The sequence below is a fragment of the Novosphingobium panipatense genome (assembly GCF_900182875.1).
GTDB lineage: Bacteria > Pseudomonadota > Alphaproteobacteria > Sphingomonadales > Sphingomonadaceae > Novosphingobium > Novosphingobium panipatense.
Map to the genome: position 1 here is coordinate 1 of NZ_FXUI01000020.1, position 47,205 is coordinate 47,205.

Annotated in this window: 43 protein-coding genes and 1 riboswitch; of the genes, 26 read left to right on the forward strand and 17 right to left on the reverse strand. The window is 63.9% G+C overall.

The window, feature by feature from the left end; translation table 11 throughout:
* Positions 1–42 precede the first annotated feature (42 nt).
* The 5 genes from QOL62_RS17870 (at position 43) to QOL62_RS17890 (ending at position 8,169) form a co-directional block, all read left to right on the forward strand.
* On the forward strand, positions 43–2,148 hold the full coding sequence (locus tag QOL62_RS17870; protein WP_283407130.1) for a type I secretion system permease/ATPase: 2,106 nt from the start codon (positions 43–45) through the stop codon (positions 2,146–2,148).
* Positions 2,145–3,332 carry an HlyD family type I secretion periplasmic adaptor subunit gene (locus QOL62_RS17875; protein WP_103728772.1) on the forward strand — a complete coding sequence of 396 codons (1,188 nt, stop codon included), beginning with the start codon at positions 2,145–2,147 and terminating at the stop codon, positions 3,330–3,332. Before QOL62_RS17870 ends, QOL62_RS17875 begins: the two co-directional genes overlap by 4 nt.
* Positions 3,329–6,400 carry a UDP-N-acetylmuramoyl-tripeptide--D-alanyl-D-alanine ligase gene (locus QOL62_RS17880; protein ID WP_283407098.1) on the forward strand — a complete coding sequence of 1,024 codons (3,072 nt, stop codon included), beginning with the start codon at positions 3,329–3,331 and terminating at the stop codon, positions 6,398–6,400. The genes QOL62_RS17875 and QOL62_RS17880 overlap by 4 nt, the downstream gene beginning before the upstream one ends.
* Before the next feature lie 170 nt (positions 6,401–6,570).
* Positions 6,571–6,972, forward strand: a complete 402-nt coding sequence (locus tag QOL62_RS17885) for a helix-turn-helix domain-containing protein (protein ID WP_283407099.1) — start codon at positions 6,571–6,573, stop codon at positions 6,970–6,972.
* A gap of 60 nt (positions 6,973–7,032) precedes the next feature.
* Positions 7,033–8,169, forward strand: a complete 1,137-nt coding sequence (locus tag QOL62_RS17890; protein WP_283407100.1) for a S1C family serine protease — start codon at positions 7,033–7,035, stop codon at positions 8,167–8,169.
* Positions 8,170–8,211: 42 nt separating this feature from the next.
* On the opposite strand, the gene QOL62_RS17895 is transcribed toward QOL62_RS17890, so the two are convergent.
* The 6 genes from QOL62_RS17895 to QOL62_RS17920 form a co-directional block, all read right to left on the reverse strand.
* Positions 8,212–9,114, reverse strand: coding sequence for an NAD(P)H-hydrate dehydratase (locus tag QOL62_RS17895; RefSeq protein ID WP_283407101.1), 903 nt, complete (start codon positions 9,112–9,114; stop codon positions 8,212–8,214).
* Positions 9,107–9,880: a histidine phosphatase family protein gene (locus QOL62_RS17900; protein WP_103728767.1), complete on the reverse strand. Its 774-nt coding sequence runs from the start codon at positions 9,878–9,880 to the stop codon at positions 9,107–9,109. The genes QOL62_RS17895 and QOL62_RS17900 overlap by 8 nt, the downstream gene beginning before the upstream one ends.
* Positions 9,881–9,960: 80 nt before the next feature.
* On the reverse strand, positions 9,961–10,737 hold the full coding sequence (locus tag QOL62_RS17905; RefSeq protein ID WP_283407102.1) for an SDR family NAD(P)-dependent oxidoreductase: 777 nt from the start codon (positions 10,735–10,737) through the stop codon (positions 9,961–9,963).
* 10 nt (positions 10,738–10,747) lie between these two features.
* Positions 10,748–11,938, reverse strand: a complete 1,191-nt coding sequence (locus tag QOL62_RS17910; RefSeq protein WP_283407103.1) for a zinc-dependent alcohol dehydrogenase — start codon at positions 11,936–11,938, stop codon at positions 10,748–10,750.
* Entirely contained in the window at positions 11,938–12,513 is a 576-nt protein-coding gene (locus QOL62_RS17915; protein WP_283407104.1) for an SRPBCC family protein, read from the reverse strand. The genes QOL62_RS17910 and QOL62_RS17915 overlap by 1 nt, the downstream gene beginning before the upstream one ends.
* A gap of 42 nt (positions 12,514–12,555) precedes the next feature.
* Positions 12,556–12,774 carry a hypothetical protein gene (locus QOL62_RS17920; RefSeq protein WP_283407105.1) on the reverse strand — a complete coding sequence of 73 codons (219 nt, stop codon included), beginning with the start codon at positions 12,772–12,774 and terminating at the stop codon, positions 12,556–12,558.
* A gap of 332 nt (positions 12,775–13,106) precedes the next feature.
* Between QOL62_RS17920 and QOL62_RS17925 the strand changes: the two genes are divergently transcribed.
* From QOL62_RS17925 to QOL62_RS17945, 5 genes are read left to right on the forward strand one after another with little or no spacing between them, the layout of a single operon-like run.
* Positions 13,107–13,607 (forward strand): 2Fe-2S iron-sulfur cluster-binding protein, encoded by a 501-nt coding sequence (locus QOL62_RS17925; RefSeq protein ID WP_103728782.1) that lies wholly within the window; start codon positions 13,107–13,109, stop codon positions 13,605–13,607.
* Positions 13,604–14,584 (forward strand): FAD binding domain-containing protein, encoded by a 981-nt coding sequence (locus tag QOL62_RS17930; protein WP_283407106.1) that lies wholly within the window; start codon positions 13,604–13,606, stop codon positions 14,582–14,584. Before QOL62_RS17925 ends, QOL62_RS17930 begins: the two co-directional genes overlap by 4 nt.
* Positions 14,585–14,598: 14 nt before the next feature.
* Complete coding sequence (locus tag QOL62_RS17935) at positions 14,599–16,785, forward strand: xanthine dehydrogenase family protein molybdopterin-binding subunit (RefSeq protein WP_283407131.1); 2,187 nt, start codon at positions 14,599–14,601, stop codon at positions 16,783–16,785.
* Between the two features lie 17 nt (positions 16,786–16,802).
* Positions 16,803–17,681 carry a DUF4336 domain-containing protein gene (locus tag QOL62_RS17940; protein WP_283407107.1) on the forward strand — a complete coding sequence of 293 codons (879 nt, stop codon included), beginning with the start codon at positions 16,803–16,805 and terminating at the stop codon, positions 17,679–17,681.
* Positions 17,678–18,661, forward strand: coding sequence for an SDR family oxidoreductase (locus QOL62_RS17945; RefSeq protein WP_283407108.1), 984 nt, complete (start codon positions 17,678–17,680; stop codon positions 18,659–18,661). The genes QOL62_RS17940 and QOL62_RS17945 overlap by 4 nt, the downstream gene beginning before the upstream one ends.
* Before the next feature lie 51 nt (positions 18,662–18,712).
* On the opposite strand, the gene pncB is transcribed toward QOL62_RS17945, so the two are convergent.
* The 3 genes from pncB to QOL62_RS17960 all read right to left on the reverse strand — a co-directional run bounded on the left by pncB (position 18,713) and on the right by QOL62_RS17960 (position 22,961).
* A complete protein-coding gene (gene pncB / locus QOL62_RS17950; RefSeq protein WP_283407109.1) occupies positions 18,713–20,017 on the reverse strand; it encodes a nicotinate phosphoribosyltransferase in 1,305 nt (434 codons plus the stop codon).
* Positions 20,018–20,107: 90 nt separating this feature from the next.
* Positions 20,108–20,770, reverse strand: a complete 663-nt coding sequence (gene tenA, locus QOL62_RS17955) for a thiaminase II (protein WP_103728759.1) — start codon at positions 20,768–20,770, stop codon at positions 20,108–20,110.
* A 13-nt stretch (positions 20,771–20,783) separates the two neighbouring features.
* On the reverse strand, positions 20,784–22,961 hold the full coding sequence (locus QOL62_RS17960) for a TonB-dependent receptor (protein WP_283407110.1): 2,178 nt from the start codon (positions 22,959–22,961) through the stop codon (positions 20,784–20,786).
* Positions 22,951–23,077: riboswitch (TPP riboswitch) on the reverse strand. It overlaps the preceding gene by 11 nt.
* A gap of 139 nt (positions 23,078–23,216) precedes the next feature.
* On the opposite strand from QOL62_RS17960, the gene QOL62_RS17965 reads away from it, so the two are divergent.
* The 6 genes from QOL62_RS17965 to QOL62_RS17990 all read left to right on the forward strand — a co-directional run bounded on the left by QOL62_RS17965 (position 23,217) and on the right by QOL62_RS17990 (position 29,598).
* The gene (locus QOL62_RS17965) at positions 23,217–24,494 is read left to right on the forward strand and encodes a sulfotransferase family protein (RefSeq protein WP_283407111.1); all 1,278 of its coding nucleotides are present in this window, start codon (positions 23,217–23,219) and stop codon (positions 24,492–24,494) included.
* Between the two features lie 124 nt (positions 24,495–24,618).
* Entirely contained in the window at positions 24,619–26,763 is a 2,145-nt protein-coding gene (locus QOL62_RS17970) for a catalase (RefSeq protein WP_103728757.1), read from the forward strand.
* Positions 26,760–27,320 (forward strand): ankyrin repeat domain-containing protein, encoded by a 561-nt coding sequence (locus QOL62_RS17975; protein WP_283407112.1) that lies wholly within the window; start codon positions 26,760–26,762, stop codon positions 27,318–27,320. The genes QOL62_RS17970 and QOL62_RS17975 overlap by 4 nt, the downstream gene beginning before the upstream one ends.
* 147 nt (positions 27,321–27,467) lie before the next feature.
* Entirely contained in the window at positions 27,468–27,761 is a 294-nt protein-coding gene (locus tag QOL62_RS17980; RefSeq protein WP_103728756.1) for a hypothetical protein, read from the forward strand.
* 38 nt (positions 27,762–27,799) lie between these two features.
* Positions 27,800–28,732, forward strand: a complete 933-nt coding sequence (locus QOL62_RS17985; protein ID WP_103728755.1) for an iron-containing redox enzyme family protein — start codon at positions 27,800–27,802, stop codon at positions 28,730–28,732.
* Entirely contained in the window at positions 28,729–29,598 is an 870-nt protein-coding gene (locus QOL62_RS17990; RefSeq protein WP_283407113.1) for an oxygenase MpaB family protein, read from the forward strand. Before QOL62_RS17985 ends, QOL62_RS17990 begins: the two co-directional genes overlap by 4 nt.
* A 204-nt stretch (positions 29,599–29,802) precedes the next feature.
* Here the strand turns inward: QOL62_RS17990 and QOL62_RS17995 are convergent, their stop codons facing one another.
* Together QOL62_RS17995 and QOL62_RS18000 are read right to left on the reverse strand one after the other, a co-directional pair.
* Complete coding sequence (locus tag QOL62_RS17995) at positions 29,803–30,681, reverse strand: oxygenase MpaB family protein (protein ID WP_283407114.1); 879 nt, start codon at positions 30,679–30,681, stop codon at positions 29,803–29,805.
* Between the two features lie 2 nt (positions 30,682–30,683).
* Positions 30,684–31,844: a cytochrome P450 gene (locus tag QOL62_RS18000; protein ID WP_283407115.1), complete on the reverse strand. Its 1,161-nt coding sequence runs from the start codon at positions 31,842–31,844 to the stop codon at positions 30,684–30,686.
* A gap of 48 nt (positions 31,845–31,892) precedes the next feature.
* Here QOL62_RS18000 and QOL62_RS18005 point away from each other — a divergent pair, with 48 nt between their 5' ends.
* A complete protein-coding gene (locus tag QOL62_RS18005; RefSeq protein WP_283407116.1) occupies positions 31,893–32,468 on the forward strand; it encodes a TetR/AcrR family transcriptional regulator in 576 nt (191 codons plus the stop codon).
* A 174-nt stretch (positions 32,469–32,642) separates the two neighbouring features.
* Positions 32,643–33,665, forward strand: coding sequence for an NADP-dependent oxidoreductase (locus QOL62_RS18010; protein WP_283407117.1), 1,023 nt, complete (start codon positions 32,643–32,645; stop codon positions 33,663–33,665).
* A 206-nt stretch (positions 33,666–33,871) separates the two neighbouring features.
* On the opposite strand, the gene QOL62_RS18015 is transcribed toward QOL62_RS18010, so the two are convergent.
* Both QOL62_RS18015 and QOL62_RS18020 read right to left on the reverse strand, forming a co-directional pair.
* Positions 33,872–34,189: a hypothetical protein gene (locus QOL62_RS18015; RefSeq protein ID WP_103728750.1), complete on the reverse strand. Its 318-nt coding sequence runs from the start codon at positions 34,187–34,189 to the stop codon at positions 33,872–33,874.
* A gap of 279 nt (positions 34,190–34,468) precedes the next feature.
* Positions 34,469–34,900, reverse strand: a complete 432-nt coding sequence (locus QOL62_RS18020) for a DUF3597 domain-containing protein (RefSeq protein ID WP_283407118.1) — start codon at positions 34,898–34,900, stop codon at positions 34,469–34,471.
* Positions 34,901–35,041: 141 nt separating this feature from the next.
* On the opposite strand from QOL62_RS18020, the gene QOL62_RS18025 reads away from it, so the two are divergent.
* The gene (locus QOL62_RS18025) at positions 35,042–35,605 is read left to right on the forward strand and encodes a DUF4142 domain-containing protein (protein ID WP_283407119.1); all 564 of its coding nucleotides are present in this window, start codon (positions 35,042–35,044) and stop codon (positions 35,603–35,605) included.
* A 121-nt stretch (positions 35,606–35,726) separates the two neighbouring features.
* Here the strand turns inward: QOL62_RS18025 and QOL62_RS18030 are convergent, their stop codons facing one another.
* Positions 35,727–36,104 (reverse strand): hypothetical protein, encoded by a 378-nt coding sequence (locus QOL62_RS18030; protein ID WP_283407120.1) that lies wholly within the window; start codon positions 36,102–36,104, stop codon positions 35,727–35,729.
* Here QOL62_RS18030 and QOL62_RS18035 point away from each other — a divergent pair.
* Positions 36,103–36,288, forward strand: coding sequence for a hypothetical protein (locus QOL62_RS18035; protein ID WP_283407121.1), 186 nt, complete (start codon positions 36,103–36,105; stop codon positions 36,286–36,288). The two genes, QOL62_RS18030 and QOL62_RS18035, sit on opposite strands and share 2 nt — an antisense overlap.
* A 17-nt stretch (positions 36,289–36,305) precedes the next feature.
* The gene (locus QOL62_RS18040; protein WP_283407122.1) at positions 36,306–38,258 is read left to right on the forward strand and encodes a hybrid sensor histidine kinase/response regulator; all 1,953 of its coding nucleotides are present in this window, start codon (positions 36,306–36,308) and stop codon (positions 38,256–38,258) included.
* A 29-nt stretch (positions 38,259–38,287) separates the two neighbouring features.
* Here QOL62_RS18040 and QOL62_RS18045 read toward each other — a convergent pair whose 3' ends face one another.
* Positions 38,288–40,489 carry a hypothetical protein gene (locus tag QOL62_RS18045; protein ID WP_283407123.1) on the reverse strand — a complete coding sequence of 734 codons (2,202 nt, stop codon included), beginning with the start codon at positions 40,487–40,489 and terminating at the stop codon, positions 38,288–38,290.
* A 144-nt stretch (positions 40,490–40,633) separates the two neighbouring features.
* Between QOL62_RS18045 and QOL62_RS18050 the strand changes: the two genes are divergently transcribed.
* The 3 genes from QOL62_RS18050 to QOL62_RS18060 all read left to right on the forward strand — a co-directional run bounded on the left by QOL62_RS18050 (position 40,634) and on the right by QOL62_RS18060 (position 44,495).
* Complete coding sequence (locus QOL62_RS18050; RefSeq protein WP_283407124.1) at positions 40,634–41,380, forward strand: SDR family oxidoreductase; 747 nt, start codon at positions 40,634–40,636, stop codon at positions 41,378–41,380.
* 131 nt (positions 41,381–41,511) lie between these two features.
* On the forward strand, positions 41,512–43,026 hold the full coding sequence (locus QOL62_RS18055; RefSeq protein ID WP_283407125.1) for an MFS transporter: 1,515 nt from the start codon (positions 41,512–41,514) through the stop codon (positions 43,024–43,026).
* Positions 43,027–43,211: 185 nt separating this feature from the next.
* Positions 43,212–44,495: a cystathionine gamma-synthase family protein gene (locus tag QOL62_RS18060; RefSeq protein WP_283407126.1), complete on the forward strand. Its 1,284-nt coding sequence runs from the start codon at positions 43,212–43,214 to the stop codon at positions 44,493–44,495.
* 41 nt (positions 44,496–44,536) lie between these two features.
* On the opposite strand, the gene QOL62_RS18065 is transcribed toward QOL62_RS18060, so the two are convergent.
* Together QOL62_RS18065 and QOL62_RS18070 are read right to left on the reverse strand one after the other, a co-directional pair.
* A complete protein-coding gene (locus tag QOL62_RS18065) occupies positions 44,537–45,160 on the reverse strand; it encodes a glutathione S-transferase (RefSeq protein WP_283407127.1) in 624 nt (207 codons plus the stop codon).
* Positions 45,161–45,164: 4 nt separating this feature from the next.
* Entirely contained in the window at positions 45,165–45,746 is a 582-nt protein-coding gene (locus QOL62_RS18070; RefSeq protein WP_283407128.1) for a hypothetical protein, read from the reverse strand.
* Positions 45,747–45,931: 185 nt separating this feature from the next.
* Here QOL62_RS18070 and QOL62_RS18075 point away from each other — a divergent pair, with 185 nt between their 5' ends.
* Both QOL62_RS18075 and QOL62_RS18080 read left to right on the forward strand, forming a co-directional pair.
* A complete protein-coding gene (locus tag QOL62_RS18075) occupies positions 45,932–46,195 on the forward strand; it encodes a DUF2171 domain-containing protein (RefSeq protein ID WP_103728739.1) in 264 nt (87 codons plus the stop codon).
* Between the two features lie 21 nt (positions 46,196–46,216).
* On the forward strand, positions 46,217–46,840 hold the full coding sequence (locus QOL62_RS18080; protein ID WP_283407129.1) for a YbhB/YbcL family Raf kinase inhibitor-like protein: 624 nt from the start codon (positions 46,217–46,219) through the stop codon (positions 46,838–46,840).
* Positions 46,841–47,205 lie beyond the last annotated feature (365 nt).

The following is a 47,205-nucleotide window of genomic DNA, read 5'->3' on the forward strand; positions in this document are numbered from 1 at the left end:
GGCCTTGCGCCGACCGCGGAGAGAAGCGAGTGATCCATGGGAATGATCATAAAGTCGAGAAAGCAGCTTGACCCACTAGGCCCCAATCAGAGAAGGCTCTCGGTATCGGCGCAGAACGCCAGGATAGCGGGGCTCTGGGAAAGCGGAAAGGATCCTTCGGAGCGGATCAGGAGCATGGCCCGCGGGGCAGGGCTTCGTATCCGTTTCGCGGCTCAGGATGCGCTGACATCGACGGGTGACCGGTTCCCGCTGGTCGTGGAACTGCACAGTGGCGAGGTTGCTGTCGTCACTGCAGTCGACGAAGCGGGGGACGTTTCGCTCGTCATGGGTGGCGAGGGCGGTCTGCCGCATGTCCTTCCGCTGGAGGAGCTGAAACGCAGGTGCGCGCAGCTTGTCGTCGCCCGTCCCGCGCGATCGGCGCCCGATGCTCGCGTCGATACATACATCCGCCCCTACGAGGAGCACTGGCTGCGCCGTCTGCTGCTGAAGGACAGGCGATCCTACGGGCATGTCGTTGCGGCATCGCTCATCACCAACATCCTGGGGCTGGCGACAGTCCTGTTCTCGATGCAGGTGTATGACCGCGTCATTCCGGCTGCATCCTATCCCACGCTCTACATCCTGTTTCTCGGGGTCGTCATCGCAATAGGGTTCGACTTCCTGTTGCGCCGACTGCGCATGAGCATCATCGATACGCTTGGAAAGCGCGCGGACCTGCGCATTTCGGATCGCGTCTTCGGCCACGCGCTGCGGGTGCGTAACAGCGATCGCCCGCTGTCCACCGGGACGTTCATCGCGCAGCTGCGGGACCTGGAGCAAGTGCGCGAACTGCTCACCTCGACCACGATCGCAGCCATAGCGGATTTGCCTTTCTTCCTCCTGTTCCTGGTGCTTTTCTGGTTCATCGGCGGGGGGCTAGTGCTCGTTCCGATCGGAGCCCTGATCCTTCTCCTTCTTCCGGGGCTTCTCGCACAGCCGAAGCTGCGGGCCTACGCGAATGAAGCCATGCGCGAAGCGGCGCTGCGCAACGCGATGCTGGTCGAGTCCATCCAGCGCAACGCCGATATCAAGACGCTGCAGGCAGAGAGCCGTTTCCAGCAACAATGGAACCACTTCAATTCCGTCACCGGAGAAGCGCAGCTGAAGTTGCGTGGACTCACGAACAGCCTGATGGCCTGGACGCAGAACGTACAGAACGCGGCCTATGCCACGATCATCTTCTTCGGCGCACCGCTGGTCATGGAGGGCGATCTCACCGCCGGTGCGCTGGTCGCCGCATCGATACTGGGATCGCGCATGATGGCGCCCGTGGCGCAGGTCACACAGGTCCTGAGCCGCTTGCAGCAGGCGCGCTTCGGGATGGAGAGCATCGACAGGATCATGGAACTGCCGGTCGACAATCCGGACAATGAACACCGGATCGCCGTGCCCGCAATCGCCGGCAACTTCACCCTGCGCTCCGCCGTATTCCGCTACGGAGATCCGAATTCTCCGCCGGCTCTCACCGTGCGCGAGCTTGCCATCAGGCCGGGTGAAAAGATCGCTTTGCTGGGTCGCAATGGGGCCGGGAAGTCAACGCTGCTGCAGGCCCTGTCGGGGCTGCTTCATCCGATATCGGGGGAAGTCCTGCTGGATGATCTGGCGCTCGCCCAGATCGATCCTGCCGACGTGCGGCGCGATGTGGGCCTTCTCACGCAGAACAGTCGCCTCTTTCATGGCACCATCCGCGACAATCTTGTTCTCGGCGCACCGCAGTCGACTTCGGAGGACATCCTCGAAGCTCTGCGGATGGTGGGCGCGGATGAGTTCATCCGGCGAATCCCGTCCGGCCTCGATTACATCGTGCAGGAAGGAGGCGAGGGTCTGTCGGGCGGGCAGGTGCAGTCGCTGCTGCTGGCGCGGCTGCTGATCCGGCAACCGAGGGTCGTCCTTCTCGATGAGCCGACGGCATCCATGGACGATGCCGCAGAGCGTCTCTTTCTCGCGCGTTTTCGCGAATACAGCCATGCGCGGACCGTCGTGGTGGCGACGCATCGTATGCGGGTCCTGGATCTCGTGGACCGGGTGATCGTGGTCCATAACGGCCTCATCACCCTGGACCAGAGCAAGGAAGATGCGCTGCTCACGATGCAGGGGAGGGCTGCGTGAACGCTTGGAGCAACACGGACGACTGGCTTTTCGAGGAAGAGAAGGATGATCGCTACAGGCTGGCCACCCGTCTCGTTTGGGTGGTTGCGGCGCTGTTTCTGGTTCTGCTGACCTGGGCGTGGTTCGCTGAACTCGACGAGGTGGCGACCGGAACCGGTCGGGTCGTGCCGACCAGCCGTGAACAGGTGATCCAGTCACTGGAAGGCGGCATCCTGGCGAAGTTGCTGGTGCGCCAGGACGATATCGTGAAGCCGGGGCAAGTCCTTGCCCAGCTCGATCCGACGCAGGCCGGCTCCACCGTGGAGGAGAGTGCGGCGAAATACCACGCCGCCCTCGCCGCGTCCGCCCGCCTTCAGGCGGAGGTCAATCAGACCCCGCTCACCTTTCCTGCGGAACTTGACGACTACGCAGACCTGAAGGCGGCGGAAACACGGTTGTATGAGACACGGCGGCGCAGTCTGGCCAGCTCCCTTTCGCTGATCGACGAGTCCCTTGGCCTCATCCGCAAGGAAGTGGCGATCGGTGAATCGCTCATCGAGGTGGGCGCCGCCAGCAGCGTGGAAGTCATCCGGCTCAAGCGCCAGCGTGCAGAACTGGAACTCAAGAAGGCGGATCTGCGATCGCAATACCTGGTTGAGGCGCGTCAGCAGCTGGCCAAGGCGAACGAGGAGGTGACGGCCTTGGCGCCCGTGGTGCGGGGGCGTGCCGACACGTTGAAGCGCCTCACGCTGCGATCGCCGGTGAGCGGTGTCGTGAAAAGCATCGAAGTATCGACCGTCGGCGGCGTCATACCCCCTAACGGCGAGATCATGCAGATCATACCGGTGGACGACCAGCTGCTGATCGAAGCGCGAATGTCCCCCCGCGACATCGCATTCATTCATCCCGGCCAGCGCGCTACCGTGAAGGTGACCGCCTACGATTACGCGATCTACGGCGGCCTTGAGGGCGAAGTCACCACCATCTCGCCCGACACGATCCAGGACGAAGTCAAGCCGGACATCTTCTACTACCGCGTCTTCATCCGGACCAGATCCGACGCGCTGGTGAACAAGGCGGGCAAGCGCTTTCCTATCGTGCCCGGCATGATGGCCACGGTGGATGTCCACACGGGGCAGAAAACGGTCCTGCAGTACCTTCTGAAGCCTTTCAATCGCGCGCGCGAAGCGCTGCGTGAGAGATGAGCGACCGTTTTTCAGCGCTCCGCGCGGCGGCTGCACACATACGGCCGGTCGTCACGGACGCGGGCGCGCTGTTCGTGCTCTTCTTTTCGTGGACCGACGGTTCGCGGCAGGCAACGGTCATCACGTCGACCGCCGCTTCGCTGGACGACGCGTGGCAGCAGGGAATCGAATGTGTTGAGGCCAGCGGGGTCGAACCACGCTGGCTGCGGCTCGACTGGATCGACGCCTTCGAACCTTCTCACTGGGGGGCAGTTCGCCAGCAACTGAGCAGGATCAAGCGCAATTACTTTCGTCTGGGCCTGTCGCTGAGCCCGGACTTCAGACACGCCTTCCTAGAAACCGAGCTTAACGCCAACGCCATGCTTTATGGCGGCGCGCAGGAAAGCAACGCGGTTCTCAACGAGAACAACTTTCGGATCTACGCCAGGAAACGGCATGGCCTGGAGCAAGTGGACTTCGGTGATCAGGCGCCGATCTGGCTCTTCACGACCAGCGGGCTCTTCGTCGATGAAGGCGGCGAACTGCATCGCATTCAGGGCGGCGGCGGGCTGGAGGCCGGGCGCCGTGTGGTCGAACGGCTGGATGCCCACCAGGTGCTGCGTCTCATCATTGCGGGCAGCACCTATCTTGCAATGCAGGTGCAGGAAGACGGCCGGTTCAACTATGGCTGGCACCCGTGCTTCGACAGGCCCATCCCGGCCTACAACAGCCTGCGTCACGCGAGTACGCTCTACGCGATGCTGGAGGCATGGAGCGTCACACGCGACGCGGTTCTCAAGGCTGCCATAGATCGCGCCCTGCGATGCCTGACTGAGACGCTGATCGCCCGCTTGTCGCTTCCGGACGGGTGTGAGGCCGCATTCCTCGTCGACACCGGAGCCGAGATCAAGCTGGGGGGCAATGCCGTTGCCGTCCTTGCGCTCTGCAAGCATGCCGAACTGACTGGGGACAGGCAGCATGTCCTCCTGATGGAGGCGCTGGCAGAGGGCATCCTCTACATGCAGGACAAGGAGAGCGGCCGGTTCACCCATGTTCTCGCTTATCCCGGCCTCCAGGTGAAGCAGGACTTTCGGATAATCTACTATGATGGAGAAGCTGCTTTCAGCCTCATGCGGTTGTACGCCTTTTCCGGTAACGCGCGCTGGCTTGCGGCGGTCGAACGCGCCTTCGAGCACTTCCTTCGCGCGGAGCACTGGAAGGCGCACGATCACTGGCTGGGTTACTGTGTCGATGAACTGACCCGCTATCGCCCGAAGGAACGCTACTACTGCATCGGTCTCGACAACGTTCGGGATTATCTCGACTTCGTTGCCAATCGCGTCACGACCTTTCCAACCCTTCTGGAGCTGATGACGGCGGCGGAGAAGATGCTGTGCCGTCTGCAAAGGGACGCTCGCTGCAGGCAATTGCTCGATGATTTCGACGTGGCCTTGTTTTACAAGGCACTGCACCGGCGGGCGCGCCATCTGCTCAACGGTCATTTCTGGCCCGAACTGGCGATGTTCTATCGAAATCCCGCCCGGATCGTTGGCAGCTTCTTCATTCGCCATCATGCCTTTCGCGTGCGTATCGACGACGTGGAGCATTACCTTTCGGGCCTCGTGGCGTACCGCCAGCACTTGCTTGACGCGGCCGGTCGCGAGGGGGCTGCCCTGCTGGAGCAGAGCGCCCGTCACTGGCGAGCCGCCGATGTGGCACGGGCGACCGGCGGGATCTGGACGGTGCCGCCCGAAGCGGGATGGACGGCGCAGGGTCTCTGCATCTTTGGTCCCACGATGCGGCCCGGCGAGATGGTCGTGGCCGCCCCCGACACCACGGGCAAGGGCGTGAAGCCGCGGCAAATACGGAAACTCGCGTCTTCTCCCGCCGCCGTCATCACCCAGGACGCGGGCGACGCGAAAAGCCTTGGCGCTCCGGTCCTGCAGGTCAAGGATACGGGCGATGCCATTCTCTCGCTCGGCCGCTACGCGCGGGAGAGGATGAGCGGCAAGGTGGTGGCGGTGACCGGGACTGCCGGGAAGACGACGACGGTCGCCATGCTCGCACAGGCGCTGTCCGCCTTCGGAACGGTGGGGCAAACGCGGTTCAATGCCAACCTTCCTCATGGTGTCGCATGGAATCTCGCGTCAGTGCCCTGGGATGCGCCGCATACGGTTCTCGAACTCGCCATCGGGCGCATGGAGCAGAACGCCCGCCTCGCATCTCCCGATATCGCGATCTTCACGAACATCCTTCCCGCGCATCTGGAGTATCACCGCGATCTCGCCACGATCGCTGCCCGCAAGAGCCGCATCTTCAGCGGCATGAAGCCCGGCGGCATAGCGATCCTGAACAGGGACATGGCCGAATGGCACCATGTTCAGCTGCAGGCGCGGTCTAGGGGGCTGGATGTCTTCAACTATGGGCGCTGTGCAGACGCTGACTTCCGCCTGATCGATTACGATCCGGCGGCACGCCGCGTCGTCGCCGACATTCGGGGATGCCCGGTGGAGTACACCCTCGGCGCCGGAGGGGAGCACATGGCGCTCAACAGTCTGGCAACCCTTTCGGCCGTCAGCCTCCTCGGGCGGGATATCAGCGCTGCCATCGCTGCGCTGCAAACATTCAAACCCGTCGCAGGGCGCGGCAGCGAAATGCGGCTTCAGCTGAATGGACGCAATATCCACCTGATCGACGAAACGTACAACGCCAGTCCGGGCTCCATGGAAGCCGCTTTCGCGCTGCTGGGCACCACGCCAACGAAGGGAAGACGGATTGCCGTGCTAGGAGAGATGCTGGAACTGGGGCCGGATGCTCCCGAGTACCACACGCAGCTTGCAGCCTCTTGCGTGAAGAACCGCATCGACGAAATCTACACCCTGGGTGACCTCTTCGATGGCTTCTGGAAGAATCTTCCTCCAGGCGCGCGAGGTGGTAGACCGAAATCTCTGGATGTTCTGAAAGCTATGTTGAACACGCAAATAGAAGAGGGTGATGTGATCTTGTTGAAAGGGTCGCATGCAACCCGGTTGTATGATGTCGCTAACTGGTTTGTAGAACGCGGTCAGCCTCACACGGGATCATGCTGATTTGCCGTTATCTCTTTGTTAAGAATTGGAGCTGATTGTTTTTCTTTAAAAATATAGCGGGGAGTTGAACAGTCGGAACGCTAGATCACACGTGGCTGAACGCTTCGGGCCGGCGCATCGACGCGCCGGCAAGCGCTGCCCAAAGTCGGAGCGTCGCGGAAAGGGCGCTGGTGGAAGGTGCAAGGCAGATCCTGCGCGCGCGACGAAAAATTGCGGCTCTCGAGCCCCGCAGCCTGTTTCGGGATACTGCCTGGGACATGATGCTAGAGCTGTTCATCAGCGGGGAGGAGGGCGGCATCCTCTTTGTCAAACAACTCATGATTGCCTCGGGCGAGTCCGCCGCCTCTGCGATGCGACGCATTGACAGGCTGGAGAGCGCAGGCTTTCTTGAGCGCATCCCCGACATGCTGGACCAGCGGCGCGTCATTGTTCAGCTTACCTCCAAGGGGCGGACGGCGATGCTTGCCATGCTCGATGAGGTCTTTGGTGCGCCACCCGCGGCGCCTGCGACACCGCGGCCATTCGTGCCCAGAGCAGCGGCTGCGGATGAGCCATTGGCCCCGCAGCGGTAAAACGCCGATGGCGCACCGGGAGCCTTGACGCACTGATACCCTTCGCGGCAACTCTGCCGTATGCGAAACGCCCGTAGAACACCCTCCCGCTCGCGCCTGCTGCCCGTGATGGCGGTCGTAGGTCTGCTTGCACTCGTCTGGTACTATTTCTCAGGTGCGCCCGGCAGGGATGCGAGCACCACCGGCGAAAGACTGGTGACGGCGCGGGGTGATCTCGCGGCGGATGAAAAGGCCACGATCGAGCTCTTCGAGAAGTCACGGGGATCGGTCGTCTTCATCTCCACCTCCCAACTTGTTCAGGATGCCTGGACCCGCAATATTTTTTCCACGCCTCAGGGTTCCGGTTCCGGCTTTATCTGGGACGACGCAGGACACGTGGTAACTAACTTCCATGTGATACAGGGCGCTTCGGGCGCGACGGTGCAACTGGCGGATGGGCGCAAGTACCAGGCGGCGCTGGTAGGCGTGAGCCCGCAGCATGATCTGGCACTGCTGCGCATCGGCGTCGGCCTGCGCCGCCCGCGTCCCGTACCGCTGGGCACGAGCGCAGACCTCAAGGTCGGCCAGAAGGTGTTCGCCATCGGCAATCCCTTCGGCCTCGACTGGACCTTCACCACGGGTATCATTTCAGCCCTGAACCGAACGCTTCCAAGCGAAAGCGGACCCGACATCCAGCAGCTCATACAAACCGATGCAGCTATCAACCCCGGAAACTCCGGGGGGCCGCTGCTGGACTCAAGCGGGCGTCTCATCGGGATCAACACGGCGATCTACAGTCCCTCGGGAGCGTCGGCCGGGATCGGTTTCGCTGTTCCGGTCGACACCGTCCGGCGCGTGATTCCGCAGCTTGCCCGCAGCGGACGGTATGTGCGGCCCTCGCTTGGCATTGAGGTGGATGAGCAGGTCAACGCACGGTTGAACGAGCGGACGGGTGCCAAGGGCGTCTTTGTGCTGGCGGTGCAATCCGGCTCCCCGGCAGCGGCGGCAGGCCTGTCGGGCATGGCGACCGGCCCGCAGGGCGTAACGCCGGGCGACATTATCACAGCCGTGGAAGGGCGGGAGGTTCCTACGGTGGGCGCGTTGCTGTCACGGCTCGATGACTTCAAGGTCGGCGATGTGGTCACGCTGACCGTCATGAAGCAGGAGCAGGAGCGGCAGGTGCGGGTCGAGTTGGGAGCGGACGGCAGCGCAAGCTGACGCGCTCCTATCGGCCGTCTTGTCTTGGCGGGAGGCCGCGAGTTACAGGGCGCCGGACGCCATCAGTCCGGGGAGGAATGGCAGAAGCTCTCGAGCCAGGAATCCCAGTGGCCCGACGGTTTCGGCGCAGCGCCTGCCCGCTTCCCCATGGAGCCAGACGGACCAGGCGGCAGCACACAGGGGATCGCACCCACGCGCCAGTATGCCGCCGACCACACCGGCAAGCACATCACCCGATCCGCCCGTGGCAAGACCCACGCCCCCGCCTCCGTAGAAGAGGAGCCTTCCGTCAGGATGCGCAATCCATGTGCTGGCGCCCTTCAATACGACGACACTGCCAAACCGCCGGGCAGCAGAAAGAGCCGCGCGGGCGCGATCATCCTCGATCTCCTCGGCGCTGAGGCCGAGCATGCCTGCCATCTCTCCGATGTGCGGTGTCAGCACTGCGGGAACATCGCGCGTCCTGAGCTTGTGTGCATGTTCGCCCAGCCTCAGCAGCGCAGCCGCGTCGATGACGACCCCGCCCTTGAAATCCGAGACGGACAGAAGGCCTTCCACCAGCCGGCAGGCCTGGTCTGCGCCGGACATGGCCGGACCGACGATGAGCGTGTCGCATCGCCCAAGCTGAGCCTCGAGGGAAGGGTCGGTGCCCTGCACCTCGCCCGCCTCGTCCATCGGGAGAGCGACGACCGCTGCTTCGGGTATCAGCACGCCCAGCGGCAGAGCTGCGCCTTCGACCGTGGCGATGCGGACTTTGCCGGCACCCGCGCGCAACGCGCCCTCTGCGGTCAGGCGTATTCCGCCCGGCACCGTAATGCTCCCGCCCACGACAAGGACGCGGCCGCGCGCATTCTTATCCGTGTTGTTCTCCGGTTGCGGCAGTGGGTGTTCGCGAAACCACCGGGCATCGATCACAGTCGGGCTTGGCGCCGTGTGCTCAGCCACGGGCAGCGACCATGTGATCGGGCTCCGCGGTGGCAGGCGTGCCTTCCTGCTCCATCGGAGCGACGATGTTGTAGTGAGTCAACGCCAGACGTCCGGCTTCCGGATCGAACCGGTACTGCGTGACAGAGCAGTTTGCGACATCGCCCTGCGCATCCACGGAGAGGATCTCCGCCTCGCTCATCTGCTCGATGATGTACCGCATGCACAGGACGACGACCTGGTGCGCCACGATCATCACGCGCTTGCCGGAATAATGAAGCGATACCGTATCCAACAGCGCTCGCAAACGGAAGATGACGTCCACCCAGCTCTCGCCGCCGGGCGGACGGTGATAGAACTTGCCCAACACCTGCCTGAAATGTGCCTGCTCAGGCTGCAATTCGCGGACGCCGGGAGTCGTCAGCCCGTCGAGAATGCCAAATTCCTTTTCGCGCAGGCGCTCGTCGATGCAGATCCGCAGGTCCGGGCTGCACCCACCGGCGGCGCGGAATGCCTCGGCTGTCTGTACCGCGCGGACATAGGGGCTGCACAGGATGACCTCCGGTCGCTCCCCCTCCTCGCCGGACGCGAACCAGCGGCCGAGCGCTCCTGCCTGCTCATGGCCAAGATCGGAGAGCGGCACGTCCACGTCGCGATGGTCGAGTTCGATGCGGTGTAGGCCGCCCTCATGAGCCAGATCGCGTGCAACATTGCCTGCGCTCTGGCCATGACGGATCAGCCACAGCACGCTGGGCCAACGCGAGGCCCCTGATCGAGAGTCTGTCATGCCATGACAATGCGGCAGGAGGCAGGCTTGTTCCTGCCGCTATGCTCGCTTTGTGCTCGGCACGAAGCCGGCAGAGGGCGTCATTCGCCGCTCCCCGGCTCCGCCATCCGGCGGTGCATTTCGGCGAGCACCGGGGTTGGCGTGACGTGGCTCGCGGCGGCCTGTATCTTGTTCTTCCATCCCGACACGATGTGGGACTTGCCGGAGAACAGAGCGTCCCAGCCATCCTTTGCGACCTTCGCGGGATCATCCTTTTTGCTGGTGCCCACGTTCGTATCCAGCAGGTCGCCGCGTTCGAAAAACTCGGTTTCCGTGGGGCCAGGCATGAGGGTGGTCAGAGTGACACCTTCCACGCCCTTCAACTCGCCGCGCAGGCCATCGGTGAAGTTGTCGATGAAGGCCTTCGTGGCGTTGTAGACCGCCTGGTATGTGCCGGGCATCAGCCCCGCAATCGAGCCGGTGACAAGCACCTTGCCCGCGTTGCGCGCCACCATGTCCTTGAGCACGCGCTGGAGCAGGTACACCGTGCCTGTGACGTTCGTGTCGATCACGCGGCGCCAGTCGGCGACATCCTGCTCCAGAAAAGCATGACCAAGCCCGCGACCGGCATTGGCACAGAGTACGTCTATGGTGGACCCCTGAGCGGCTTCCAGGAGACGGTCCACCCCCTCCATGGTGGACAGGTCACATTCCACGGAGCGGACCTGAGTGCCATGCGTCTCCAGATCGCGGGCGGCGGCCTCGATCAGCGGCTCGTCGGCCGCCACGAGCAGGTCATACCCATTCTGGGCGGCTATATGGGCTAGTTCGAAGCCGATTCCGGTGGAGGCTCCCGTAACGATAGCAAGTTGGCGCATGGCATTCTCCTCAGGTGGCGACGCGGTCCATGTCGGGCTTCAGAACGATTTTGGTGACCTCGTTCTGCTTGTCATGGAACATGCGGTACCCGTCGGGCCCCTGGCTCAGCGGCAGGCGGTGGCTGATGAGGAAGGTCGTGTCGATCTTGCCTTCCATGATGGCGTTCAGCAGGCCGGGCAGATAACGCTGCACGTGAGTCTGACCCGTCTTGAGTGTCAGGCCCTTTTCCATAAAGGCACCCAGCGGGAACTTGTCCACGAAGCCGCCATAGACGGCCGGCATGGAGACGCGCCCGCCCTTCCGACAGGCGATGATCGCCTGGCGGATGGAATGAGGGCGGTCCGTGCCAAGGAACAGAGACGCTTTGATCTGGTCGATGACGTTGTCGACGAAGAAGCCGTGTGCTTCCAGCCCGACAGCGTCGATGACCGCGTCCGGACCGATGCCGCCGGTCATCTCCATCAGCGCTTCGTAGGTTTTGGTTTCCTCGAAGTTGATCGTCTCGGCGCCGAACTTCTTCGCAAGTTCAAGGCGATGCGGGAAATGGTCGATGGCGATCACCCGCTCCGCGCCCATCAGGAAGGCGGATTGAACCGAGAAGACGCCGACCGGCCCGCAGCCCCAGACGGCGACGGTGTCGCCGGGCTCGATCTCCGCATATTCGGCTGCCTGCCACCCGGTCGGAAGGATGTCGGAGAGGAACAGCACCTTGTCGTCCTCCACGCCGTCCGGAACCACGATGGGCCCAACGTCGGAGAACGGTACGCGGACATACTCAGCCTGGCCGCCAGCATAGCCGCCGGTCATGTGGCTGTACCCGAACAGGCCGGACATCGGCTGTCCGTACAGTTCCTGAGCGATGTCCTGGTTATCGGCCGGGTTGCCGTTGTCGCAGGCGGAGTACTGCTGCTTTCCGCAATGATAGCAACTGCCGCAGGAGATTGTGAAGGGAACGACGACCCGCTGCCCCTTCTTCAAGGTCGATTCCGGTCCCGTTTCGACGACTTCGCCCATGAACTCGTGGCCAAGGATGTCTCCCGCCTTCATGGTCGGTATGTAGCCGTCATAAAGATGCAGGTCCGAGCCGCAAATCGCGGTGGACGTGACCTTGATGATGGCGTCACGGGGATTTACGATTTCGGGATCGTCAACTGTATCGACGCGTACGTCGTGCTTGCCGTGCCAGGCGAGAGCGCGCATCAGGCCATCTCCTCTTCGTGCTGCTTGCGGGTACGCGCGTTGGTGGCGATTTCGCCTGTTTCCATCAGCTGCTTGAAGCGCCGCAGGTCACGCCGGGCCTGGATGCCGGGCTCACGCTGCGAAAGTTTGGCGATAGCCTTGCCGATCAGCCCGGCGGGGGCATCGTACAGGATCGTCGCGGTCACGACCGTGCCGCGCAGGCCCGCGTCGCGAAATTCGATACGGCCGCTGTTCGAAATGTCGGACGCGTCCTTGGAGGCCCAGGCGATCGCTTCGTCGGGCAGGTCCTGCGTGATCGTCGCGTCCCATTCGACTTCCTTGCCGCCGGGGCCTTTGACCACCCAGTGGCTGGTCTGCTGATCGATCACATCGATCCGGACTATGTTGTCCATGATCTTCGGCAGGTTGGAGAAGTCTCGCCAGAAGCGGTAGAGTTCGGCTTTTGGCCTGTTGATCGTCACGGAGCGGGCAAGGAGGTCCCCGCCTCGCGCTTCCAGGCCCAGAGAGGCCGCATCCTGCGAGGAATGGCCGTCCTTCTTCGTAGAGAGCGGCGCGTCGTCGCCAGCATCAGTCATGATAGCTCCTGCTTTTGCGGGTGGTCGGTGGTTGCGGATGGATCAACGGGTAAGATCACCATCGCGCCGTTCTTCTTCCGGGTAATCCTCGGGGCGGACCTTGCTCACCAAAGGACGATCCTCCACCTTTTCGGGCGGCTGACTGCCCTCGGTTCGAGAATCGTGAAACTCGTCAGGGCGTGCATCGCCAAACGTGCCTCTGGGTGTCTTGGACGGCTTGGTCGGATCGGGTCCGCGATCGTCCTTGTCGAAACTGGTCATGATGAGCCTTCCATGTCTGCACGTCTGTCAAGCGCAGGAGTGAACCTGCGTTCCGCCCATCCCGGCAAAGACAACCTGCATCAAGCAAGCCTTGTTCCCGGGAAAGACGTGGTCCGAGCCGGTCGCACGGCGGCCGGTTGGCTGGCTCCGGTGCGTCGCAGCACCATGCTGACGGCGCTTTCGACGGGATGCCGTATCGGCAGGTTAAGGAACGGTGAGCGTTGGCAACCGAGCGGCGCCTTGCCCGTTTGAAAAGCGGTTTATGACCGCCCCATGGCCCACGGTTCCGCGCTTTGCTGACGCCCAGGAACCCCGTTCACGCGAGTATGCCGATGCCCCTGACAATAAACGGAACGGATCATGACTTCACCGGCGATCCGCGCACCACGCTTCTCGATTTTCTGCGCGACGGATGCGGTCTGACCGGCACCAAGAAGGGCTGTGACCACGGGCAATGCGGCGCCTGCACCGTGCTGGTGAACGGTCAGCGGATCAACAGCTGCCTCACCCTTGCCGTCATGCACGAGGGCGATGCGGTCACCACCATCGAGGGGTTCGGAACGCCCGAAGAGCTGCACCCGCTTCAGGAGGCGTTCGTAAGGCATGACGGATTTCAATGCGGCTACTGCACGCCGGGACAGATCTGTTCAGCGAAAGCCATGCTGGACGAGGCGGCGAACGGGTGGGCCAGTTTCGTCAGTGACGATATCACCGCCCCTGTTTCGCTGACACGCGACGAAATCCGCGAGCGCATGAGCGGCAATCTGTGCCGTTGCGGAGCCTATTCGAACATTGTCGACGCCATCGCTGAAGTTGTGGAGGCCGGACGATGAAAGGCTTCGACTACAGCCGGGCAGAGGCCGTCACGCACGCGGCGGAGCAGGCCCGCGAAGGTGCCCGGTTGATCGCCGGCGGCACGAACCTGCTGGATCTGATGAAGCTGGAGATCGAGCGGCCGGACGCCCTGGTTGACATCAACCGCCTGGAACTTGGCGGGATCGAGCGGACGGAGGGCGGGCTGCGCATCGGCGCGCTCGTCTCCAACAGCGCATGCGCCGCCGATGAGCGGATCAGGCGTGACTATCCCGTACTGGCCCGGGCGATCCTTGCCGGAGCAACCTTCCAGTTGCGTAACAAGGCCACCACTGGCGGGAACCTGTGCCAGCGGACCCGGTGCTACTACTTCTACAACAGGGACCAGCCCTGCAACAAGCGGGAGCCGGGAACCGGCTGCGGCGCCATCGGCGGGGTGAACCGGATACATGCGATACTGGGTGCGAGTGAGGCCTGCATCGCGACTTATCCCGGCGACATGGCAGTGGCCCTGGCGGCTCTCGATGCTTCGGTAGAAGTCTCCGGCAGGGATGGCAGCGCGCGGATGATACCGGTCCGCGCGTTCCACCGCCTGCCCGGCGACCATCCGGAATGCGACAACGTGCTGGAAGCGGGGGAGGTCATCACCGCCGTCGTTCTTCCCGAGCCTGTGGGTGGTACGCAGATCTACCGTAAGGTGCGCGACCGTTCGTCCTATGCCTTCGCACTGGTCTCCGTCGCCTGCGTGATTGCTATGGAGGAGGGCCGGATCGGCAGGGCCTCCCTTGCCTTCGGGGGCCTGGCGCACAAGCCCTGGCACGACCCGGGGGTGGAGGAACTGCTCGTCGGCAACGAACCTTCGGATGCCCTGTTCGACAAAGCCGCCGATGTTCTGCTCGCCGAAGCGAAGGGGCAGGGCGCCAACGATTTCAAGATACCCATGACGCGCCGTGTCCTGAAGGGCGTGCTGCGTGAAGCGACAGGGAGAGCCGTGTGACCAGCGTCTACACGATGGATGAGCCTGACGAACGCAACCGCCTTGATGCCATGGCGCAAGGGGTGATTGGAAAGCCGCTGGACCGTCTCGAAGGCCCGCTGAAGGTGTCCGGAAAGGCGACCTACGCTGCCGAGTACCGGATACCGAACTGCGTTGAAGGCGTGCTGGTGACCGCCACCATCGCCCGGGGGCAAGTTACCGCGATCGACGACGAGGCCGTGCTCCAGATGCCCGGCGTGATTGCGGTGCTTTCCGATGATCGCATGACGGCGCGGGCGGCGCAGGGCGGTGCGGGCAAGTCCCCCGTGCGCAAGGTCCGCGACGTGCAGTACTACGGGCAGCCGGTGGCCCTCGTCGTCGCGAAGACGTTCGAACAGGCGCGCCATGCCGCGAAGCACCTGCGCATTCGCTATCGGGAGGAGCCGGACCCTCTCGTGGACCCGGAGGACGAGCGCGCCACCTTCGAGCCCTTCGAGGATCCGACGGTCCAGGGCGACCTCGAGCAGGCGATGGACGCGGCGGCGCATGCCGTGGATGTCGTCTACACGACCGAAGGCCACAACAGTGCCGCGATGGAGCCGCATGCCAGCATCGCCGAGTGGGACGGCAAGACGCTGACGCTTCACTCAAGCCTGCAGATGCTGCGCTTCAATCGCAAGGAACTTGCGGATGCGCTTGGGCTGGATGCCGACAACGTCCGTCTTGTTTCCCCCTATGTGGGCGGCGGTTTCGGATCCAAGCTCGGCATCAGCCCGGAAGGCGCGGCCGCATCGGTTGCTGCCATCACCCTGAAACGCCCGGTCCGCGTCGTCCTGCTGCGCCAGCAGGTCTTCCAGTGCATCATGCGCCGTTCCGAAACGCGTCAGCGCCTTCGGCTGGCGGCGGACGCGGAGGGGCGCCTGACAGGCTTTGGCCATGAAGCATGGGTATCCAACCTGCCGGAGGAGGAGTTTGCCGAACCCGTGCTTCAGGCGAGCGAGTTCCTCTATCCGGGTGACGACCGGAAGCTTGATCTGGAGGTCACCCGCATCCACCGCGTAACGGCGGGTTCCGTCCGGGCCCCCGGTGAAGCTGTGGGCATGCAGGCGCTCGAAGGGGCCATGGACGAACTGGCCCTCGCGATGGAGATCGACCCGGTCGAACTGCGCCTGCGCAACATACCGGAACGGCATCCGACGCTCGATATCCCTTATAGCTCCCGCAAGCTGGAGGAGTGCCTGCGCAAAGGCGCGGAGCGTTTCGACTGGGATGGGGCGGACCGCACACCCTGCATGAAGCGCGAAGGCGACTGGTGGATCGGCACGGGAATGGCGACCGCGACGCGCGTACACAACCTTAACAAGGCGGAAGCCCGGGTGACATTCCGCGCGGACGGCAGTGTCGAGGTCGCCAGTGACATGACGGATATCGGCACCGGGACGTACACGGTTCTCCAGCAGATCGCGGCGGAAATGCTGGGCGTCGATCCAGGAAGGGTGGAGGTGCACCTTGGCGACACCGATTTTCCGCCGGGCTCGGGCTCGGGGGGCAGCTGGGGCGCTGCGTCCACCGGCTCTGCCGTGTTCCAGGCGTGCGAAGGTATCCGCAGCAAGCTGGCAGCGAAGCTGGGCTGCGCCGAGGACGAACTGACGCTCAAGGATGGCCATGCCGTCACCGGCAACCGTCGCATCGCGATCGCGGACCTGCTGGAGGACGAGGCTCTCACCGAACATGCCCGTTTCAAGCCGGGCAAGATAACCGAGGCGTTCGCTGCGGCGATGTATGGCGCGTTCTTCGCGGAAGTCGCGGTCAACGTCTATTCGGGGGAGGTGCGCGTGCGCCGTTTTACCGGCGCCTTCTCGATGGGACGTGTGCTCAACGCAAAGACTGCCACCTCGCAGTGCATGGGCGGCATGGTCTGGGGGATAGGCAGTGCCTTGACGGAGGAACTGGCGTTCGATCATCGCGACGGCCATATCGTGAACCCCGACCTTGCCGAATACCACGTGCCGGTGAACCTCGACGTTCCGCACCTCGATGTCCTGCTGGTGGAGGAACGCGATCCGGCGGGAAGCCCACTGCAGGCCAAGGGCGTGGGGGAACTGGGGATATGCGGGGCGGCGGGCGCGATCGCGAACGCGATCCACCACGCCTGCGGTGTTCGTGTGCGAAGTTTTCCGATCACCCCTGACGAGGTGCTGGCGGGTCTTCCGGAAGTCTGACGTGAAGGAGCTATAGCATGCGCCGGGATGGAATGACGCGGGCCGCGGCGGTATTGCTGGTTACAGGTGCCGCTGCCCTTGGCCTCTACCGATCGTGGCTGAAGCGCTCGGGCGCGGCGCGACCGGAAAGGGTCGGTTATCCGCCGCTCGGAACGCCGAAATACATCGACGACGGCCTGTGGATCGTGGACGATACGATGGTCGCCAGCGGCCTGACCTTGCCCATTCGGATGACGGTGCTGCGTCTCGAGGATGGAAGTCTCCTGCTTCACTCCCCCACCACGCATACGCCCGCGCTGGAGGCATCCCTGAACGCGCTGGGCACGGTGCGCCATCTGGTGGCGCCGGGCACCGCCCATTGGACTCACCTGACGGAGTGGCAGAAGGTCTTTCCGCAAGCGACGACCTGGGCCGTTCCGGGGCTGCGAGAGCGCCTGCAGGTGCGGCTATCGGGGGTGCGGATAGACCGTGACCTCGGCGACAGGGAACCTGCGGACTGGCAGCCCTCCCTCTCCCAGGGGCTGATCCGGGGCGCTGGCTTCTGCGAAAGTTTCCTGTTTCACGTCCCGAGCCGTACGCTGATCCTGTGCGACACTATCCAGAACCTCGTGCCCTCCAAGCTGCCGCCCGTAACACGCTTCGCGGCGCAGGCGGCATGCGGTACAGAGGGAAAGACGGCGCACCACGTTCGCATGGCCCTTCGCCTCGGCGGCCCTGACGCGCGGGCGAACATCGACGCGATGCTCCGGCTGCAGCCCGAGCGCGTGCTCTTCGCACACGGTGATCCCTTCGAACATGACGCGGCTGCCCGGCTTCGGAGGGCATTCGCCTGGATGGACGAAAAGGAGAGCGACCCGGCGCGATCGTTCTCCCGCCTCACAAGGAGAAGACCATGACCCGCAGCCTGGCAGGAAGACGAGTTGTCATAACAGGGGCCTCCAGCGGCATCGGCGCCGCCACGGCCATAGCCTTCGCGCGCGAAGGTGCCCGCCTGATCCTCGCCGCCCGCGGAGAAGCAGGACTCAGGGACATAGCGGCACACTGCCAGGAGTTCGGCGCGAGCGTGGAGACGCGCATCGTCGATGTGACCGACGCGGAGGCGATCGGCGAACTGACCCGGTTCGCGCGTGAGCATATGGGCGGGGTGGACCTGTGGTTCAGTTGCGTCGGGGTCGGCGTAATGGGCAAATACCAGGATGTGCCCCTTGCCGATCATGTGCAGGTTCTCCAGGCAAACCTTCTCAGTCACATGACCGAAGCCCATGCGGTTCTGCCGATCTTTCTGGAGCAGGGCCGGGGAACCTGGGTAAACATGATTTCCATAGGCGGCTTCGTGGCCACGCCTTATGCAGCGGCCTACGCGGCCAGCAAATTCGGGCTCCGGGGTTTCAGCGAGGCTCTGCGGGGAGAACTGTCGAAGAACCCGCACATTCACATCTGCGACGTCTATCCGACGTTTGTCGATACCCCGGCCATCGGTCATGCCGGTAATTACACAGGCGCGAAACTGTCCTATCCGCCCGGCGCTCTGCCTCCCGAGAAGGTCGCGCAGGCGGTCGTGAAGCTTGCCCACCGGCCGCGCAATTCCACGTTTGTCGGCGGGCCGGGCATCGGCATGAAACTGCTGCAGTTCGCCACCCCCAATGCCAGCGCGGCGATGTTGAACGGCTTCCTCGACGTCTGGTCGCGGCGGGCGGAGCGGGGTGAGGATACGAAAGGCACCTTGTTCGATCCGCCTTCGGATGCCAGCGGACCAGACGCACACACCCGGCGCACCGATTTGCGGCGAAAGGCTGCCGCTGGGGCGGGCGCGCTGGCGGCGGCAGGCGGGCTGACGGCGGCCGCCCTGCTGCTGAGGAAACGGCGCGGGCGCTGACCAGTCGGTTCGGCGCCGTCCTGCGCAGTCGTCCGGTCGAGGCGCGAAGCTTCAGACCGTGACGGCTGATCGCCGCTGCCCTTCGGATCCGAAGACGCGCCGGTAGCGTTCGATGTTGTCCGGATGGCCGGTGGCCTTCTCGGGGTTGTCCGACAGCTTCACGGCGGGACGGCCATTGGCGCTCGTCACCTTGCATACGAGAGAGATGGGCTCCAGCCCGGTGCGGCCATCCGGATCGCAGCCTCGGAAGTCGTTTGTAAGATTCGTTCCCCAACCGAAGCTCAGGCGCACGCGCCCATGAAAGTGGCGATACGTCTCTTCTATGGTGTCGATGTCCATCCCGTCCGAGAAGATGAGGAGCCTGGTACGCGGGTCGACGCCATGCTGTTCCCACCATCGGATGATCTGTTCCCCGCCTTCGATCGGCGGGGCGCTGTCAGGACGGAAACCGGTCCAGTCGGCGAGCCAGGAAGGCGCATTCTTGAGGAAGGATGCGGTTCCGAAGGCATCCGGCAAGGCAACGAGAAGGTTGCCGTTGTAGTGCGCGCGCCACTCCTCAAGCACCCGATAGGGCGCGTGCAGCAGCGCCTCGTCCGTATCGGCAAGAGCAGCGGCCACCATCGGAAGTTCATGCGCGTTCGTGCCGATCGCCTCGAGGTCCGCGTCCATGGCGAGCAGCACGTTAGAGGTGCCGATGAATCTCTCCCCCAGCCCTTCCTTCAAGGCCTCGACGCACCAGCGCTGCCACAGGAAGCCATGGCGCCTGCGCGTGCCGAAGTCGGACAGGACCAGATCGTCAAGCTGGCGCAGGCGTTCCACCTTCTCCCAGAGCCGCGCCTTCGCACGGGCGTAAAGAATGTCGAGCGCCAGTTCGCCCTTGTCGCGCATGGCGGCCCGGGCGCGCAGCTCATTGATGATGGTGAGCGCGGGGATCTCCCACATCGACGTATGCGTCCACGGACCTTCGAAGCGCAGGTCAAACTGTCCGTCCACGATCCGCAGGTCGTATTCGGGCAGGCGGAACGCCGACAGCCAATTGATAAAGTCGGGGGCGAACATCTGCTGCTTGCCGTAGAACGTGTTGCCGGCGAGCCAGATCAGCTCCTTCTTCGCGAAACGGATGGTGCGGGCATGATCCAGCTGTGCGCGTAGTTCCGCCTCATCGATCACTTCCGCGAGGCGCACGGTGCGGCTGCGATTGATGACCGAGAACGTGGCCTGCACGTCCCCGTGGAGATGGCGGATCAGCTGCAGCATCAGCAGCTTGTAGAAGTCGGTGTCCAGCAGACTGCGGACGATCGGATCCAGCCTGAAGTTGTGATCGTAAGTCCGTTTAGCGATATTCGTGACAGGCATGGTCGGGTCCTTCCGCAGAAGGTAACGGTTGGGAGCTGCGCTGTTCCATCGCTTTTCTGATGGCGCAGCAGGTTCTTTCCGGTTTTCGCCTTAGATGGGCCAGGTCGCGCGATGGTAGGCCGAATCCCAGAACATCCATTCGAAGCGCGTCGCGATGCGGAAAGCGTCAGCCATCGCGCGACGCGTACCTGTTCCGGCGTTCGAGGCCGCCTCGTCGACGAGGGCGCGGACGCGGGCGGTCGCCTCGCCGAAGGATGGAGCGGCGTAGGTGTCGATCCATGCCGAATAGGGATTTGGCGCGGCGGCACGGGGTTTAATCGCGCAGCCGACTTCCCAGTACACCCAAAAGCACGGCAATATGGCCGCGATCAGCTCCTCGTAGCTACGCGTTGCAGCGAGCGCCGAAAGATAGCTGGTGTAGCCAAGGCATGCCGGCGTGGCCTCGCTGTTGGCGGCCATCTGCGCCGTCACGCCGAAGCTTGCGAAGAAGGCCTGGTGCAGGGCCTCTTCCACCTGCACGGCGACTTTGGCGCCATCCGAAAACTCCAGCCGCCCGGCGGCGGTCGGCGCGCGCGCGGCGGCAAGCGCGAGCGCCCGGGAGTACTCGGCCAAATAGAGGCTGTCCTGCACGATGTAGTGCCGGAAGCTTTCCGGGGGCAGCGTTCCCGCGGCCAGTTCGGCCAGGAACGGGTGAGCGAGAATGGACCGGCGCAGCGGTTCGACATCTTGCCAGATTTCGTCGCAGAAGCTCATCGTGAAACCTTCTTCAGAAGCGGCGGCTGGCGCCAAGGCCGAACTGACGGCCGGTGTTGATGGTGAAGCTGTCGAACGGGCCGTCCGGTCCGAGACCGAGCAGGAGTGGCAGTTGCTGCTGACCGAAGGCGGAGATGGCCCAGCGTTTGTCGAACAGGTTCTTCGCCCAGAGATCCAAGGTCCAGCTGCCGAGGGTCACGCCCACGCGCCCGTCGACCGACGTGTACCCGGGCGAATGCAGGATGTTGTCGATCTCGAAGTCCACCCGCGACACGTAGGCGACGGAGAGCCGCGCATCGATGATCGCGGCTCCGGCCGCTCCGCTCCAGTCAAGGCCGCCGTTCAGCGTCCAGTCCGGCGCGTTCGGCGTCCGCTTGCCCTTGAGGTCGAGGATTGCGGGCTCGCCCGGCTCCGGTGTCGGGTTGGGAGTCGTGTAGCGACCCACGCGGCTGCGGGTCCAGGCCATGCCGCCATCGACGCGGAAGCCCTGCCCCACGTCGGCCTGAGCGGACGCTTCGATGCCATGGACATCGACGCGCGGCACCGAAAGCACGACCGAGTTGCCGAGGAAGACGGTGTTCTGGAAATTGCGATAGTCGGTGACGAAGCCGGCAAGCGACAGGCGCACCCGATCGTCCGCCACCCGCGCCTTGATGCCCGCTTCCAATGCCTTTGTCGTTTCCGCCGCGAAGTCTGCCGTCCAGATGTCGCTCGGTCCTGGCAGGGGGTTGAAGCCGCCGGCCTTGAAGCCAACCGCCCCGGTGACATAGGCCGTCAGGTCGTTAGTGGGACGCCAAGCCAGCGAAATCTTTGGCTGCCACTTGTCGAAGGTCTGTGCCCGGCGGGCATAAGTCTGATCGCTTTGGGTGCCGAGCGTGTCTTCCTTGCGCCGATCGCGGTCGTAGCGAAGGGCCAGCGTTGCCTCCAAAGCCGGCAGGACATCATACGAACCCTGTGCGAAGATCCCGATCTGGTTGGAGCGGGTTTTCGCCCTCTGCGGTTCGGCTCCGAACAGCAGAGGACCGAGATCATCGGTGCGCCCCCGCTCAGTGCGCTGGAAGAAAAAGCCCATGTGCCAACGGAACGGCCCGGCCCCCCGGGACGCGAGCCGGAGTTCGCTTGTCCAGGCCTGAAGGTCCACCGGCTGTGAAATGGGCTGGATACCGTTGGGAAAGGTCGGTTCGCCGTAGAAGGTCAGCGGCGTGTTCCGGAAATCCAGCTCCTCCACGAAATCCTTGTGGTAATCATCGTAGCCGCCGGTCCATGTGAGGTTCAGATCGTCTCCGAGGGTCTGTTCGAATGTGGCTTGCAGCCCCCACCAGTCGCGGGCAGCGCGTCCTTCGAAATCGCCGAAGGGGTTTGTCAGCGCCTTGCCGGACAGGCGGCCGGCATAAAGCTGCGTGACATTGCCGGACGAGATGTAGGCGGCGCCGCCCTCTTCATCCGCCCAGCCGGCCCTTAGCTTGAGCGTGCTCGTCTCGGTCAGGGCGATCCTTGCCTTCAGGCGCAGGTTGCGGCTGATCTGCCCATCGACTTTCCGGTCAAGGTAGGTGTTGCGGATGAACCCTTCGGTGTTGCGATAAGACCCGGCGAGCCGCAGCGAAACGGTTTCGGAAACGGGCGCATTGGCTACTGCATCCGCCGTCCAGGTGAAGCCGTTGCCGATCCCGAGCGATGCCATGCCGCCGGCCACATCCGTGGGATCCGCCGTTGTGATGTTGACCGCGCCACCCGATGCCGAGCGGCCGAACAGTGCTCCTTGCGGGCCCTTCAGGATTTCGACCCGCTCGAGATCGTACGTGCGCAGCGTGAAAAGCTCCGCATCGGCGAGTGCCAGCCCGTCCACGACATAGGCGATGGACGGAGACTGGTTGCGGTTGGTGGAGACGCCGCGAACGGAGATGAGGTTCGTTCCCGGATCCTGATCGTTGATCATGAAGATACCCGGCGTCTCGGCGATGAAATCGTCAACCGTGGTCAGGCGCCGGCGCGTGATGTCGTCGCGGCTGAAGACGGCGACCGTGTCCGGCACGGCGATTTCCGCCTCGGGGCGGCCGCGCGCGGTCACGATGATCGGCGCGCCATCCGCCGCCTCTTCCGCGTGAGCGAGGGGCGTCACGCCACACGCCACGAAAAGGCTGCTGCCAAGCAGCCGGGCGACGGCCACGGTCTTCCAGAGATCTTTACGCACGTCCCTATTCCTCCGCCGGCATGAACCGGATCAGGTTCGCGGGTTTGCAGACTTTGGCACGATTGCCCGGTCCGCCTCTCAGCCCTGGCAGCGCCAGGACACCCCGTGGGTTGAAGGGGGCCGCTTAGGAAACGGCGGATCGGCCGTCAATCGTGCAGGCTGCCGGATTGCAGGTGTCTGCCGGGGGCGGGATCAACATCGCACACACGCGTCGGCAACAGCGGCACCTTCCCCCATGTTGCGAATTGTAGGGCGATGGCCATACCGTTCCCTCGCAGCGAACCCATCTCCGGCGCGGAGCCGGAAAGCCCGCGCGTCATGCGGGACCGTGTCAACGGTGCCCTTGAGCATGCCTGGCGCAAAGGGTGGTTGCAGCGGCCCGTCCTGGAGCCCGGTGTCCTGCTGGATGCGGCGAGCGGAACAAGCGGCTTGTCCGACTTCGGGGAGGACAACGGCTGGCGTGTGCGGCTGCACCTTCTGTGCGGAGCGCTCCAAGACGAGGCGGATCTCACAGGACTGGGTACGACGGTGGCCTTCGGACAGCTCGTATCCGCGCTCGCCACGCGGCAGCGGGCTGTGGCCCTATGGCAGCGGCATCCGGAGATTGCGGAGCTGCCGATCACCAGCCCCATCATCATCGTGGGGCAGATGCGATCGGGCAGCACGCGCATGCAGCGGCTGCTCGCCTGCGATGAGCGGCTGACATTCACACACTTCTACGAAAGTTGGAACCCCTTGCCGCGCTGGACGCACCGGGTGCTGGACGACAGGGTGCTGCGTGGCTGGTTCGCGCTCAAGGTAGCGGGCTTCCTCAACCCCAGGTTCAGCGTCATACATCCCACAGCCGCACGGTGTGCGGACGAGGAGATCGGCTTCCACAACATCGCGCTTTTCGGGTCCGCGCTGGAAGCGCAGTGGCGCATTCCCTCCTTCGCGCGGGCCGGCGAACAGGCCGACGCGGAGCCAGTTTACGAGGAGTTCCGCCGCTTCCTGCAGACGGTGCGATGGCTTCGCCGGGAGCGGGGCGACCGGCCGTGGGTCCTGAAGGTGCCTCAGTTCGGGCAGGATCTCGAAGCGGTCCTGAAGGTGTTTCCAAACGCCCGCCTGATCGTTCTACACCGCGATCCGGTCAGCGTCGTCGGTTCGTCCGCGTCGCTGGTGTACAACCAGATGTGCGTCCAGAGCCACGCCGTCGATCGTGTCTGGATCGGGCGGGAGTGGTTGCGCAAGTCGCTCCTGCGGCGCGACCGCACCGCAACTGCGAGGCAACGGTTCGACGGTATCCAGGCGGACGTGCGCTTCGACACCATGCATGCGGATTGGAGGGGTGAGATGCGGCGCGTCTACGCGGCTCTCGGAATGAGTTTCACGCCCGCTGTCGAGAAGGCAATGACGCGTTTCATGAACCGCCGGCAGCACCGCCGGCTCGATCAGCACCGTTATGACATCACTGATTTCGGCCTCTCGCGAAAGGAGATCGAAGCCGCTTTCGCCATGAGGCCGGGGCCGGCCTCGCGGCTGGTCGGCGCATAGATAAGTTGACTGGGTTGTGTCGTTGGAACCGGATCCACGACCGACCGGTTCCAACGTCGCTGCCACGATCCTGAGGCACCAGCATCAGGACGACGAGCTTTAACCATTATTGGAGACTACAGGCATGGCCGGAAAGATCGGTAAGGACACGGGCGCACAATCGCATGCGGCCGAATTCGAGACGGCGGTCGGAGAAGGCGGTGAGCTGCATCAGCTCGCCTCAGGTGCCGATGACGTGCTGACGACACAGCAGGGCGTCCCGGTCGCCGATGATCAGAACAGCCTTAAGGTCGGGCCGCTTGGTCCCACGCTGCTGGAAGACTTCCACTTCCGCGAAAAGATCTTCCATTTCGATCACGAGCGCATTCCCGAGCGCGTCGTCCATGCCCGCGGCTTCGGCGTGCATGGCACGTTCACCCTGGATGAGAGCCTCGCCGAGTACACGACGGCCAAGGTACTGACTGAAGTGGGTGAACAGACGCCCATGTTCGTGCGCTTCTCGACCGTTGCCGGAAACAAGGGTTCGTTCGACCTGGCGCGCGACGTCCGCGGGTTCGCGGCCAAGTTCTACACGAAGGAGGGAAACTGGGACATCGTCGCGAACAACATCCCGGTCTTCTTCATCCAGGATGCGATCAAGTTCCCTGATCTCATCCACGCGGCCAAGCAGGAGCCCGATCGCGGCTTCCCACAGGCGCAGACTGCCCATGACAACTTCTGGGACTACATCGGCCTGACCCCGGAATCGATGCACATGGTCATGTGGATCATGTCCGACCGCGCCATCCCGCGCTCGTTCCGCTTCATGGAAGGATTCGGCGTCCACACCTTCCGCCTCATCGATGCGGACGGGAAGGGCACTTACGTCAAGTTCCACTTCAAGCCGAAGCTGGGCCTGCAATCGGTCATGTGGAACGAGGCGCTCAAGATCAACGGTGCGGATCCTGACTTCCACCGCCGCGATCTCTGGGACGCGATCACGATGGGCACGCCGCCGGTCTGGGATCTGGGCGTCCAGCTGTTCGACGACGATTTCGCCGACCAGTTCGAGTTCGACATCCTCGATGCGACCAAGATCATCCCGGAAGAACAGATCCCGGTGCGCAAGATCGGCAGCTTCGTGCTGGACCGCGTCGTCGACAACTTCTTCCATGAGACGGAACAGGTCGCCTTCTGCACGCAGAACGTGGTGCCGGGCATCGGCTTCACCAACGACCCGCTGCTTCAGGGCCGGAACTTCTCCTACTTGGACACGCAGCTGAAGCGGCTCGGCAGCCCGAACTTCACGCATCTTCCCATCAACGCCCCGCGCGTACCGGTGCAGAATTTCCAGCAGGACGGGCACATGAACATGCGCAACCCCAAGGGGCGCGTGAACTACGAACCCAACAGCTGGGGCGGGCCTCGCGAGTCCCCAACGACCGGCTATCGGCATTTCTCCGCCGAAACCAGCGGTCGCAAGGCGCAGGTACGTTCGGCCAGCTTTGCCGATCATTACAGCCAGGCGCGGCAGTTCTTCATCAGCCAGACCCCGATCGAGCAGAAGCACATCGGCGACGCGCTGGTGTTCGAACTGTCGAAGTGCGAGCGCGTCGACATCCGCCAGCGCATCGTCTCGCATCTGCGCAACATCGATGAGACGCTGGCGACCGTCGTGGCGGACGGCCTCGGCTTGCCGGAGCTGCCACCGTCGTTCCCGGCCGCCGTGCCCCCGCGCACCGACCTGCCGCCCTCGGAAGCCCTGAGCATTGTTAAGCGAGGGCCTGACAGCTTCGCTGGCCGCAAGCTGGGCATTCTCGTCAGCGACGGCGCTTCGGCGGCTATGGTGAAGGCGCTGACCAAGGCGGTCGAAGGGCTTCCGGCGATCTACGAGATCGTCACGCCGAAAATCGGCGGCGCGACGCTGGACGACGGCACCATGGTCGAAGGCAAGCAGAAGATCGATGGCGGGCCTTCCGTGCTGTATGACGCGGTCGCTATCGTCGTGTCAGAGGAAGGCGCGGCGATGCTGGCTGAGGACAAGCCCGCCAAGGATTTTGTGAACGATGCCTTCGCTCACGGCAAGTTCATGGCGTACACGGCCGAGGCCCTGCCATTGCTGGAGCGTGCGGGCATTGCCGCCTCCGATCACGATGCGGGGTTGATCGCCCTGAAGGATGAGGGCGAGGTGAAGGCGTTCCTGGGCACGTGTGCGCAGGTTCGCGTCTGGGATCGCGAACTGCGCGTCGATCTCGACGCTGCCGGCTTCCTCAAGGCGACCGGCGGATGATCGCGGGGCATGCGACGAAGGTGGAAGGTGACGGCCTTCCACCGCTGCCGCCGGCCGAGAGGTTGCAGGCCTTGCTGTTCGACGCCGCGCGGCTCGGGCGGGACGACGTGATCCCGGCCTTGCTGGGCGCGGGCGCCGATGTGGAAGGAATGGACGAGCGGGGGCACACCCCGCTCGTTCTCGCCAGCTATCATGGTCACGAGGCGACCACCTCGCTGCTGCTGGAATTCGGCGCGGCGGTTGATGGTGTCGTTCGCGGCGCAGGCAGCGGAAGTCCGCTGATGGGAGTGGCCTTCAAAGGCTACACCGCCATCGCACGGCTGCTGCTGAAGGCTGGGGCAGATCCGAATTTCCGCAATGGTGCGGGGCAGACGCCGCTGATGATGGCGGCCCTGTTTTCGCGTCGCGACATCATCGACATGTTGGTCGATGCGGGCGCTGATCCCTTGGCTGTAGACGCGGCCGGCAACGATGCGCCGGCCCTGGCGCTATCCCAGGGCAACAACGAGCTGGCGGAGGAACTGACCGCTCTTCAGCGTGTCAGGGCCGCTGCATGACTACCGGTTGCCCCCACGCTGACCCGGCCGATGCGGGGGGCGAGTTTGCCGAAATTGATCGAGGCAAGGAAACGGGAGCCGGAGGGCGGCTTCGTGCGTTCCTCCGTCATGGAGAGATGCTCGAACAAAAGACCCCTGGCGCTGGTTGTGGCGAGTGCGCGCAATGAGGTTGCCTGGCAACTCGTCGCGCTGAGGCAGCGCGGGTACGAAGTCCGGTTCGTCGACAATCCCTGGGATGCCCTGGCCCTCTTCGGCGAGGACATCCCCGAGATTGCCGTCCTTGGTCCGCTACGGCGTACCCCCTGCCTCGACCTGCTGATCGACGATCTGGAGCGGTACGGCGTGCCGGTCACGCGAACCCAGGGGCGCCACGGTCGTCAACGGCGTGAGCATCTTCACATTCAGAGCGGAAGCCGAACCACGGCACGGCACCGTGCCTGAGGACCGCGCCGCGCAACATGCAGCTTAGAGGGATTACAATGTTGGAATTCAAGCCTGTCCGTGGAGACGCGTCGGCCGAGTTCTATTTCTCGGACACATTTCAGCAGTCGTTGGCGCGGTGGAACCGGCAGCGGCTGGAGCCGGGCTTCCCCGGCGATGACTGGCGCGAGAAGCTGGCCGACGACACGAGGATGCAGCTGCTCGAGGGCGAGTTCCTGGAGGATCTGCGCGCCTCCGTGAAGGAGGAGGCCGGTAAGGCCCCGCAGGACGTTGACGGCTTCATCGCCTGGTTCGAAGGGCTGAAGGAGGTGGGGCCGGGGCAGAATGACCCGCTTTTCCCCTGGCTGGCCGAGCACGCATCGCGAGACGAACTTCGATGGTTCTTCGAGCAGGAAGCCGCCGGGGAGGCCGGTTTCGACGACCTCGTCGCAATGACGCAGATCAAGCTGCCCGACCAGGCCAAGCTTGAACTCGCCCGCAATTACTGGGATGAAATGGGCCGCGGCAACGCCAAGGGTATGCACGGCCCGATGCTCCACATTGTCGCGGAAGCGCTTGAGGTGAACCCCGCGATCGAAACAACGGTGGCGGAAAGCCTCGCCCTGGCAAATGCCATGACCGGCATGGCTACGTCGCGGCGTTATGCCTGGCACTCGGTCGGTGCGTTGGGCGTGATCGAATTGACGGCGCCGGGGCGTTCCGCACTCGTCGCTAAGGGGCTTCGCCGCATCGGCCTTTCGGGCCGGGAGCGCCGCTACTTCGATCTCCACGCCGTTCTGGACGTGAAGCACAGTGAGGACTGGAACCGCGAGGCTTTAATTCCGCTGGTGAAGGAAGATCCGCGCCGTGCCATAGCCATCGCCGAAGGCGCGCTGATGCGGCTCGCCTGCGGCCAGCGCTGCTTCGAGCGCTATCGCGCCCATCTCTGGGATGAATCGGCCGTCGCGGTTCCGCTCGCTCCGGCCGCATGAAACCGCCTTCTGCCGACTGGCACCCCGCCACGGCCGTGCGCGGGATGCTGGTCCGCAAGGTACGTGAGATATTCCACGACACCACGAGCGGCGAGGGGCCGGTCGCGCGATCGCCGGAAGCCCTTTTCCCCCCTGACTCCGTCATCTGGCGTGTGCATGGCGATGTGACGACCATGACCGTGGGCGGTGTGTCCGCCTTGCTCCTGCAGATGCTGCACCCGGCAGCGCTGACAGGCGTGTGGGAACACAGCCGCTTCCGGGATGACATGCAGGGTCGACTGCGCCGGACCGCGCGCTTCATCGCCGTGACGACGTATGCCGGCAGGACCGAAGCCGAAGCCGCGATAGCCCGCGTCCGGGATATTCATGAGCGGGTGCGCGGCACACTGGCGGACGGCTCGTCCTATGCGGCGTCCGATCCACGCCTTCTCGCCTGGATTCATGTCTGCGAGGCGACCAGCTTCCTTGATGCGTGGATCGCTTTTGCCGAACCGACCATGACCATTGCCGATCAGGACCGGTACTTCGCACAGATAGGCACCGTGGCCCGCCGTCTCGGCGCAGAGCCCGTTCCGCAAACGCGGACCGAGGCGAAGCAGCTGCTGGCCTCCTTCCGGCCGGAACTGAGGGCGGATGCGCGCACGCGGGAAGTCGCTCGGCTCATCATGTCGCAACCGGCCCCCTCTCTCGCGATGGCGCCTGCGCAATCTGTGGTGATGCGCGCAGCAGTGACACTCCTGCCGCGATGGGCTCGCAGGATGCACGGCTATCGGAATGGGCTCCTGCCGGATATCGCCGCGCGTTCGGGAGCTTACGCGCTTGCGGAAACCCTGCGCTGGGCGTTCAGGGCCCCTGTTGCCAGCTAAAGTGGCAAGGGCTTGCTCGATCCTGTCAGGAAAATTGGGCCCGGCGTCTTTGGAGGGGGGTGGGGGAAGGGAAGCCGGGCCCTGTAGGTGCTTTTTTGTTGTTTGAACATTCAACGCGGCGGCTACGAGATCTGTTCCATCGTTTTTAAAAAGTTACAAATCCGAGTTGAGGCGTGTTTTCGAGGACGATTTTCTTTCAGTATTTCAGTCGTCCTTCATCGGGGTCTTGCGCGCTTCGCCCCGTCGGATCCGCGCTGCTGCCTGTGCCGCCGGCGTCTGGGGTGCAGGTAATGCCCCGGCAACTCGGCCGAGCACCCGCACAAGGCTCTGCTCTCCGGCGCGCAAGCCCTTGCCACGCAGTTGTGGCAGGCTTCGTACCGGGTTCGGCGTCATCTCCACGGCGGCACGGATAAGAAGTCGCTGAAGCCGCAGGGTGGGCCCGGGCAGCAGCGGTGTGTTGCTCATGATCGAGAGGAATTCGGACAGCACGTCGGAGCCTTCCAGCCGGGGGGCGGTGCTGGCGAGAAGGTCATCCCATTCCTGCCAGGAACGCGGAGCGCCAACCGCGCCGTAAAGGCGCGAAGCTGCCGCTCCCTCGGTGAGCGCAGCGTCTTTCTCAGCGGGCGTGAGCGTGCGAACGTAGCGGTGGTACGCTTCGATGAACCCGAAGCTGGCGGTGGCCTGAACCCAGTCGAGCAGGCGCGGATCGTTGGCACGATACGGCTGCCCGTCCGGTGTGACGCCGTTCACGCGCTCGTGCATGGCGACTACGCGTCCAATCAGCGCTCGCGCCTGCTCCGCAGGCGCGTAGACGGTCACCATGGCGGCAAAGCCGGTGCGTCGCAGCCGCATGCCCGGGTCCCGTCGGAAGCTGCTGTGATCCCACACGCCAGAGCGAACGGCCGGCTCCGCAAGTTCCAGAAGAACGGCCGATACGCCGCCGATGAACAGCGCCACCGGGTTGGAGAAGATTGTCCAGCTTATGCCATCAGAAGGGAAGAGCGCCGGTGCGCCCGATGGTGCCTTGAAATCCACGTCCATTCCCGGCGGGGGCTGCAGAAGCTGCTGGATGGCAGCAAGCATGATCAGCTGTCCTCCGCATTCAAGGCGACGCGGCAGCCCCGCAGTTCGTAGCCGGTCACCAGCCGGTTCCACCCGACATCCGGTGCCCGCTCAAGCGTCAGCCCAGGAAGCCGCAGAAGGCGCTCCAGGAATATCTCGGCTTCGGCAAGCGCGACGTCGGCGCCGGGGCAGCGATGTTCACCGTCTCCGAATGCCATGCCGGCACCGCCGACCCGCCGCGCGCGGCTACGGTCTGGGTCTATGTGAAACGGGCAAGGCCCCACAGCCTCCGGGTCAGAGTTGGCGGAGCGGATGTCCAGTTCCAGCGCCTCTGCCCTGCCCTCCATCCGGCGGTAGAGAGAACCGACCACAGGTTCAAGGCGCAGGATTTCTTCCAGGATGGCGATGCGCGCCGCGCGTTCGCCTTTCAGGAACCGCGCGCGCAGGGGGGCGTCTTCCAGCAGGTGCCATCCCGCCATTGTGATGAATTCACGCGTGGTGACCATCCCTGCCGCGCCATAAGTAAAGCACTCCACAAGGATGTCGCGGTCCCGGTGCCCCTCCGCGATGAGGTGAGAGATGACGTCCTCCTGCGGAGCCTTCCTTCTGGCGGCGATGGCGGGCCTTACGTCCGCGAGGTGGAAGTGCAGCATGCGGGCCTGGCCCTGCAGGAACGTCATGGCTCGTGCGAGGACGCCGTTGCGAAGGGCTGTGCCGACTGAGAAGAACGCGTCGAGACGCCGGATCATGCCGCTGCGGTCGCTGTTCGTAAGCCCGACGATCGTCGCCGCCACACTGACGGCAAGATCAAGCGCCAGATCGTCTAGCCGGGCGGATCCGCTGTTGCGCAGACCGGCGATGATGCGATCGACTTGGTGCTCGATGTCAGGGCGGTGACGCTCTTCCACCACCCGGGGTGAGAAGAATCGGGCCGTTGCCGCCCGCTGCTGGCGATGGGCATCGCCCGAAAGGAAAAGGATCGGCGGTCTTGTAAGGCCGCCGCGATTTATCAGCTCTGCCTTGAAGCCGGCCTGCTTAGCCTCGGGGTTGCGCAGGACATCGCGCACGCTAGCGTAGCCTTGCACCACCTTGGTATTTTTCAGAAGCCCGGGGGCGACCGTGGAACGCCGCTGATCGGGGGAAAAGGGGCAGGATTCCTGCGCCTGTTCGGTTGCGGTAGCCATGCGCCGCTCCTATTTCTGACAAGTGACTTGTCATATGTAGGGGCGGCGATGACCGATTCAACAATGCCGAAGCGGCAGGATGCCCGCGCCATACGATCACGGCACGCCATGCGCAGCGCTTTGCTGAAGCTCATGGCGGCAGGGCCGTTCGACGCCATCACCGGTTCGCAGATCGCGCAGGCGGCGGGCGTGGGCTATTCGACGTTCTTTCGCCACTATGCGGATGTGCCGGCCGTCCTGTCCGATGTCGTCGCCATGCTCACCGATGAGTTCACCCGCGAAATGATGCCTTTTTGGACAAGCGGCCGACCTGAAGAGGCGGCGCGTGTGCTGATCGCCGCCGTGGAGCAGCGGCGCGAAGCGATCCGGGCGCTGCTGAGTGCTGCGGGCAGTTCGCGTTATGAACTGTCGCGCCAGATCATTGACCGCCTCTCCAGCCAGCCGGACCTGTCTGCTCAAGACGTGCCACACCGGCTCGCCCTGCGGGTCTCCGTCGCGGCCACAATCGAGGTGCTCGACTGGTGGATTTGCGAGGAGCCGGATCGCAACGCGGCGGAAATCGCCGAGTGGCTGCGCAAGGTCGTGCTTGCGCCGCTTGCGGGAGGGGGGATGGGCGACAGCTGAACCGGCTGCGGAGGTCCGTCAGCCAGACGCCGTCGGCTGTCACCCGTTCTCATCCGCTCGTCCCTGATTTCCCGGCCGTCGTGAACATTTCGGCGGTCCCGACCGTTAGCGTGGACATCGGCGGCACCCGTATGGATCGGGGCCGGCCTTTTTCCTTCAAGGAGACCTAACCCTGTGACAGAGAACCGACGCTTCCTGCTCGTCCGAAGGCCGAACGGAACACCCGTCCCGGCAGACTTCAGCCTTGTTACCGAACCCGTGCCTGCGCCGCCGCCCGGGGGCGTCGTGATCCGCAATCACTACGCCTCGCTTGATCCGGCGCAGAGGGGATGGATGGACGATGCGGAAAGCTACATGCCTCCCATTCCGCTGGGCGATGCTGTCCGCGCGTCTACGCTTGGAGTCGTGCATGCCTCGGACAACCCCCGCCTCGCGGTCGGCCAGTGGGTCATTGGGCTGGGCGGGCTCGAGGACTACTCCGTCATAGGGCCCGAGGGGTTCGCCGCGCCGGTGGACATTTCGGCCGTGGCTTCCCCCTCCAACTACCTGTCAGTGCTGGGATCGGTCGGAATGACGGCCTACTTCGGCCTGATCGCTGTTGCGAAGCCCGAGGCAGGAGAGACGCTGCTCGTGTCCGGTGCGGCCGGGGCCGTCGGATCGGCGGTCGGGCAGATCGGCAAGTTGCTTGGGTGCCGCGTTATCGGCATCGCGGGTGGTCCGCTGAAGTGCCGGCGCCTGATAGAGGACTACGGCTTCGATGCGGCCATCGATTACAAAGGCAAGGATCATGAAAGCCTTGTGAGCGAGATAACGGCGGCCGCGCCCGACGGCGTGAACATCGTGTTCGAAAACGTCGGCGGGCCGGTGATGGAAGCCGAGGTGTTCACCTTGGCCCATAATGCCCGCATCGTCCTGTGCGGGCTCATTTCCGAATACAATTCGCCTGAAAAGGTCGGCTTGCGCAACCTCTGGCAAATCCTTGCGCGGCGCGCGACCATCCACGGCTTTCTCGTCACCGACTACGCCAGTCAGTTCGGCGAAGGGCGCGCGCAGATGGCGCAATGGCTCGGTCAGGGAAAGCTGCGCGTCGAAGAAGACGTTCAGGAAGGACTCGAGAACGCCTACGACGCCTTCATGCGTCTCTTCTCCGGCGCGAATACCGGAAAGCTGATCCTCAAGATCGACGGATCACAATAGAGTATCCGAAGCGGCGCCGGCGCCAGATGGTGCCGGCGTTCATGCTTCCTGGAGCAGTGGCTCAGGATGTGGCAAGCTCCGGCATGTGACAGATAGAAAAGAGCGCCTTCTGCCTCACTGCCCGATGCCGGGACTGGAAAGCATAGGGCGCTTCTTCGTCGCTCTGAACCTGAAAGCCTGTGATGCTACCCAAGGCGCAGGCAGGTTCAGGAGCGAATCTTGGTCACGGTATCGAAGCGTTCGGCGCTCGGGCTGAAACCCATCTCCCAGAGAAGATCGGCGAGCCTCTGCCCGTCTGCCCTTACGCGGTTCACCCAGGCTTCGTGGTCGAGGTGACCGAGCACGGAGCGCTGAAAAAGCCCGGCTTCGCGTGCCGCGTCGCGCAGGAGGCGGGGCGGCAACCGGTCGGCGCGCGGTCTGCCGTCCTCGTCCCGTCGGACCAGTCGCGCACGTTCGATAGCGGGCGCTGACTGGCGCGCCGGTCGAATGTCACGATGGCTGCGCTTGACCGTTTCGATGCTCACTTTTCAGCTCCCGGAAGGCACTGGTGGAATGATTCCCCAATTGCCAAGTTCGTCCTGAGTTCAGAACACGTTGAACGGGAATTGGTTTCTATGCCGGATGCAGTTTCCTCCGTGCCCTGAGAAACGTCTTGCAGGCCGCTAACCGAGGTTAATTTTAGCCGCCTGCAGATAAAAGGGTGGGGAAGGCCCTGCCGCATGCCTGTAACGGCAGCGGTATTGAAGAAGCATCTCTCGTTCGGTGGTCCAGGGCGCGCTCCGAAGCGATGAGGCGCGCCTGTCCTACTGCCGTAAGCTGTCAGGCACGACGCCGCCGTTCTCCGCCAGCTTGTCCATGACAGCCCGGTGCAGCGCCATGTTCTGCTCGGCGGACCCATCGGCACCGACGTGCACGCCAAGTTCTTCAGCGAGCTCTTTCCTGGCACCAAGGCTGGAATCGATGTCGAGCAGCTTCAGCAGATCAACGATGGAGGAGCGATAGTTGCCGCCGTGATCCGCCTTCATCGTCGCCATGGCCTCGAGCACGGCGCCTACGTCCACCAGGGGCTTCGCGGCCGGTGCGGAGGGCGCAGGACTGGCCTGCGGTTTCGCTGCCACCGGAGTGTCCCGCGTGGGGCTTGCCGCCGGTGCCGTGCGCGGCGGTTCCGCCGTGGTGGCCGCCTTGGCCCGGTCATGATGAAAGATCTTGCCCATGATGTTACCGAAAATGCTCATCGTGCAATCTCCTGCGTGCCTGCCGGTTCTGCCCACCGGCCACGACCGAAACGCATCAACACGCCGAAAGGGTCGAGGAACGTAACGGGAGTGTCAGCCGTTCAGCCGACGTCCCGAACCACTTGACGCGGAGCGACGAACATGAAGCACCGACTGCTAATCGCAGCCTCTGTTGCGGCTGTAATCCTTGCCGGCTGCAACAGGGAAGCTGATCCGGCAACCGAAACCACCACAACCGTTGCGGTTGCCGACCCCGCGACCGAGGTTCCGGTCACCCCGACCGAGACACCCGGCCAGGTCTTCGCCAATGTCGCGGCGGCGAGCGATGCCTTCGAAATCGAAACCTCAAAGCTGGCTCAGACAAATGCCGCCTCCGACGAGATCAAGAAGTTCGCCGATCAGATGGTGAAGGCGCACACCGAATCCACGGCCAAGCTGAAGGCCGCCGCGGCTGCCGCCAATCCGCAAATCACGCCGATGCCTCAGATGACGGCCGCGCAGCAGGCGCAGCTCGACGACTTGAAAGGCAAGACCGGCGCAGAATTTGACCGCGCCTACGCCACGGCGCAGGTGACGGCGCATCAGGCGACGCTCGATGCGCTTCAGGGCTATTCGGCAGGAGGAGACGTTCCAGCTCTCAAGGACTTCGCAACCAGCCTGATACCCATTGTAACCGCGCATCTGAACATGGCGAAGGCCCTCTGACGCTGACAGGCGCCGTTTGCGCCAGAGCGGGACGGCGCCTGCACCCATTAAGAAAACGTCTGCAGGCGCGTAGCGGAGGCGCCGGCAGGTCCTTGCGCTTTCAGCGCGTCAGCAGGCAGCGTCAGTTCGGCGCGGTTGCACCGGCTTCCGGCTTCAGCGCCTCGTCAGCTCTGCGTTGCAGGACGTCGGCCCGCTGCCGGGCTTCGTCCCGCAGTTGATCGGCCTGCTGGTCGAGCTTGTCGGCTGCGACCTCGGCCTGCTTCTCGATGTTTCTCGCCTCTGCCTCGAACGCGTCGGAACGGGCTTGGCGGGCGTTGCGCGCAGCCTCGTCCGCCTTGTCCCGCACCTCTCCGGCTTCCTCTGCGGGGCCGGAGCCGTCGTATTCGACACCGGCAGCGCTTGCTCTGGCGCGATCCTTCTCTTCCCCGGCCTGCTCGCGGGGGCCGTCGCAGGCAGCAAGGGAAGCGATGCCTAAGAGCAATGCGATTTGCGCTTTCATGACCGTGCTCCTTCTGAAGCCTCATCAACGCCAGGACGGCAGCGATGTTTCACGGATCTTGCCGCCCCGCAACGAACCGGGCATGGAGAGCGAGCGCTATCCAGCAGGCACCTGTAAGGAGCGGTGTCCATCGCAGATCGCGCAACCGAAGCGTGACTGGTTCGTTCAGGGCGCAGTATCTTGAGTGGGGTGGCTGGCGAAATGCAGGCGGAGGGAAACAAGACGATAGAGGGTCGCTTCGAACTCCTCGTTCAGAGCGTCACTGACTACGCCATCTACATGCTGGACCCCACCGGCATCGTCACCAGCTGGAATGCCGGGGCGGAGCGCTTCAAGGGCTATGCGCCCGAAGAGATCATCGGACAGCACTTCTCCCGCTTTTACGGAGAGGATGACAGGGCGGCCGGTATCCCGGCACGGGCGCTTGCGACCGCCGCGTCTGAGGGGCGCTTCGAAGCCGAGGGCTGGCGCTACCGCAAGGATGGAGCACGGTTCTGGGCGAACGTCGTGATCGATCCCGTGCGCACGCCCGATGGCGAACTGGTCGGCTTTGCGAAGGTCACGCGCGATCTGAGCGCCAGGCGCGAGGCTGAAGAGCGCCTGCGTCGCAGCGAGGAGCGATTCCGGCTTCTTGTGCAGAGCGTCAAGGATTACGCCATCTACATGCTGGATCTGGATGGTCACGTGACCAGCTGGAATGCCGGCGCGGAGCGTTTCAAGGGCTATCGCGCCGAGGAGATCATTGGGCAGCATTTCTCCCGCTTCTACCTGGAAGAGGATCGGGAGGCGGGCACACCGGAGCGAGCCTTGCGCACGGCGCGCGAGAACTGCCGCTTCGAGGCAGAAGGCTGGCGGGTGCGCAAGGACGGCTCACGCTTCTGGGCCAGCGTCGTCATCGAAGCGGTTCGCGGCGATGCGGGGAACCTGATCGGCTTCGCCAAGATTACGCGCGACCTGAGCGAGCGCAAGCGTTCGGAAGAGGCTCTCGAACAGGCGCAGCGGGCGTTCTTTCAGTTCCAGAAGATGGAGGCTATCGGGCAGCTCACGGGTGGCGTAGCGCATGACTTCAACAATCTGCTTGCCGCGATTATGGGCAGCGCCGATCTGGCCAAGCGCAATCTTGCGCAGGGCAAGGACATCACCCGTTTCCTCGACAACGTCATCGAAGCGGCGCAACGCGGCGCCACCCTGACGCAGCGCATGCTCTCATTTGCGCGCAAGCAGGAGCTGAAGCTGGAAGCGGTGGATCTCACGCAGCTGGTGCGCGGCATGGCAGAGCTTCTGGAGCGCACGATCGGCACGGGAATCGCAATCGACACGCAGTTCCCGCTGATACTGAAGCGCGTTCATGCGGATCCCGCGCAGCTGGAACTGGCACTCCTGAACCTGGCGGTGAACGCCCGCGATGCCATGCCCGAGGGGGGCCGTATCCTGATTTCGGCGCAAGCCGCGACGGCAGGGCCGAACAGTGGCCTCGTTGCCGGCGAATATGTGTGCCTGTCCGTTGCGGACGAAGGCAGCGGCATGGATGAAGAAACTCTCGCGAAAGCCTCGGAGCCCTTCTTCACCACCAAGGGTATAGGCAAGGGAACAGGACTTGGTCTTTCCATGGTCGTGGGCATGGCCGGCCAGTTCGGCGGGAAGACGGAGCTGAAGAGCAAGGCAGGGGAGGGCACCACCGTCACCCTCTGGCTTCCGGTGGCGGGTGACGAGTCACCGCGAGCGCCTGCATCCACGCCAAGCCATGTCCCCGCGGCGCGGCGTGAGCGGTCGCTGACCATCCTTGCCGTGGACGACGACGACATCGTGCTGGTCAATACGGCGGCGATGCTCTCGGATCTGGGGCACACGGTTCACAAAGCTTCATCGGGACGCGAAGCCCTGCGCCTCCTCGCCCGGGAACGCATCGATCTTCTGATCACTGACTACGCCATGCCCGATATGAACGGATCAGAGCTGGCGGAGGCGGTGCAGGCCGGGTGGCGTGACGTGCCGATACTCGTGATTTCCGGCTATGCGGAGCTGCCGGTCGGGCTGAAGTTGCGGTTCCGGCGCCTTTCGAAGCCCTTCGTTCAAGAGGAACTCGAAGGGGCCATCGCCGAGGTCGTGCCGGACCAGACCGCGACGGTACTGCCCTTTCGCAGTCTTTCCTGACAGCCAGGAGCGGCAATGGCGGGTCGAGCCTACGGCGTCATTTCCCAGCCCAGGAGGAGAGCGTTGTTTGAGGGCACCCAGGTTTCCAGACGACCATCCACGATCTTGAAGTCGAGAACTTCCCGGTTCGCCGTCCACAGCTTGGGGCGAAGCCGCTCCGGTTTTCCGTCGAGCGGCAGGAGCGCCAGGCGGGCTGGCGTCGTCTCATGCCCGTCGATGCGCAGGTTCAGCGTCGAACTGTCCAGCCGGTGTATTGCGCGCACGAAGCTGTCGCAGAACAACAGGAACGGCGCATCGTCGATCCGGTGGAAGGAGCGGGTGGCGTAAACGATCGCCGCGCCGGAGCCGTAGATCTCCTGGCCCACTTGGCCCGCCTTCTGACCGTCGGGGTAAAGATCTTCGACAGGGTAGTTCAGCGAGCGGTCTATATGCCCGTTCCGGTTTTCTGTCGCCAGGGCTTCCTCAGGCAACGCATCAGGATAGTAGTACCATCCCCTGTCGAGCGCATGCCTGCAGAACTCGTTCACGAGCAGCTTCACACCGGGGATGATATCGACTCCCATGTAATCCAGGTAACGCTCGAACGCCGCGTAGCTGTCGAAGCACTCGTACGCTGCCATGTACGGAGCATCCTGAAGGCACGTGACACCGAGGAAGTTGGTCCAGTGGCGCGACAGGCCGATCTCGCTCTTCCAGATCTGACTGTTGTGGAAGAAGCTGGCGAGGTAGACGTAACTTTGCTGGAGGTATTCGGCGCGATTGATGATCCGCCACAAGCGGATGCAGGCCGCGGCGCCCCAGGCCGTCAGGTTGGCCTGATAGTTCAGGTCGAAGCGCATCCCGCGTGCGGCATCGATCGCCTTCATGGCTTCTGTCAGGAAGCGTTCGTCATGAGACATCTCGAACGCCTGCAGCATGACCCACGCATAGATGCCGCCAACGTCCGTTTGGCCCCTGTCATCGGCTTCGGCAACGTCCGTGATGACGCTGAAATCCGTGACATCGTACATGATCGGCCACTTGTACCGGAAATGCTGCGCGGCCTTGATGCCGTAATCGACGGAATCGAAGAAAAGCCGCCGCGCCGCCCTGTCTCCAGCAAGAGCAAGATTGCCGAGGTTCAGCAGGGGGTGGTAAAGGTACCAGCTGTCCACCGCATTGGCGTTCTTGTCGGCCCCGACGTTCGGCAGATAACGTCTGAGCGCCTTCAGCTCCGGATCATAGAACTTGCGCAGGCCCGAGACGATTTCACCCACCAGCGGATGTTCTTGGCCCGACCATCTTCCCCAGTCACGCATCGCGGCAGCCAGAGAAAGCTGAACCATCGAGTCCGGGTATTCGCTCGCGGTGTAGGGATGGAAGTAGGTATGGCCGTAGTGCCGGATGCGGGTCTTTGGTCCCTTGGCAAGGTCCTGGATTGTATTCTCGGCACGCAGGATCCAGTCGTGGAAGGCGGGTTCCGGCGGGTTAAGGGAATGGTAGAGGCCGCCCAGCATGTCGAGAAACTGCCAGGCTGAGTCGGTCTCCCCGTTTTGAGGGTAGCCGCGGATCGCGAGAAGAGTGTCGTAGAGCGTCAGTTCCTGCCCCGCTGCCAGCACCGCCTTGCCGGTTTCGGGGTTGCGCGGCAGCTGATACCCAAGTTCGGGCCAGTCGCCGCCGACCGCACTTTCCGGCTTGCTGCCGGTGGCGTTGAAGTAGTCGTTCAGTGCGGTGAGGTTCTGCAGATAAAGAACCTTGCCAAGCGCCGGGCGCTCCAGAGAGAAATAAAGCAGGCCGGTGTTCATCTTGCGCTGGCGCGCCGAGACGAGGCCCTTAGTCCCGGTCGCGTCGCCCGAAGCGTCGAACGGCACGAGGTCACGGGGGACCCACTCGATCGCAAGATCGCGAGAGGGCGTGAACTGAAGCGTCGCGCGCAGCTGCTCCAGTCCGAAAGGCTCACCGGTCACGACAAGGCGCGCTTTGCCAAGGCTGCCGGTGCACTCCACCGCCGCCAGCGCATCGCCCTTTTTCATGAGCCGGCATTTCGCATCCTGGCTGAACACCGGCATGCGCAAGGCCAGGCCACCTTCCGTGCCCCTGCGGATGATAAGCCAGAGGGTGTCGCCCGCGAGCCGAACCTCCAGCTCCAGGTTGCCTTGTCGTGCCTTCGCCAGCGGCTCGGACGTGTCCGTCAGTACCTTGCTCGCGAAAGCGGTTTCGGGAGCGATCGCCTGCACGGTTCGTGTGGCCATGCGATGTTTCTCCTGCGGATTTGTGCGCAGGAGAAACGCCGGTTTTTCAGATCAGTTGCTCATCGGCGCCACCGGCTTCGTGCATGTAAGCGACATAGGTTTCGGGCAGCGAAACTTTCTGCTCGCCAGCCTCGTTCAGCGGCCATGACACAGCAAAAGGCGCCCCACGAGCCGATCGCAGGCAAGAGGATTCTCGTCACTGGCGGCACCACCGGTATTGGCCGCGCCATCGTTCTCAGCCTGGCGGAGCAAGGTGCGAAAGTGCTGACCTTCGGCCGCGACGAGGCGCCGCTGAAAGAGGTGCTTCGAGAAGCGAACCTTCCGGAGACCTGCGGCCTCACAGCGGACGCTGGCAAGGCAGAGGACATCGAGAAGGTGTTCGCGGCGGTGGACGCACAGCTTGGCGGCATCGATGTCCTCGTCGCTTGCGCGGCGCTCGGAGCCCAGGCCTTGCATGAAATGGCCGATGAGGACTGGCGCTATGTCGTGGACACCAATCTCAGCGGCTATCTCGGCTGCACCCGCGCGGCACTGAAGCGGATGCTGAGGCAGGAGAGCGGGCTGATCATCCTGATAAGCTCGATCAGCGTGGAAATCATGGCCGCGGGCGAGAGCGTCTACGCTGCGACCAAAGGCGGTATCAATCATTTTGCTCTGACCCTGCGCAAGGAAGTCGCCGACAAGGGCGTGCGGGTCACCGTGATCGAGCCGGGATCCGTTGGCAGCGACATGCAGATGTGCAGTGCGGAAGAGCAGAGGGAGGCGATCAGCCGGTCCGAGATGCTGTTCGCCGAAGAAATCGCGGAGGCTGTCTCATTCGTCATGACCCGCGCCAGTCGATGCGACATCCCGATGCTGCGCATCGAGCCGCTGCGTCAGAAAACCGCCTGATCCGCCCTTCCTCCGGTTGACGCCGGGCGGCCGCTCACTCGGCCTGCGAGCATGGCCTTGTCCCTGATGGAGAACTATTTGGCCGTGTAGATGTTTTCGCCCTCGTTCACTTGGCTACCCAAGGTGATCCCGTGAGCTTGGCCCCGCAGCCTCATCTTACTGACGACGAACGGGAACGTGGCCTGCGATTGCTGGTCTTCGAGGCGGCGTTCTCCAGTAGCACGGGCGCGCTGACGAGCGGCGTCGTGCTCACCGCCTTCGCCCTTCATTTGGGCGCAAGCAACCTGTGGGTCGGCGTGCTGGCCAGCGCACCATTCATCACTCAGCTGCTCCAAATTCCCGCAATCGCCGTGGTGGAACGACTTCGCGCCCGCAAGCGTATCGCGGTCCTGACCAGCGTCGTGGGGCGCGCGATGCTGCCGGTGATGGCCGCCACGGCCTTCTTCACGGGCACCTTGCCGCTTCTCATCTTTCTTGCCGCGCAGTACGTCCTGTGCGGCCTCAGTGCGTTCGGCGGCTGCGCATGGAACGCCTGGATGCGCGACCTGGCGCCTGAGAACCGGCTTGGAAGTGTGTTCGCCCGGCGGACCGCGTGGACAGCCGGCATCACCCTGATCGCCGGCCTGGCCGCTGCCTACATCCTGGAGCGCACGGCCGCCGGCTCATCGGGCCGAAGTCTCGCCTTCGCCGCGATGTTCATCGTAGGGTGCACGATGGGCATGGTGAGCGCCGCCATCGTCGCCCGCATGCCGGAGCCGCTGATGGCGCCTGCCGGTGGACGGATACCGTTGCTGCGCCTCCTTCGCGCGCCTCTTACCGACCTCAACTTCCGGAGGCTCCTGGCCTTCGTCGTCAGTTGGCAGGTCGCGGTGAATCTGGCGACGCCCTTCTTCACCGTATTCATCGTTCAGCAGCTCGGCTTCGATGTAAGCATGGTGATGGTGCTGAGTGCGATAAGCCAGTTGGCGAACCTGTTGGCGTTGCGCTTCTGGGGCACGCTCACGGACAGGTTCTCGAACAAGACCGTGCTCATGGTGTCCGCACCGGCGTACATCCTGGGGATCGTTGCGATGATCGGTGCGTCGCAGTCCAGTAACGCGACCTTCGTGATCGGATGGCTCGGTTTCCTGCACGTGCTGATGGGCGCGTCGGTCGCGGGCGTCACGCTCGCCTCCACCGCGATCGCCCTCAAGCTTTCGCCCAAGGGCGAGGCCACGGCCTATGTCGCGACGAACGCCGTCGCGATCGCTCTGGCCGCCGGGCTGGCGCCCATCCTTGGCGGGTTGCTGGCCGATTTCTTTTCGGCTCGGAAGCTGGAACTGCTGCTGAGCTGGACAAGCCCTGCCGGAACGGTGTCCTTTCCGCTGCGGCTTAGCCATTGGGATTTCTACTTTCTTCTGGCAGGTGTCCTGGGGCTTTATGCGGTTCACCGCCTCTCGCTGGTGGCGGAAGAGGGCGAGATAGAGCGGCGGGAGATGGTCGAGCAGGTCGTGGGCCGCACCCTGCGCGCCATTCGCAACAGCTCCAGTGTGGCGGGCCTGAGGGTCATTACCGAACTTCCGCCCTCGCTCGTACGCGACGCACGCGTGCGGCTGCGGCTGACCCGGATGCGCAAGCGCAAGGCGCTGAGAACGGCACTTCGATGAGTGGCGAGCCGCAAGCGCTGGAGAGGAGGCGCCCCCCGGAAAGATCCTGCCGGTGCATCCCGCAAGCCCGGTGGATATGTCGCTGGCCGTTCCGTCATCCGCAGCGGCGAAACGGAGCACTGTTGACGCCGGGGCGTTCACCGGATCAGTAATGCCTGTCCGGCTGACGCCTAGGGAGAGATGAGATGACGGCACCGCGCGAAAGCAAGACGGCGATCGGAGCGCACCGTCTGCATCCCGATACGCTGATGCTGAACTACGGTTATGACCCCTTTCTCTCGGAAGGCGCGGTGAAGCCGCCCGTCTTCCTGACGTCGACCTTCGTATTCCCCACGGCGGAAGAGGGGCGCGACTTCTTCGACTATGTGGCCGGTCGCAAGGAACCGCCGCCGGGGCAGGGGCGGGGGCTGGTCTATTCACGGTTCAACCATCCCAACAGCGAAATCGTCGAAGATCGGCTGGCAGTGTTCGAAGGCGCGGAAGCCGGCGTGGTCTTCTCTTCCGGCATGGCGGCGATCACGACGACGGTGCTCGCCTTCGCCCGCCCCGGAGATACGATCCTGCACTCCCAGCCGCTCTACGGCGGAACGGAAACGCTGCTGACCCGCACGCTGGCGAACCTCGGGATGAGCGCCGTCGGCTTCGCGGACGGTTTGGACGAAGCCGCCGTCGAAGACGCGGCAGAGCGGGCGATGGAGGCCGGGCGGCTTTCGATCGTACTGATCGAAACGCCGGCCAATCCCACCAACAGCCTTGTCGACATCGCGCTGATGAAGCGGATCTGTGACGCCATAGGCGTCCGGCAGGGCCACCGCCCGCTCCTTGTGTGCGACAACACCTTGCTAGGCCCCGTGTTTCAGCGCCCCCTGGAAAGAGGCGCGGATATATCGGTATACTCCTTGACCAAGTATGTCGGGGGCCACTCGGATCTGGTTGCGGGGGCTGCCTTGGGTTCGGCGAAGCTGATGAGGGAGGTGCGCCTCCTGCGCAGCGCCATCGGGACGCAGCTTGACGCGCACAGCTGCTGGATGTTGAGCCGTTCGCTCGAGACGCTTGGCCTGCGCATGGATAGGGCCAATGCCAATGCGCTCCGCGCCGCCACGTTCCTGCGGGACCACCCCAAGGTCCAACAGGTCGCCTTTCCCGCCTTCTACCCCGCAGGTTCAAGGTCCGCCGAGGTCGTAGCAGCCCAAACCAGCGGCGCAGGATCGACATTCGCTTTCGATATCGCAGGTGGTCAGCCGGCGGCGTTCCGCTTCCTCAACGCGCTGCAGATCTTCAAGCTGGCGGTGAGCCTCGGTGGCACGGAGTCACTGGCGAGCCATCCTGCCACGACCACCCACTCCGGATTCCCGGCCGACATACGCGAGCGGATCGGCGTCCTTCAGTCGACCGTGCGGCTTTCCATCGGCATCGAACATCCCGAAGATATCATCGCCGACCTGGAGCAGGCCTTGGCAGCCGCCTGAGCGTTCATGGCCCATGCGCAGGATGCAGGAGAGGGTCCCCTCTACGGGAAGAACAGAGGCGGTTGCTCTGGCGTCCAGGGCCGGGGTCGGAGCATCACGGCTCTGAAAAGCTCGCTCGCGAGGAAGTCGGCCAGCCAGCCCTGCAGACGGGGCAATTTCTGTTCCTCGAACCAGAGCGGCGCCACGGCCGCGAACTGCCTGACGAAGGGCGCGACAGCCGCGTCCACCATACCGCGGCCTTTCCCGGCAAGGTGGGGCGACATGGTTAGGCGGTCCTCCACCTGGCGCAGGAAGTTCATGGCATGCTCCCGGTGGATCAGCGGGTCCGAGCCATGGCGTTCCGGATATTTGTAGCGATCGAGATGATGCTTGAACGGGCCGTCATTGCCGGCGATCAGATCGGGATCGTCATTCGCCAGCCACGCTTCCGGATCGTTTCGCGACAGAGCGTAGCGCATAATATCGAGGCTCTCGTCGATCACCTCTCCCCCGGGCAGGACAAGCACCGGTACCGTACCCTTCGGCGAAGCCTCCAGCATGGCAGACGGCTTCGCAGCGAGCTTCACTTCGCGCAGCTCGCACCGTGTTTCGCTGACGGCCAGGGCGAGTCTTGCGCGCATCGCGTAGGGGCAGCGACGAAAACTGTAGAGAATGGGCACAGACATCCGTTCAGGTTGATCGCGCTGCTATCAACTGATAGGCGGCGCCCATCAGTCGATCTACCTCAGGCGCGCTCAGCACCCGGTGAGGCTCATACGTGAGACCAAGCCGCGCGGTCCGGCGCCACTGATCGGCATAGACGGCCTTGTCTGGCCCGAAGACGGACAGAACATGGCGAGAAAGTTCGGCCGGGCCGTCGGCTGAATAGGCCAGCCGGAAAATGGCGGGGTCCACAATGTGCGCACCGATCATGATCCATGCGTGCCCCCGTCGGTCTTCTTCGAGAGCAGAGTACTCCGCTGTTCCGGCCGGAAAGTCCAGCACCGGAGTGCCGTCTAGGCGGAGGGTTCCTGCAACCACGTGGACAGGCGCATCGAGGCTGCGATCGAGCTGCACGGCAAGAGCGGCGCACAGGGGAGCGAACGTACCCGGCCCTGTGGGGAAGACTGTCAGAAGATCGGCCGCGCAGCGGGCAATCCGGGCCTGATCCGCTTCGCTCCATATATAGGCCTTGAAGGCCTTGGCAGCAGGCCACCCATGGGCGGCGGCGACTTTTTGCCCCAGGCGGCTGAGGTCTTTGGCATTCGGCATCATGGTCTCGACAGCATCGGCACGGTGCGTGCCCGGAAGGAGGCTGGCCGATAGCAAAGGCGGGCGTTCGGCGCGAGCGATCGCTACCGGTCGAGGCCTGCATGCGCCAGCCTGTTGGGCAGGCGACAGCCGAATGTCCGCCTCGCACGTTGTAGCGTCATATGCGCAGAGAAGGAGACGCACCAATGGCTGACCTGAGCCGGATCAAGGAGCATATGGAAATCATAGGCGCGGATGGCGTGCACATCGGCACTGTGGACAAGGTCGATGGCGATCGCATCAAGATGACCAAGGCGGACAGCGGCTCGCATGGTGACCACCATCACTACGTTTCGGGCGGACTGGTCGCCGAAGTGGAGGGCAATCAGGTCCGGCTCTCTGCAAACGGGGATGTCGCCATCCTGTTCGAAGAAGAGGAGGGCGGTCGGCCCATCACGGACACGAACTAGGACGCATAAGGGAGCGAGTTGATGCTCGAGCACATTCCGGCCTGGCTTGGCTCGCTCCTGCGCAACGTGCGGGCTGGCCATTCCAAACTTGCGATCGTTGAGCGGAGCCAGGGCTTGGCGAACGCCATCGATCTGTCCAGCCCGGCGTTCGCCAATGGTGCCCGGCTTCCCGCCCGGTTCACGGCGGACGGGGAAGGGATATCGCCTCCTCTTACCTGGTCACAGGTCCCGGCAGGAGCAGTAAGCCTTGCCCTGATCGTCGAAGATCCAGACGCGCCGATGCCGCATCCGCTCGTACATGCGCTGTCGTGGGATCTGCCGGCAAACATGAACTCCCTTCCTGAGGGAGCCTTGCAGCCGTCGCTCGACCGGCCGGCTGCCTATCATATAGGCAGGAACAGCTATCTGACGTCAGGCTGGCTTCCGCCCGATCCGCCCAGCGGACATGGCACTCACGACTACGTGTTCCAGCTCTTCGCCTTGTCGGAACCGCTGGGTCTCGAAGAAGGAGCCGGACGCGCTGATTTCCTGGAGGCGCTCTCCGGCCGCGTGATGGCAGCTGGCATGCACGTCGGCACGTATTCGCGTGAGGAGCCGTCAACCACGTTCTCCGGAGCGGAGAGCGCGGCAATTCCTCAGACCTAGCTGAGTTCGACCGGATCTGAGCGTAGGGTTGGCTTGCACTCAGATCCGCTCTTGAAGGTCTGAAGGGTCTGCCCATATGGGTGCCTGGACGAGGCGCATCGTGGTCACCGGGTTCTGTTGAGAACATTTTTGAAATTAGTGTTTGACCGAATCGTGGGTGGGTTTTAGAGGCGCTTTCACCGCAGCGGAACACACCGGCCTTCACCGGCTGCTGCGGTCGCCGACATAGACGGGCAACGTGCTCCTCGAGATAGAAATCGGGGATGTGTAGTTGTCCGGCTTTACTGTTCGGCGGGACCTTCGAGAGGGGGTTCGGATCTTTGACATTGTAGTTTTTGATGAAGGGACATGTGGGCGACGGCGCC

What these genes read in the sequence shown, in the direction of transcription:
- QOL62_RS17870 (WP_283407130.1), top strand. Translation starts at nt 43, where the DNA reads ATGATCATAAAGTCGAGAAAGCAGCTTGACCCACTAGGCCCCAATCAG.
- QOL62_RS17880 (WP_283407098.1), top strand. Translation starts at nt 3,329, where the DNA reads ATGAGCGACCGTTTTTCAGCGCTCCGCGCGGCGGCTGCACACATACGG.
- QOL62_RS17890 (WP_283407100.1), top strand. Translation starts at nt 7,033, where the DNA reads ATGCGAAACGCCCGTAGAACACCCTCCCGCTCGCGCCTGCTGCCCGTG.
- QOL62_RS17900 (WP_103728767.1), bottom strand. Translation starts at nt 9,880, where the DNA reads ATGACAGACTCTCGATCAGGGGCCTCGCGTTGGCCCAGCGTGCTGTGG.
- QOL62_RS17905 (WP_283407102.1), bottom strand. Translation starts at nt 10,737, where the DNA reads ATGCGCCAACTTGCTATCGTTACGGGAGCCTCCACCGGAATCGGCTTC.
- QOL62_RS17910 (WP_283407103.1), bottom strand. Translation starts at nt 11,938, where the DNA reads ATGCGCGCTCTCGCCTGGCACGGCAAGCACGACGTACGCGTCGATACA.
- QOL62_RS17915 (WP_283407104.1), bottom strand. Translation starts at nt 12,513, where the DNA reads ATGACTGATGCTGGCGACGACGCGCCGCTCTCTACGAAGAAGGACGGC.
- QOL62_RS17920 (WP_283407105.1), bottom strand. Translation starts at nt 12,774, where the DNA reads ATGACCAGTTTCGACAAGGACGATCGCGGACCCGATCCGACCAAGCCG.
- QOL62_RS17925 (WP_103728782.1), top strand. Translation starts at nt 13,107, where the DNA reads ATGCCCCTGACAATAAACGGAACGGATCATGACTTCACCGGCGATCCG.
- QOL62_RS17930 (WP_283407106.1), top strand. Translation starts at nt 13,604, where the DNA reads ATGAAAGGCTTCGACTACAGCCGGGCAGAGGCCGTCACGCACGCGGCG.
- QOL62_RS17935 (WP_283407131.1), top strand. Translation starts at nt 14,599, where the DNA reads ATGGATGAGCCTGACGAACGCAACCGCCTTGATGCCATGGCGCAAGGG.
- QOL62_RS17940 (WP_283407107.1), top strand. Translation starts at nt 16,803, where the DNA reads ATGCGCCGGGATGGAATGACGCGGGCCGCGGCGGTATTGCTGGTTACA.
- QOL62_RS17945 (WP_283407108.1), top strand. Translation starts at nt 17,678, where the DNA reads ATGACCCGCAGCCTGGCAGGAAGACGAGTTGTCATAACAGGGGCCTCC.
- pncB (WP_283407109.1), bottom strand. Translation starts at nt 20,017, where the DNA reads ATGCCTGTCACGAATATCGCTAAACGGACTTACGATCACAACTTCAGG.
- tenA (WP_103728759.1), bottom strand. Translation starts at nt 20,770, where the DNA reads ATGAGCTTCTGCGACGAAATCTGGCAAGATGTCGAACCGCTGCGCCGG.
- QOL62_RS17965 (WP_283407111.1), top strand. Translation starts at nt 23,217, where the DNA reads ATGGCCATACCGTTCCCTCGCAGCGAACCCATCTCCGGCGCGGAGCCG.
- QOL62_RS17970 (WP_103728757.1), top strand. Translation starts at nt 24,619, where the DNA reads ATGGCCGGAAAGATCGGTAAGGACACGGGCGCACAATCGCATGCGGCC.
- QOL62_RS17975 (WP_283407112.1), top strand. Translation starts at nt 26,760, where the DNA reads ATGATCGCGGGGCATGCGACGAAGGTGGAAGGTGACGGCCTTCCACCG.
- QOL62_RS17985 (WP_103728755.1), top strand. Translation starts at nt 27,800, where the DNA reads ATGTTGGAATTCAAGCCTGTCCGTGGAGACGCGTCGGCCGAGTTCTAT.
- QOL62_RS17990 (WP_283407113.1), top strand. Translation starts at nt 28,729, where the DNA reads ATGAAACCGCCTTCTGCCGACTGGCACCCCGCCACGGCCGTGCGCGGG.
- QOL62_RS17995 (WP_283407114.1), bottom strand. Translation starts at nt 30,681, where the DNA reads ATGCTTGCTGCCATCCAGCAGCTTCTGCAGCCCCCGCCGGGAATGGAC.
- QOL62_RS18000 (WP_283407115.1), bottom strand. Translation starts at nt 31,844, where the DNA reads ATGGCTACCGCAACCGAACAGGCGCAGGAATCCTGCCCCTTTTCCCCC.
- QOL62_RS18005 (WP_283407116.1), top strand. Translation starts at nt 31,893, where the DNA reads ATGACCGATTCAACAATGCCGAAGCGGCAGGATGCCCGCGCCATACGA.
- QOL62_RS18020 (WP_283407118.1), bottom strand. Translation starts at nt 34,900, where the DNA reads ATGAGCATTTTCGGTAACATCATGGGCAAGATCTTTCATCATGACCGG.
- QOL62_RS18025 (WP_283407119.1), top strand. Translation starts at nt 35,042, where the DNA reads ATGAAGCACCGACTGCTAATCGCAGCCTCTGTTGCGGCTGTAATCCTT.
- QOL62_RS18035 (WP_283407121.1), top strand. Translation starts at nt 36,103, where the DNA reads ATGACCGTGCTCCTTCTGAAGCCTCATCAACGCCAGGACGGCAGCGAT.
- QOL62_RS18030 (WP_283407120.1), bottom strand. Translation starts at nt 36,104, where the DNA reads ATGAAAGCGCAAATCGCATTGCTCTTAGGCATCGCTTCCCTTGCTGCC.
- QOL62_RS18040 (WP_283407122.1), top strand. Translation starts at nt 36,306, where the DNA reads ATGCAGGCGGAGGGAAACAAGACGATAGAGGGTCGCTTCGAACTCCTC.
- QOL62_RS18045 (WP_283407123.1), bottom strand. Translation starts at nt 40,489, where the DNA reads ATGGCCACACGAACCGTGCAGGCGATCGCTCCCGAAACCGCTTTCGCG.
- QOL62_RS18050 (WP_283407124.1), top strand. Translation starts at nt 40,634, where the DNA reads ATGACACAGCAAAAGGCGCCCCACGAGCCGATCGCAGGCAAGAGGATT.
- QOL62_RS18060 (WP_283407126.1), top strand. Translation starts at nt 43,212, where the DNA reads ATGACGGCACCGCGCGAAAGCAAGACGGCGATCGGAGCGCACCGTCTG.
- QOL62_RS18065 (WP_283407127.1), bottom strand. Translation starts at nt 45,160, where the DNA reads ATGTCTGTGCCCATTCTCTACAGTTTTCGTCGCTGCCCCTACGCGATG.
- QOL62_RS18070 (WP_283407128.1), bottom strand. Translation starts at nt 45,746, where the DNA reads ATGCCGAATGCCAAAGACCTCAGCCGCCTGGGGCAAAAAGTCGCCGCC.
- QOL62_RS18075 (WP_103728739.1), top strand. Translation starts at nt 45,932, where the DNA reads ATGGCTGACCTGAGCCGGATCAAGGAGCATATGGAAATCATAGGCGCG.
- QOL62_RS18080 (WP_283407129.1), top strand. Translation starts at nt 46,217, where the DNA reads ATGCTCGAGCACATTCCGGCCTGGCTTGGCTCGCTCCTGCGCAACGTG.